Origin of the sequence: Photorhabdus sp. S10-54 (assembly GCF_963878145.1) — a bacterium.
Taxonomy (GTDB): domain Bacteria; phylum Pseudomonadota; class Gammaproteobacteria; order Enterobacterales; family Enterobacteriaceae; genus Photorhabdus; species Photorhabdus kayaii.
This window is the reverse complement of record NZ_CAWNXG010000019.1, coordinates 1-57,671: the sequence shown is the minus strand read 5'-3', so window position 1 is coordinate 57,671 and position 57,671 is coordinate 1. Positions and strand designations below refer to the sequence as shown.

Here is a 57,671-nt window from a genome sequence, read left to right as displayed (position 1 = left end):
TGGTGTCGGACTGCATTTTTCACTCAAAGATCTGTTAGCAGTAAAATCTATTGCTATCCCTGGTGCTATTGCACAAATATTGGTCGCGACACTACTCGGAGTAGGGCTATCAGCAATACTGGGTTGGGAATTATTTAGCGGTATCGTCTTTGGTCTCTGTCTATCAACCGCCAGTACCGTTGTTCTATTACGAGCGCTAGAAGAGCGCCAACTGATCGATAGCCAACGAGGTCAAATAGCTATTGGCTGGCTGATTGTCGAAGATCTAGCGATGGTGCTGACTCTGGTATTACTGCCCGCAGCTGCCGGTATTCTTGGTAATAAGGAAGCCAATATCGGGCAGTTAATTATGGAGCTCGCCATGACAGTCGGCAAAGTTATCGCTTTTATCTTGCTGATGATTGTTGTTGGCCGCCGTCTAATCCCTTGGGTACTGGCAAAAACCGCTAGTACCGGCTCCAGGGAACTATTTACCCTTGCTGTATTGGTTATCGCCTTGGGTATCGCTTACGGTGCCGTTGCTCTGTTTGATGCTTCATTCGCACTGGGGGCGTTCTTCGCCGGGATGGTATTAAACGAATCAGAACTAAGCCACCGTGCAGCCCAAGATACGCTGCCACTCAGAGATGCTTTCGCCGTATTATTTTTCGTTTCTGTTGGCATGCTGTTCGACCCAATGGTCCTCATTCAACAGCCCCTATCGATATTGGCAACGTTGGCAATCATTATTATTGGTAAGTCCGCCGCTGCAATGTTACTTGTAAAGATGTTCGGCCACTCACGCCGGACCGCGTTAACGATTTCAGTCAGTCTGGCGCAAATCGGTGAATTTGCCTTTATTCTAGCCGGCCTTGGGGTTGCACTCGGTCTGCTTGATGGAAATGCCCGTAACCTTGTTCTGGCTGGCGCGATTGTTTCTATCATGCTAAACCCAGTTCTATTTAGTCTGTTGGATCGCTATCTAGAAAAAACAGAAACTATTGAGGAACAGTTACTGGAAGAAACGTTGGAAGAAGAGACGCAAATTCCTGTCGATATCTGCGGCCACACTATCGTTGTCGGCTACGGACGTGTCGGCAGCTTGCTATGCCAACGCTTGCAGGAAAAAGAGATCCCTCTGGTTGTTATTGAAAACACCAGAGCCAAATTTGAGGAACTCGGTGAACAAGGTATTAGTGCAGTCATGGGCAACGCTGCCAGCAAAGATATTATGTCACTGGCGCGCTTGGATTGCGCCTGCTCCCTCCTACTAACTATTCCTAATGGCTATGAAGCGGGTGAGATTGTCGCCTGTGCAAGAGAAGCACGCCCGGATATTAATATTATCGTCCGAGCCGACTATGACGATGAAGTTACCTATATCACAGAGCGTGGAGCTAGCCACGTCATTATTGGTGAGCATGAAATTGCTAAAACAATGGCAACTGTATTCGCCAACAGTGAGCAAAGCTATCCGATTGAACCACCTCCAGCATCGCCTTTTTCGCCATTACTTTGAGGAAAGCGACTGCTGATGGAATCATTCCCTATTCCTTACCGAGTAGGGATCATGAACCGTTCTTATCACTTAAGTATCAGTGATAAGAACGGTTCAGAGGGAACAAAACTTTCAGTTGAAGTATTGCTTTACTCAATTCTATACCCTATGGATTTCAAGATGCATCGCGACGGCAAGGGAGCGAATCCCCGGGAGCATAGATAACGATGTGACCGGGGTGAGTGAGTGCAGCCAACAAAGAGGCAACTTGAAAGATGACGGGTATATACAACAAAAATCAATCGAATTATCAATTAATCCTTAGCCCATTCAAAACAAGATTCAGCAACCCATTGAGGTAAATATTTTTTTATTAATAGGGAGGGTAAATACCATGCATTACTTAACATGATCATGGTATTTACCTAGTTACAACAAGGAAACTCTATACAATCCAAGCTACCTTCAACCACTATTAGCTTAATGAGACTATTAATGAAAAAGCCAATCAGTCGGGAGGGCGCAATATCAAACATCCGATTATGTCAAAGATATAAAACACCTTTCATTGACGTGTAAAACATTGAAACAGAGAAAACACATAACACTAAAGAAGCAAGACGATAAAACAAATCGGGTTTTAAAATTCCTTTTCCGAACTTTCCTACATATAGCATTTTCCCAACCCCCACCCAAATCAGGGAAACGGGTAATAACGCACAAACAAAAACCGTCATGCATGGAATGTATTCTGACCACAAAGTAAATGCAGTAAGAGGAAATATATATGTAGCAAACACAAAAGCCTTAGGATTCAGCAATGTGGCAAATAATACCGTGATAAAATGGATTTTTACTACATTCTTGTCTAATGAGAAATGCCAAACTTTAAAAGCTAGATAAGCAATGTATGTCGAAGCACACATCTTTAAGACGACCAGTGACCATACGAAAGCATGAGAGACTGTAGATAAAAATAACCCCCACAAACTAATTGCTGTTATATAACCCAATGCCTCAGCTAATATCAGCCTGAGTGTACTAATAAAACCATGTGAATATCCAGATGATACCAAAAGAGTATTTGTTGGTCCCGGCATAATTAAGACCATACTCACCATACTGGCAATTCTTATATAATCGTAGTAACTATTCATAGTATCCTCAGTGGCTGTTATACATAATAATTAATTATTTGAAATATAATAGGAAATTTTCAGTAAAAAATTTCATCACACCCCCCATCTCTTTAAATTAACAATAATAAGTTACGGTCATTAAATACCATTACTTTCACTTAATAGCTATTAGGTTCGTCTTTTCTCTCAATGTTAGTAATCTCAATAACTCCAATTCAGTAATAAAATATACAAAAAACCTTTCCTAATATAGGCAACAAAATAAAATAATTACAGAAAACAAAAACTATTTCACTAAATGATCCTTCTGAGTTATCAATCATCGCCAAAGTTTCGCTATCTAAATTAGCATCATAAAACACTAATCTACATTTCAATACTATACAAAAAATATGAAATTCCGTATTAACCTCGGGAATACTCCTAAAATATAGCAGCTCCAATCCATATATAACTAATATCATTTCTATATATGGCCGATATCATTTCAATATATAAAGAATATCATTTCAATACACAGCTAGTATCATTTCAGTATATTACTAATAAAGGAGTATTCTCTAGCTAATCATCTTGATTATAATTAGTAAAATCAACAATTGAGAAATCAGTTCCAAGATTTTTAAAAATTGTGATTTTAGTCCAAATTCTTCCTTTAGCTAATCCCTATTACAATAAACAGAAAAATTAGGTACATAATCAAATCAGCATGAACCGGATTGGTGATTTTAGCAGTATCTAGCTATATTAGAAATGCGCCGTCACACGCAATTTTTATATAAAAAACAACAACATAAGTTAAATATAAAAAACAAATATAAAATTTTATTTTCATATTATTGCTATCTGAATGATATAAATATTCTATTCTAGGACATTTTTAAATGTTATTTGAATTTATTTAAACAGATATATAAATAAGAATAAAATACTTTGCCTTTTATAAATTAGACGAAATATCATTACTGTCAATAAAATAAACTCTAACTACCATTTATAATCTTAATAAATGATTTTATAGCTAAATTTCGGCACCTCATTAATTTACACGGTGCCGAAATTTTAAAATTATCGTTCCCAGTAAGATTCTTCCAAACTATCTTCTTTTTCGGGCAAACCACGGCTTAATCGTGGGGAATGCTGACTCAATACCTGATAGCTAACTCTGTTGGCATATTTACATACCTGAGCAAGTGATGAATATGTTAGATAAGTACGGATATGTTTACTGGAATTAGGCACATTCATTCTGTGGTGATTGTTGGCCGTTATATCATGCAGCAAAGCAGATAAAGCACCATCACCTGCCCCATTGGTATTCATGATTTTTTCTGGCCCCCCCATATAAGGTTCAATATGGGAATAAACTTTCATCGGGATTTGGCAATCAGATTTACGCATAGCACGGCTGAACTCATAACGGTTAAATTCAGCAATAGCACCCGGTAACAATGGATGGGTTGTCTGACGCATATAATCTTTTTCCGTATAACCTGCCATATATAATCCAGCCGGACCTGCGGTACACAAAACTAAATCGACCCAATCTAGTGCCATATCCGAAGCCAATAGTGGATCACTGAAACCAGTAAGCTCATAAGCTTCATCTTCATTCATTGCCAGAACAGAAATATTCTCAACCAGAAAATCACGCCACCATTGTGGATCATCAGCAATAACATATTTCGTCCCTAGCGTCAGAACCACAGGTACACTATGCTTTTTCGCATATTCGATAGCTTTCATGGTTGCTTCTGGCATTAGTTCTCCCGATTTACAACGAATCAAGTAAGCAGTTAATACCAAAGCAGAAGCTTCAGCAATAATCTTCTCAGGAATACTTTCCGGTTTAAGTTGATTCATTTGCCCAGGACTGATGGCAAAAGTCCGCTCACCATTTTCCGTTACTAACGTAAAACAGCGACCAATTGCCCCGTTCACTCCCTGTAAATAGTTCAGATCAGTACGGCTAGACGTGTTACATAAGTAGCGGTAAGCATAACTGCCAATCTGAATATTACTACACATAGTACCCAGTAAGACGGAACGATCATCGGCAAGAACTGAGTAATTATGTAAAGTATTACCAATAGTGCCACCAGCAAACTCGTGGCTAATAAGATTATTATCAGTAAGTTCTTTATACAGGGTTTCAGCTACATCATCTTCAATAACTAATGAATGCCCTTGGCTGAGGTTATAGCGCTGGATAAAATCTTCATCTACTTTCGCCTCAATATCCACTAATGTCTGATCGATACCAACGATATAAGCTCGGTTATTCTCACCATCCATCATCTCTTTAATTGGCTGGAGTAAAGGATCACGCAGACTGACGGGAAAATAGTGTTTTGATTTACGTTTACCAGGGAATTTCATTTTTGATTGATGCTATAACGCCAAAAGGTGCAGCATATTAGCACAATAAAAACTGACAGGCAGCAAATGTCACTACGACATTTACTGCCAAGGAAAACTTAAGCCGCTTGCTGACGACTACGTACCATATGACGAATTAGAACAGACACCACAGCCAAGATCAGCCCAAGAAAAGCACTGCCTATTAAGATAAGTAGACGCTTCGGTGAATCTTTCGCTGTCGGCTCATAAGGAGCCTGCATATATCTAAATGGTTGGAAGTTAACTTTATCTACTTTAAGTGCTTTCAGCTGTTCTATATAGAACAAACGGTTACGTAAGTCAGCATCAATCAAGGTGGGATCTTTTATCTCCTCTGTAATTTGCAACTTACGTTGTAATGCATCAGCCCCCAAAGCAATGGAATAATCTGGATCGTCTTTGATCATTGCTCCTTCACTGGAAATAGGCTTTTTAATTCCTGCCGAATTAGCGATAGATAATGCATGTTTCAATCGCTCAATATTAGCTTCCTGTATATTATTCACACGGTTTAAATCAACGTTATATAAACCTTCAGAGTAATTAAGCTTTTGTTTTACTATATCACTTAATTCACTCTTCACCTGTTCATGGACAACAGACGACGCATAGTCAATATAGCCATTTAACAGATTATATGCATCTTCTGCGGTTCCGGCACTGAAAGTCAATTTAGTTTCACCATTTTCATCATCTTTTTCCGCTTTTGAAGAAGATGAAATATTATCATTCACAATCTTTTCAATAAGTTTTCTTTTTGCAAATGGTGAATGATCACCTGATTCAGCCACCAGATTTTTAAAATATTCTGTATTAACCAGATATTCTTCACGCAAAACCCGTGAATTAAAATTATTTAAAAAATTATTATACAGTGACGATGAAGTTACTGATGGTTGTAAACTTAAAACCTCTAACTTAGTCAGGAGATCTCTAAGTGGTTGTATCTCTTCAAGTTGAGGCTTAACAATAGAAGCCGAACTGCTCCACTTTTGTGGCATCAAAGATGCTGCTACAAAGCCAATAACAGCAAAAAGGATAGTAATAGTGATAATCAATAACTTTGATTGAAATAAAACAGAGAATAACTCAAACAAATCAATTTCATCATCTTGTTTTGAATTGTAATAATTAAAATATTCTTCACTGAAATTAGTGTCTTTAATCGGTTTATTACTCATTATTTATATCCAAATCCAAATATGCTGTTACTAATTGATATACAAAACATCATCCCACTAAGCCTATAGGTTAATTCCCATTTACTCTGAAACAAGTATGGCAGTTCCACTAGGCTGGTATCTGTGTAGCAATATACCTTAAAAAGCCAATGAACCCTAATGATAGATTAATCCTATCACTATTCATTCCTGTTTCTGACAAACCTGTTGACCAACTCTTCAAGTAGTAAAATATGACTAGCGTTGTCGTTAAGCGCCGGAATATATTCAAATTTTTCCCCACCTGCATTAAGAAACATCTCTTTATTTAGCTGTTTTATCTCTTCCAGCGTTTCCAGACAATCAGACGAAAAACCAGGGCAAAGTACCTGAATATGTTTTATTCCCTGATTAGGTAGAGTTTGCATCGTTTGATCTACGTATGGTGTCAACCATTGCTCACGACCAAAACGTGATTGATAAGCCATCATTACCTGCTCTGCCGGATAATTAATTGCTTGCTTTAGCAATCGTGTTGTTAACTTACACTGCTCAGCATAAATATCGCCCGTATCAACAAAACGCTGCGGAATGCCATGATAGGAAAGCAATAATCTGTCTGGTTGACCATGCTTATCGAAACTCTGCTCAATAGTTTCTTTCAATGCAGAAATATAAGCCGGATGATCAGCATAACTACGAATAAAGTGAATCCCAGGAATAGTTCGGTATTTTTGCAATACCAGACTAACACCATCAAATACAGCCGCAGATGAGGAACCAGAATATTGGGGATAAAGTGGTAAAACAATCAGCTGCTCAACATTCTGCTTAAGTAAGTTGTCAATCGCTTGTTCAAGAGATGGAGAACCGTAATTCATTCCCAGTTCAACAGGTATGTCAGCAAGTCTTTCTGCCAGTAATTTCTGTTGCCGACGGCCATATACTAACAGAGGAGAACCTTCATCAGTCCAAATTTTCTGGTATAACTTTGCTACACGTGAGGAGCGGAAAGGCAAAACAAAACCATATAATATTGGCTTCCAGATAAATCGAGATAAATCTATGACTCTTTTATCGCTAAGAAACTCAGCTAAATAATGTCTTATAGCCGCAGTTGTCGGTTTATCAGGAGTGCCGAGATTAACTAATAAAACACCAAATTTACCGTTGTTCATTATGTCGATCCTTCATTGTTTCGCTAGTGAAAACCCTAGCATAATAAAATACAGATGAAAATCATGTTTATCTACGAAAACAATGAGGAAAAATCGACTAATTTACCTGATACAGTAAATAAATAATATAGGATAAGGCGACTTATTAGTCGCCCTCTAAGAATCATTCAGGTTGATTAATCCAAAATTTTAGATAATTCTTCACTAATCTCAGATACCTTACGAGTACCATCAATTCTAAAATATTTGGTATAATCTGCCTCTGCTTCTTTTTGATAGTAGGACACTAAAGGTGCTGTCTGTTGATGGTATTCAACTAAACGTTTACGCACGATATCTTCGTGATCGTCTTTACGAACAGTCAGCTCTTCACCCGTAACATTATCCCTGTTTTCCACTGCTGGCGGATTAAATTTAATGTGATAAACACGGCCAGATGGCGCATGTATACGGCGCCCAATGATACGTTCAATAATGAGTTCATCGGGAACATCGAATTCCAAGACATAATCAACATTAATACCCGCTTCTTTCATTGCATCAGCCTGGGGGATAGTACGGGGGAACCCATCCAGCAAGAAACCATTGCGGCAGTCATCTTGTTTGATGCGCTCTTTGACCAAAGCAATAACCAGTTCATCAGTAACCAGCTTACCATGATCCATCAGCGCTTTTGCTTTTAAACCCAATTCTGTGCCAGCCTTAACCGCAGTACGCAACATATCACCAGTAGAAATTTGAGGGATCCCATATTTCTCCACGATAAATTGCGCCTGAGTCCCTTTACCGGCGCCCGGAGCGCCCAGCAGAATGATACGCATTGCGTAAATCCCCTTGCTAGTTAGTTTTTATATTTTGAGAAAACGAGCCACCATACCATTTAGCATGGGGTTCGCTCAAGGAAACAGGTAAACGATTTCGTGATATTTTTCTGTAAAAATAAACCACGCCCCATCTCATTATCGGAGGCGTGGTTTCCAATCGTCACAAAAAAATGATTAAATCAAGCTTTCTCAGACAACAATAGCTGATTCATACGGCGAATAAACTGATTTGGGTCTTCCAACGTGCCACGCTCAGCAAACAATGCCTGATCAAGCAACAGTTCAATCCAATCCGCGAATTGAACTTCATCACTGATATCAGCAGCCAGTTTTACCAACTGATGATCAGGATTCAGCTCAAAATTGTACTTAACGTCCGGCACCTGTTGACCAGCCGCAGCAAACAATTTCGCCATCTGCGTGCTCATTTCATCCACATTTGTTGTGACAATTGCTGGAGTATCAGTCAGACGGTGAGTCAATTTAACCTCTTTTACTCGATCGCCAAGCAATGTTTTTACACGCTCAACAAACGGCTCCAGCTGCTTTTCAATTTCTTCCTGTTCGGCTTTGTTTTCATCTGCCAGTTCATCCAGGGATTCATCGGCTTTACTGACTGACTGGAATTTTTTACCATCAAAATCAGTGAGGTATCCCATCATCCATTCATCAATGCGATCTGACAGTAACAGAACTTCAATACCTTTCTTACGGAACAACTCCAGATGAGGACTGTTTTTCGCCGCAGCATAACTGTCTGCGGTGATGTAGTAAATCTTATCCTGACCTTCCGTCATCCTACTAACATACTCTTCCAGAGAAACTGTTTGTGCCGAGCTGTCATTATGAGTAGAAGCAAAACGTAGCAATTTAGCGATAGCTTCTTTGTTGGTACTATCCTCTGCCGGGCCTTCTTTCATTACCAGACCAAACTGTTGCCAGAATTGCTGGTACTTTTCTGCATCATCTTTCGCCAGTTTATCCAGCATCTGTAATGCACGTTTGGTCAATGCATTACGTAAATTACGGGTAATAGAATTATCTTGTAAAATTTCACGGGAAACGTTCAGTGGCAAGTCGTTGGAGTCAATCAAACCACGGACAAAGCGTAAATAGTTCGGCATAAACTGTTCCGCATCATCCATAATAAACACACGCTGGACATACAATTTCAGCCCGTGCTTATGCTCACGGTTCCACATATCCCACGGAGCCTGAGATGGAATATAGAGCATGCTAGTATATTCCTGTTTACCTTCTACGCGGTTATGGCTCCAGATCAGCGGATCAGTAAAATCATGAGAAATATGTTTGTAGAACTCTTTATACTCATCATCTGTAATTTCAGATTTACCACGAGTCCATAAAGCTTGAGCTTTATTAATCTTCTCCCAAGTTACTGTATCCTCTTCACCCTCTTCTTCGCTCTTATTTTTGGTTTCAATTTCAACCGGCAAGGCAATATGGTCAGAGTATTTACTGATAACAGAACGCAAACGCCAGTCATTCAGGAATTCATCTTCTCCTTCACGTAAATGAAGGGTGATCTCTGTACCACGGGTTTCTTTTTCAATATCGGCAATCGTGTAATCGCCTTCACCAGCAGATTCCCAGAATACGCCCTGATCAATTGAAGCGCCGGCAGCACGAGTACGTACAGTGACTTTATCAGACACAATAAATGCAGAGTAAAACCCAACACCAAACTGACCAATTAACTGGCTGTCTTTAGCCTGATCTGAACCAATAGATTCCAGAAAAGCTTTTGTTCCTGATTTAGCGATTGTTCCAAGATTATCAATAACTTCATCACGAGTCATACCAATGCCATTATCACTAATCGTAATGCTTCTCTTTTCTTTATCAAAAGAAAGACGAACGCGTAGTTCACCATCATTTTCATAAAGTTTTGGAACAGATAATGCGCGGAAACGTAATTTGTCAGCAGCATCGGAAGCGTTTGAGATTAGTTCACGAAGGAAAATCTCTTTATTGGAATAGAGTGAATGGATCATTAATTGCAGAAGTTGTTTTACTTCAGACTGAAATCCACGGGTTTCCTGACCTTTCATACTCATTTATTACCTCAATCTAAATCCAGTTCAGACAGACAAAATCAGACGATAATATGCAGATGGGGATAAATAAGTTGAATTTCAAGTTTGATTATCCAAAAGAATTATGAAGTAACTTTTGATCATAGCAAAATGGATTAAAAGGCATGCGCCACATAGAATGTAGCGCCTCAAAACCTTTACGACTTGCTCTAACCAGACTACAACATATTCGGTCACAACTCGACAAAACCGTAAGGCATTAACAGAAGATTAATAAGTAATCTTCTGCCGCCCAGCAAGTGAATGGGACAATGTTGTACCATCTACCATCTCAAGTTCACCACCCACCGGCACACCATGAGCAATACGGCTTGCTGTTACACCATACTGAAAGCATATCTCTGCGATATAATTGGCAGTGGCCTCTCCCTCCACTGTTGGATTAGTCGCCAGAATCACCTCTGAAATCTCCTCAGTGGAGAGACGATCCTCAAAACGATCTAAACCAATATCCATTGGACCAATGCCATCTAATGGGGATAAATGCCCCATCAATACAAAGTAACTCCCGGCAAACTGCCCAGTTTGTTCAATAGCATGAATATCCGCTGGACTTTCAACCACACAGATTTGACCATTTTGTTGACGGCGTGGATTAGCACAAATCGCGCACTGTTCCTGTTCGGTAAAAGTCCGGCAATATTTGCAGTGTCCAATTTCTGACATTGCTCTGGTCAATGCCTGAGCCAAACGCATTCCACCACTGCGATCACGCTGTAGCAGATGAAAAGCCATCCGCTGTGCAGACTTAGGGCCAACCCCTGGCAAACAGCGTAATGCTTCCATCAAGGATTCAAGGAGAGGACTGGTTTGCATCAGAATGGCATCTTAAAGCCTGGCGGCAATTGCATCCCACTGGAAATGCCTGCCATTTTCTCTTTCTGAGTTTCTTCAATACGACGGGCTGCGTCATTGAATGCGGCAGCAATCAGGTCTTCCAACATCTCTTTGTCATCTTCCATCAGGCTTGGATCGATCTCAACACGACGGCAATTATGAGCACCATTGATAGTCACTTTAACCAGACCTGCTCCCGATTCCCCCGTCACTTCTAGATTGGCGATCTCTTCTTGCATTTTCTGCATTTTGTCCTGCATTTGCTGGGCCTGTTTCATCAAATTGCCCAAACCACCTTTACCAAACATAGATTTCTCTCTTCGCTATGGCTACATCGTACAACAAGGTACAGATCGCAGCATGGTTAAACCGGTCGGATACTGTCTTCATCCAATTCAGCATCAAATACCTGCCGCAATGTTTGAATAGTTTTATCCGCAATAATTGATTGGCGAGCTTGTGCCAATTTCTCTTCATAAATGGCTTGTCGCCACTCCAGCGGAGTTTTCTCCGCAGGATTATCATCTTCAATAATACTGAATTCAACTGTTACGCCGTACAACTCGCTTAAAGCCTCCGCTAATGACTTTTGTGTGAAAGCGGAATTAAGGTGACGCTGGCTCGAACGCAAATGTAAACGGATATTATTTTCACTAACCTGTTCTTTGAATGCATTTAATGCCAATTGCTGCACTAGTTTAGGAATTTTAAGTTTACCAACTTCTGCGGCCCATGCATCTCTCTGTTTAGATTCTTCCGTTAATTTCTCTGCCAGTTCTGGTGTTTTCTCATGTTCCAAAGCTGTTCTTAAAGCCTTTGGTGTGGCCACATGAGTTTCTGTTTTCTCCTCAATATTCTTGGCACGCCAACGGTAAGCTTCTTTTTTCTCAGACTTGTTTTCCTGTTTTTTATCTATTGATGACTGAGGTCGCTGTCCTGACACTGCGGCAAACCGTTCCAATGCTGAAGTTGCTGACTTCATCTTAACAGGCGTAGCTGATTCAGGTTTTTTTGTCGACGTTTGCTCTTGCTGTCGGGATAACACATTCCTTGCTTTCAGCAACTGCGCTGTTGGGCTTGATGCAAGCGCCTGAGGTATCTGGGGTTCCGACTGAGCAGTTCTATCCAATTGTGCCGGTTCATTAATATAATTAGCAGGTGGCACATCTCCCTGATCACTATGTTTCGGCTGTGCTGTAACTGATGGTATAACCGCAGGATGTACTACCGGTGCCGCAACCTCTTCAATAACTGTTTTCGGATGAAATGCCAAGGCTCTGAACAGCGTCATTTCAACACCCATCCTGCGCTCCGGTGCATACGGTAAGTCCCTACGACCAATCAGCAAAGTTTGATAATAAAGTTGCAAATCTTCCGGTGAAACAGCTTTTGCCAATATCCGCAAACGGCCTTCAATTGATGAAGAAGCGATTTCTGGCTGAGAAGGTAACAGCTGGAGCATTGCAATACGATGCAGCAATGCAAGAATTTCTACTAACAAATCCTCCCAATCAGCCCCCCGTGAAGCGACTTGTTCCACCAATGCCATAACCTGCTGACCGTCAGCTCGAATCAATGCTTCAATAATTGATAACGGCTGTTCATCATCTAAAGTTCCTAGCATCAAGCTGACTATTTCAGTCGTCACCAAGCCTTGTCCGATAGCAATAGCCTGATCTGTCAGACTCAATGCATCACGCATGCTGCCATCAGCAGCACGAGCCAATAGCTGACGAGCGCGGTTATCACTCTCTATATGTTCAGCTTTAAGAATACGCTCAAGCTGAGCGCTTATTTGACCAATATCCAGCGATTTGAGATGGAATTGCAAGCAACGGGAAAGAATAGTCACTGGCAATTTTTGCGGATCAGTCGTTGCCAGTAAAAACTTCACATGTTCAGGCGGTTCTTCCAACGTTTTCAATAATGCATTGAAACTGTGGCGGGAAAGCATGTGGACTTCATCAATCAGGTAGACTTTAAAACGCCCACGAGCCGGAGCATATTGCACGTTATCTAGCAATTCGCGCGTATCTTCAACTTTAGTACGGGAAGCCGCATCAATTTCAATTAAATCGACAAATCGCCCCTGTTCAATTTCAAGGCAATTAACACATTTACCACAAGGCTTATCAGTAATACCTGTTTCACAATTTAGCCCCTTAGCAAACAAACGGGCGATCGTTGTTTTCCCAACACCTCTAGTGCCAGAAAATAAATAAGCGTGATGAAGCCGGCCATGGGCAAGACCATTAGCTAACGCAGTCAGGACATATTCCTGGCCAATTACATCAGAAAATATTTGTGGGCGCCACTTACGGGCAAGTACCTGATAGCTCATTGATACCGGAAAAATCGAATACAGTTGGGTATCATGCTAACACAGCCTCACTACAGACAGCGAGGCCGATATGTTAGTAATACAAAAATAAGCAGATTAATGATCTGGGAATTCAAGTAGAGTAAAACTACTTACACCTTGTCTTTGCAGGCGCTCAACACCACCTAAGCCAAGCAAACCAATAATAAAAGCCGCTTCAGAAACCTCACCACCTAAACGACGGATTAAACGAACAGTGGCTTCAACCGTACCACCCGTTGCCAGCAAATCATCAATAACCAGCACCTTATCATTTTCTCTTACGCTATCCTTATGCATTTCCAACGTATCAGTGCCATACTCCAGATTGTACGTTTCACTCAATGTTTCCCGAGGTAGTTTGCCCGCTTTACGAACAGGAATAAAACCAACACCAAGGCGTAACGCAACCGGGGCTCCAAACAGAAAACCGCGAGCTTCAGTGCCAACTATTTTTGTGATGCCTTTGTCCTGATATCGCTCCACCAGAAGATCAATTGTTGCCTGGTAGGCAAGAGGGTTATCCAATAAAGTGGTAATATCACGAAAAAGAACCCCTGGTTTTGGATAATCAGGAATAGTTTCAATACTGTCTTTAATAAATTGCAGTTGCTGCGCATTTGCGGTCATAATCGGTGCCAATGAGTAGAACACGAAGGTGCTAAAATCTATTCAAACTGATAGAAAAAATCAACTAATGAACACACACCAGCCTACTTTTTGTCGTCCCAGATTAATTCTGCTTCGCAAGGAATAACCATTTTAAGGTATAAATGAATACGCAGCCGTTATTAAATTTACTCGAAAAACAGGTCGATATACTGGCGGAAGAGATAGCACCATTAGCAGACACACCATTCTCTACTGCCCGGTTTGATCAGGCTTTATTTAACCGACACAGCGATAAACTCCGTGGTTATCTACAAGAAGTCAGGCACAACATGGAACAACTCAAAGAGTGTGTGCAGGATCACCGAACCGAACAGGTCGCATTTCTGACTGAACGCTTAGTTGCCCAAATAGAAGCATTAAGGCGTGAATTGTCTACCCAGTCATTGAGAAAAAAAGAGAACCGATTTGAACATAAACAACAAACTACTGACCTGTATCACAAACTGGCTGAACATCAGGATTATGAACGCCGCCTGCTCGCAATGATCAATGATAGAGAGCTAAAATTGAATCAACAAACTACACTTAATCATCAACAAAAAATACAGAAAGAAATCGCGGCATTAGCCGGAAGACTAGCACGTTGCCGTCAATCTCTGACGCGAATTGAAAAATCAATCGAATACAAAGAGAACATGGATTAACGATTCAGATGAGGAATGCTTTATGTCAGTCGAACACGCACCACCCGAAGTTCAACTTGCTGTTGATCTGATCTATTTACTGGAATGCAATGAAATCGCTCCTGAAATCGCACTCGCCGCACTGGAAATAGTCAAACACGACTATCAAGCAAAATTAGCGAAGCAATCACAGTCGACGAAGGAATATTGAACGATTTACTTCAAACACCTTAATAGATATCTTGATCGATACTATAAAAGATTCACGTTTGTCTTAAGTATGTGATCATACATTCATATCAATATCAGCCTTTGCTAAATTTCAAACGGCTTTATATCGTCACTCGCTCTTTCCACTATTTCGTTTAAGAAACGTTGAAGAATAATCATCCGCAGCAATTCGAGTGCAAAGCGGTTCCCATTCACAGCCTATACAAGCAGATCTTATGATCCCACGATTGAAAGCCCATCGCGCCTGTTTTAAATAGGTTTCATCAAGCCTCAGCGTATGACCTATCTCAATTGGTCGGCCCATAAGAGAACCAACAGCTTCCAAAGCTCGGCTATCCCGGATAATAACACTCTTGCCAAAACAATGAGGTTCATCCTCTCCAAGCAAAGGAATACATATGTCATCCGGTCCTGCCACAATCAAGATATCTTCGTCCCGAATTCGAGGAATAATCCTATTGTAGTTTTCAACAAAACTAGGGGAGTATCCGTTGCCCGCATAGGTAAGAATACACAAGAGGTGATGACCTCTCAGGGATATTGCCATGAGTTACGCTCCTGAATGTGATCAAGTGTTGCATTTTTATACAATCAATGCTATATGATTGATACTGACCATCAATAGATCAATTTTTCTAATATAAAGAAAATCGGCTAGGAATCGACTATTATGTCGTCACGGTGGGTATCAAACGAGCTTGTCAAATTATCATCAGAGAGCTTGCAGGCAATCATAGATAACAAGATTCCAGCAGCAATGATAGATGATTTTGCAACGCCAAAAGAAACAGAACAACTTTCGTCTGCGATACTGAGCATGAAGGCAAAGCCATATGAATTTGGAAGACCGGGGTGTTATTTGGGAAATCCACTCGCTCATTACCGTGATCGGCCAAAAGAGCAATATTTTGCTCAAGTTAGCGCAGCTGAGCAAAATCGCACCCAAATTACTCATCAAGCTTTTGATCCCGTTGCTCGATTTATACGATACATCAATCACGATACAAATTTCAGCATTTCAGTCGCAGAAGAACCGGAGTTTGGCCCCTATTTTGCCGGTATCACCCGGATTATCTCCGGTGGCTCGGATCTACATGTGGACTACGCACCTACTTTTACGAAAGGAAATTTAGTTGTCGGGGATATATCGACTCAGCTTGCTTGGAACCTCTATGTTTTGTCTCCCTCTCAGGGAGGAGAAACCGTGATCTATAATCAACCATTCAAGAGCACTGTGGTTGATAAAACATACAAACCATATGATAGTTCCCTATTGGTTGATTGTGAATCTTTCACTTTTCGACCTCAAATTGGCTCTGTCGTCATTTTCAACACGAGCAACCCTCATATTGTCCTGCCTGCGAGCAGCAATCGAATTGCAACAGGCTCCTTCATCGGTGTATTAAATGAGAAAACGTTGATCATATGGTCGTAATATATTTCAGTAAGATTCTTGGAATCTAAACATGAAGACTACCTTTTCTTACTCTACCGCCATTCTATATGCTGTGACGATTATCACCGGGGGAACATCGTGGTATGCCGCAAAACTGCAATTGACCGATATTTCACCTGTAATATCCCTGATTTACCGTTTTGGGTGTGCATCGGTACTGCTGCTTCTGCTTGCTATAATTTCACGGGAAAGGCTCAAACACACCTGGCGTGAGCACCTCTCTTTTGCCGCACTTGGAGCATTCGGATTCGCTATCGCATTCTTGCTGATTTACAAAGCGGCGGCCTTGATCACCACCGGTTTAATCGCCCTCACCTACTCTTCAGTCATATTATTCAACTCTATAAACGCAATTCTCTTCCTACGGCAATCGATTTCATGGTCAGTGCTGGTAGGCGCTGTAGTTGGGCTAACTGGGATAATTTTAGTCTTTAGTCCAGAATTTTTAAATAATGAATGGAATTGGACAGGATTCGGTTACGCAATCGCAGCAACCCTGACATTCTCATTTGCTAACATTTCCGCAGTTCAGTTACAGAGAAAAGGTGTCACTGTTCTGCCAATGACCGGGATTTCTATGGGATATGGCACCATATTCTTGCTCAGCTACGCCTTTTTGACCAAGCAAGCGTTTGATTTTGATCTATCACCAGCCTATGTAACATCTCTATTCTATTTGATCCTGTTTCCTTCGGTAATTGGGTATACAACTTACTTTGCCGTTGTTGGTCGCTTGGGGGCTGAACGAGGAGCTTATACCATGCTTCTCGTTCCACTCGTAGCCTTAACGATCTCCAGCGTTACAGAAGGCTATCGTCCAACCATTTGGGCCATAATTGGCACAATGATGACACTTAGCGGTAACTATTGGGTAATCACAAACAAACATCAACCCACGACAAAAACTGACACTTAAGAACGCGGTTCAAGAGTGGGGTAAGCCCGACGAACCGTTTTCGCAATCAAAATAACCAGTACGATTTTAATAATATCTCCCGGTATGAACCCAATTGAACCTACAGCTGCTTGCCAGGTGCTGATATTAGCAAATACAGCAATCCACGGGATACCAATTACATAAACAACCATAATTCCACCAAAGACAAGAAATACAGCTTCTTTAAAGATATTCAGTTTTGCAAGATTTTTCTCATACAAATAGCCGATAACAAAAGCGGCAATCGGCCATGCCAAAATAAAGCCACCACTTGGACTGAGAAATACACTCAATCCTCCCCGCCCTCCAGACATTACCGGTAATCCAACGGAAACAAACACACAAAAGAGCAACAATGCTAATCCACCCCGTTTCGCACCAATAATGGCACCAGCAAGCATTGCTCCCATTGACTGCGCTGTTATCGGAACGCCCACAACGGGAAGTGTCAGTGGCGGAAATAAACCCAGTGCTACGGTTAAAGAGGCAAATAGTGCTATATAAACAATATCTTTGGTAGACATTTAATCCCCCTTTCTTTTCGATAAAGCCACAACCTCTGTTTTACTTGCTGCTTGATTTATTTCTGTCAAATTCTGGATCATAGGACCTAGCTTCAATAGCGGCAGAAATATCGTCTGCCATTTTGAGCATCCGCACAATAACAGGAACTGCAATTGCAATGACACTCTTATCAAGGCCTCTTGCTTTCTGCGCCTCCCGCACTTCTTCTGTAATTGACGCCAGAACAGGGATAAACCGCAAAGCAAGCGATAGAGCCAAACTCACTTTTCCAGGATTGATGCCAAGATAGTACAACCACCCAAGACCCTTTTCCAATGCGTCGATCATATCAGAAGAGCGAGTAGTGAGAGTGACCAGCGAGGCCAGCAATAAAAGAGAGGTAAGACGAACTATTACAAGTACACCTGTGGTCCAGTGGTGTAAAAACAATTGGACTATGAAAATAAGCGCGAAGATCCATAACGCCGGCCGTAATTGCATCCAAGCAGTTTTTAATGAGATTTTGGCTAACAAGTATAAAAGTACGATTCCCGCCAATGCCGCAGCAGAAAGATCGATACGTGGAATAACGAAAAGCAATGTTCCGAGAATGAGCAAAGAAATAATTTTAAGCCCAGGACTAACTCGATGCACAAATGATGAACCAGGATTATATCCAGACAGGCTCATAACATCATCCTTACGTATTCAGGGATAGCAATAGAGGGGATGTCATCAACAACGACACGACCCTCATCAAAAACCAGAACACGATCAAATCCCACTAGAAAATCAAGGTCATGAGAAACTACAATCACAGTTTGAGATAAGTTATCGATTGCTTCGGCAACACGGCGCTTATTTCGTAAATCCAGCAAGGTTGTAGGCTCATCGAAAATAATGTAATCGGGCTCCATCACAAGAACACCGGAAATCGCAAGGAGTTGTTTCTGACCACCACTTAAAAGATGGGCAGGATGCTCCCTAAATTGAAGTAAATCATAGCGTGAAAGGGCCTCCTGAGTTCTTTGTCGAATCTTATCCTTGGTAAACCCGAGATTTTTCATGCCAAAGGCTAAATCTTCCTCAACGACTGGAAAAACGATCTGATTGTCAGGATTCTGAAATACGAAACCAACCTTACGTCGGATCGCTTTACCTTCCGTTCTAGTATTCAGACCATCCACCAAAACATCACCACTTTTCGGTACCAACAATCCATTAAGAAGGCGTGCGAATGTACTTTTGCCGCAACCATTACTACCTATGATGGCAATGCGTTTTTCCTTAAGCTGCAAATTTAATTCTTTCAATATTACTCGCTCGCCATAGGCATGCGTCACATTTCGTATTTCCAACATAGATGGTTATCCGTTCTCTTTCCGAAAAGAATCAGTACATTTTACACAGTCAAAATCTTCAGCATTTACCTTAGGCTACAGCCTGTCTTCAGTCTCTTCCTTAACAAAACCGGCAACAGTATCTGATATTAGAAATAATTTCAGCTCAGTTTCTCAGTCTAATCTCTTATATAACAGCAGATAAACAAAGAGCATAAGATAATGACTTTTTGCCATTAGCCACATTGTTAGCAATTACCAAAATAGAATTCACCTTAATTTTTCTCTATATTCTAGTTCTTCATTTTTCAGTGACTTTCATATGCTCACTATATTTAAGCATATCGATAAAACTATCCACTAACGACTCGGCTTCCTTCTGAATATCAAAACTATCTGGTGCAAATAGCCAATTTTCCAATAAGCCCGTTATCAATCCTCTTAACATGATAGCCGCTCGCCGTAGATGAAGATTATAAGGAAGCTGACCTGACGCAATACAGCCGGAAAGAGATGCTTCAATACGAACATAATCTGCAACACACAGCTCCTGACGGACTTCCACCAAGGCAGACATTTCACCAACAAACTCACATTTGTGGAAAAAAATCTCCATTAATAGCCGGTTTTTCGGATCATCAGTGACCGACGTCAGGATATGGATGATTAACGTTCTTAAAATCAGGAGTGGATTATTAGGATATTTTGCTTGATACTCTTTCTCTAATTCGTCAATCTTAGAATCTGTTATTTTACAAGCTTCGGAAAACAGGTCTACTTTATTTTTAAAGTGCCAGTAGATTGCCCCTCGGGTTACTCCAGCCGTTGTGGCAATATCTGTCAGTGAAGTAGCCGAGACACCGCGCTCAGAAAACTCTTTTATAGCTGCGTCTATAATCTGCTGCCGGGTCTCCTCAGCCTGTTGTTTAGTTTTTCGTGCCATACACTCTAATTTTAACCTAAAATGGATTTACATACATTCACGTATGTTTGTATTATAGCATGCTGTTGTTAATGGAGTAATGGTTTTACGGATTGAAGGGTCAACATCTAAAAATATTGAGGTTTACTTATGCGAATAAACAGGGGAGTCTTGCCTCTGGCTACAGTACTGGTACTCTCAGGCAGCTTAGCTCTTTCAGGATGTAACGACAAAGACTCTCAGCAAGTTGCTGGGAACCAACAGGCTCCTGAAGTCGGTATCGTGACGCTGAAAACTGAACCTCTGATGGTCACGACGGAACTTCCAGGCCGAACATCAGCCTTCCGCATTGCAGAAGTTCGTCCACAAGTAAGTGGTATAATTCTGAAACGAAATTATAAAGAAGGTAGCGATGTAAAAGCAGGCACTTCTTTATATCAGATAGATCCAGCAACTTACCAAGCTGACTATGACAAAGCTAAAGCTGATTTGGCAAAAGCTCAGGCTAATGCAGAGATCGAACGCTTGACAGTGAACCGATATAAATCACTGTTAGGTACAAACTATGTTAGTCAACAGGAATTTGATAAAGCCAGCGCCGACTATGCACAAGCGAATGCTATAGTACAGGCAGCAAAAGCGGCCGTAGAGACCACCCGTATCAATTTGGCATATACCAAAGTTACAGCACCGATTAGTGGTCGTTCCGGCAAATCTACTATAACTGAAGGCGCTCTAGTTTCTGTTGGTCAACCAACAGCACTGACAACTGTTCAACAACTGGATCCGATTTATGTGGATGTCACTCAGTCAAGTGATGATTATCTGCGTCTTAAAAATGAAATCGCCAAAGGTATTGTGCAGAAAGGGGACAATAAGGCTAAAGTTCACCTGATCATGGAAAATGGTAAAAACTACAGTGAAACAGGTTACTTGGAATTCTCTGATATTACTGTAGATGAAACAACAGGCTCTATCACTATCCGTGCAATATTCCCTAACCCGAATGAAGAACTGCTTCCAGGTATGTTTGTTCGTGCAAAACTGGAAGAAGGTATTCGCCAGGATTCAATACTGGTTCCTCAGCAAGGAGTTACCCGTACACCTCGTGGTGAAGCTACTGTCATGGTGGTTGGTGCAGACGAAAAAGTCGAACCGCGCATTATCACTGCCAACCAAGCTATTGGTGATAAATGGCTAGTAGCTTCCGGTCTAAAAGCAGGTGATCGGGTCATCGTTACTGGTTTGCAAAAAATTAAACCCGGCATCCCGGTTAAAGCAGAAGAAGTGGACTTAAATGCAAAATCTGCTGCGAACCAAGCTGAACCTGCGAAAAAGTCTTAATTTAGGAGTCATAGGAGTCAGTGATTCATGCCTAAATTTTTTATAGATCGGCCAATCTTTGCATGGGTAATCGCGATTATCACCATGCTGGCTGGCCTGCTGGCAATTATGAAATTACCCGTAGCGCAATACCCTACTATTGCACCACCGGCGATTTCTATCTCTGCAACTTATCCCGGCGCAGATGCCACTACTGTGCAAAACACAGTGACACAGGTTATCGAACAGAACATGAATGGTATAGATAACCTAGTTTATATGTCTTCCGACAGTGATTCTGCTGGAAACATGAATATTACACTAACCTTTGAGGCCGGTACTGATCCCGATATTGCACAGGTACAAGTACAAAACAAGCTACAACTCGCTATGCCTCTGTTACCACAAGAAGTGCAACAGCAAGGTATACGTGTAGATAAGTCCACGGCCTCTTTCTTGATGGTTGCCGGATTCATCTCTGAAGATGGCTCTATGTCACAAGACGATATCTCTGACTATGTTGGTGCAACCGTCAAAGACCCTCTGAGCCGTGTCACTGGTGTGGGTGATACAATGCTTTTTGGTAACCAGTATGCTATGCGTATCTGGTTAAATCCTGACAAGCTCATTAACTACAAAATGACGACTCTGGATATAATAAATGCCATCAAAGCACAAAATAACCAAATAGCCGCCGGTCAATTAGGGGGAACCCCTCCGGTTCCAGGTCAACGCTTGAATGCGTCGATCATTGCTCAAACACGTCTAACCTCACCGGAAGAGTTCAGCAATATTCTTCTGCGTGTCAATACTGACGGTTCTCAGGTCCGTCTGAAAGATGTAGCAAAGGTGGAACTAGGTGCAGAAAGCTACAACATCATTGCCCGCTATAATGGAAAACCTGCTGCGGGTATCGGTGTCAAACTAGCGACAGGCGCTAACGCTTTGGATACATCCAAAGCAGTAAAAGAAGCGCTAAAAAATATGGAACCTTTCTTCCCTCACGGGCTGAAAATCGTCTATCCATATGACACCACACCATTCGTTAAAATCTCTATAAACGAAGTGGTAAAAACACTGGTTGAAGCCATCATGCTGGTGTTCGTGGTAATGTATCTATTTCTCCAAAATTTCCGTGCAACACTCATTCCAACCATTGCGGTTCCAGTCGTACTCTTAGGAACATTTGCAATACTCGCTACATTTGGCTATTCAATAAATACATTAACCATGTTTGCTATGGTTCTCGCCATTGGCTTATTGGTAGATGATGCCATTGTTGTTGTAGAAAACGTTGAACGTGTTATGCAGGAAGAAGGTCTATCGCCGAAAGAAGCAACCAAGAAATCGATGGGACAAATCCAAAGCGCCCTAGTTGGTATTGCAATGGTGCTGTCTGCTGTATTTATCCCAATGGCCTTCTTCGGTGGTTCAACCGGTGCAATTTATCGTCAATTCTCGATCACTATCGTATCTGCAATGGTATTGTCTGTGCTGGTAGCACTAATCCTAACACCAGCTCTATGTGCCACCATGTTGAAACCCATTGCCAAAGGTAGCCACGGTAAGCAGACCGGCGTCTTTGGCTGGTTCAACCGCATATTTGACAAAAGTACCCACCACTATACTGACAGCATTGGTCGTATTCTACGCAATACAGGCCGTTATCTGGTAATTTATGTATTCCTGGTGGCGGGTATGGCCATCATGTTCACACGTTTACCATCCTCTTTTCTTCCCGAAGAAGATCAGGGAGTATTGCTGACAATGGTTCAATTACCTGCGGGGGCGACACAGGAACAAACAGAAAAAGTTCTAGATAAAATAAGCGATTACTTCAATACAGAAGAAAAAGATCGTGTGGTTTCTGTATTTACCGTCAGTGGCTTTGGTTTTAGTGGGCAAGGTCAAAACACTGGGTTGGGATTTATAAGCCTAAAAGACTGGGGTGAACGTCCAGGTGCTGAAAACAAAGTACCTGCTATTGTTGCCAGGGCTAGTGCTCACTTCCAGAAAATCAAAGAAGGTATGGTTTTTGCGTTTAACATCCCGGCAATTGTAGAGTTAGGTTCAGCGACTGGCTTTGATTTTGAATTAATTGATAAAGCAAACCTTGGACATGACAAACTGACAGAAGCCCGTAACCAATTACTTGGCATGATACAACAGCATCCAGATATGTTAGTAGGTGTTCGTCCTAATGGTCAGGAAGATACCCCTCAATATCGGATCAGAATCGATCAGGAAAAAGCTGAAGCTCTCGGTGTTTCCATCGTGGATATCAACTCTACACTCAGCACGATGTTTGGCAGTAATTACGTAAACGACTTTATCGATCGCGGTCGAGTCAAAAAAGTTTACGTTCAGTCGGAAGCTCCTTATCGTATGCTACCAAGTGATATTTACAAGCTGTATGTCCGTAATAAACAGGGTGAAATGGTTCCATTCTCTGCCTTTACAGATACGTCCAAAGAACCCTGGACCTACGGTTCACCACGTCTGGAACGTTATAACGGTTTACCATCAATGGAAATATTGGGTGAAGCAGCCCCTGGTAAAAGTACCGGTGATGCAATGGCTTTAATGGAAGAATTAGCATCGCAGTTACCAAATGGAATCGGTTTCGACTGGACAGGTATGTCCTATCAGGAACGCCTGTCTGGTAATCAAGCCCCAGCTCTATATGCATTATCATTGATAGTAGTATTCCTCTGTCTAGCTGCACTGTATGAAAGCTGGTCAATTCCATTCTCAGTTATGCTAGTAGTACCATTAGGTATCGTTGGAGCCTTGTTAGCAACAACATTCCGCGGTTTAGATAACGATGTTTACTTTAAAGTTGGCTTGTTGACCACTATCGGTTTGTCGGCTAAGAACGCGATACTCATCGTTGAATTCGCCAAGGACTTGATGGAAAAAGAGGGCAAGGGGTTGATAGAAGCTACGCTAGATGCGGTAAGAATGCGTCTTCGCCCAATCCTAATGACATCACTAGCATTTATGTTAGGTGTTATCCCCCTAGTACTGAGTAATGGTGCAGGATCCGGCTCTCAAAACGCAGTGGGTACTGGGGTATTAGGCGGAATGATTGCAGCAACCTCGCTAGCCATCTTTTTCGTGCCGGTATTCTTTGTGGTTATAAGACGACGTTTCAGTAAGAAAGCGGAGGAGATTGAACTCGCATCAGAATCTCATTAAATGCTACCAACAATAACCAGAAGGCCGTCAAATCGGCCTTCTTAAATATAATCGTTGCCTACATCTGACAAGATTCTGATCATTAATCTATCCGCTTAATATTTAAGTAATTTCGTTTAAATTTAATTATAATCACCACTTATGAGTATAAAATAGCTTTAAAAATCCAAGCATTAGTAACTTTAATAAAATTAATATGAAAGTTGTCGGACAAAAATTACTTTATCTTTTTTTACACTAAATGACAAAAAACAATACCAGCACATAGTGACTTATGTAATAATGATGTTATATTCATTGATTATTGTAGCCATCAGGCTATAATCTGCCGTTACTGGTATCTGAGGGAAATACTGTTTTATATAAACCTACATATTAACTCACACATACTAGCCGCTATTTATAGTTTATTGAGTTAAGGTATGAATTTTGTTAAGAGCTGATTCTGATTTACTAGAAGCAAATCAGAGCCATCTGTAGAAAAGATAAATAATCCCAAAGAACGATTATAGATACATAATAATAATCTCTCGAAAAAAATTTATAATACGTGTATATGCTTAGTGTTTAACTCGAAAAATTAAGTAATGGCATATACATCAAGATCAACATAGCATGGATGAATATTCACTCAAGATGACATAATATTGATGAATTAGAATGCTTATGTGAAAATCTAAGGCAAGAAGCACTTCTAGTGCAGAGTACACAGAGATGAGACTGGTTGTGGAAATAGCTTCTACATTTCAGGAGATTTTAAAGCTAAACAAATAGATTGAATACATATCAACTTTCGTTTGGTACTTTAAAATAAAATATTCTGATGATTTCAGTCTTCTCACTTGAATTGATAAATGTATTGATAATACATATACTTATACTTTGTTTGGAAACAAATTAAGATTAGCGTTTCTAAACTTATGGAATGGTAAAAAAACTAATGAACGCTTAACCAGCGTCCTGTTACAGGATTTAAATTGCTCCTTGAGCAAAATTTGATTGAATATTTCCCTCAATAATTTTTTATATATGTTAAATAAGAAAGGCGATTATGACTAAAACTGATTATCTGATGCGTTTAAGAAAATGCACCACGATTGATACACTGGAACGTGTAATTGAAAAGAACAAATATGAACTTTCAGGAGATGAACTTGAACTATTCTACTCTGCTGCGGATCACCGCCTGGCTGAGCTGACCATGAATAAACTGTATGATAGAATTCCACCTTCAGTATGGAAATATGTTCGCTAAAATAGTCTTTATCAGATAGAAAGTGATCCGAGCCGGTAAAGTGCTATCGGCTTATTAGGTTACCAATGAAATTGGCGAGGGCTCTGCCAGCGGCATCCCGGCACACACATCCCCTGCTATGGCTGCTTCCTTCCGGACCTGACCAAGTTAACAAGTTAGCGTTGCGGGAGAACCAACAGAGCCCCCATTGTGACGTGTTGCTTTAACTCTAAAGCGGTGCCATTATCATTCATACCTACTTAAATAGCAAGACAGGCAGACCCGAATGCTGATTTATTGCACATTGCAAATCAATACAATAAGGAAATGTATTATCTAACGGCTTTCAACGTAATTTCGACATCTTTAGTCTTCCCATTATTAATCACTTCATATGCGGTATCTGTAACAAACATCAAGCGGCTATGCAGCGAAACAGAAGCTCTGACAACAATGCGTGCATTCGGCTTAATTTTGTTTGGCTGATAAGGCAAAACAAAATGGAAAGGTGATTGTTTCCCACCTAAACGCTCTACCTTCTGAGACAGAGTAACTGAAGGTGCATCAGCCAAAGATACATCAGATAACGCCACTGTCAGAACAGCATCTGCTGGCAATGCTATACGCTGTAGTATATTAATATTACCTTCAACAAAAGACCGTTTCATTGGATTTTCAATCTTTCCCACCTGAGCATCTACTACCTCAGCACCTTTGGCATTACACCCAACCAAAGCAACCGCTAGTAATACGCCAGCGGGGAACTGCCATAATTTCATACACATTCCTCCATTATTAACTAATCTATATAAATATTAAAATAAATTGAAGTATCAAATCATTAAATCTAAATCATTTGAATTATAGATTAAAAATTTGAACATAAGACGCCAATAAATCTCACATTCTTTATTGCACTGCTGTTAGGACTTAAAACATTTACAATTTAGTTATTTATTAATCATCTATTAATGAGACAATAATCATCCCTTGTACTCTCGATAACCTAATAGAAAACAAAGGCATATTATGAGCAAGTCATTACAGAATCTGATAAATTTGATGAAATTGGAAAAAATTGAGGAAGGTATTTACCGAGGGCAAAGCGAAGATCTCGGTTTTCCTCAGGTTTTCGGAGGACAAGTGATTGGTCAGGCACTGTATGCTGCCAAACAAACCGTTGTCGATGACCGAATGGGCAACTCTTTCCATAGCTATTTCTTACGCCCCGGTGACAGTCACAAACCTATCGTCTATGATGTTGAGGTTTTGCGTGATGGAGGAAGTTTTAGTGCCCGGCGAGTTAGTGCAATTCAGAATGGTAAGCCTATCTTTTATATGACTGCCTCATTTCAAAGTCACGAAGAAAGTTTTGAACACCAAAATATAATGCCGGATGTACCCTATCCAGAAGAACTTATCCCTCAGGATGAAATCGTGAAAAAAATGTCGCATCTACTGCCACAAAAGATGCAGAATACTCTTCTTTTTCCCTGCCCGTTAGAAATGAGACCCGTAAAATATCACAGTCCATTCAATTGTCCACCAGAAGAGCCTATACGCTATGTTTGGTTCCGCAGTAACGGCAATATGCCTGATAATCCTTTTATTCATCAATATCTACTTGGCTATGCCTCCGATTTTAACTTTCTGCCAACAGCATTACAGCCACATGGTGTCGGGTTCCTTGAGAAAAATATTCAGATAGCAACAATTGACCATTCTATGTGGTTCCACCGCCCGTTTAGACTAGACGACTGGCTGCTATATGCTGTAGATAGTCCGTCAGCTTCCGGTGCCCGTGGTTTTGTTCGGGGACAGATTTATAATCGTGAAGGGATACTTGTTGCTTCCACTGTACAGGAAGGTCTGATTAGGAAACGCAATAGATAAATGAATAAGGCAGCAAACTAAGAAACCAGCATTACATTTTATGGCCTTATTGCTGCCCTTTTATATTACAACTTAATTATAAGCACTCTCTCCGTGAGAATTAATATCCAACCCTTCCCTTTCAATTTCAACCGTAACCCTCAGCCCTACCAACAGATCTGCTATTTTAAAAGCAATAAAGGCAACAACGACTGACCAAATCACACAAACCAGTATACTAAAAGCCTGAATACCAACTTGTTCCAACATGGTTATACCCTCTGCATGGCCTGTCCCTCCCAAAGATTTAGCCGTAAAAACCCCTGTTAGGAGGCAACCTACGATCCCACATACGCCGTGTATGCCGAATACATCACACACATCGTCAACACGTAACCACCGTTTTAAGGCCACCACCCCCCAAAGTCCGGTAAAACCCGCGATCAGACCAATGATTAATGCACCACCAACACCAACCATTCCCGCCGCAGGTGTAATACCAACCAGCCCAGCAATACAGCCTGAACATGCCCCTAAAAGAGACGGTTTATTACGGAAAAACCATTCTGCAAAAACCCATGACAGGATAGCGGCGGCAGTCGCCACAATGGTATTTAAAAATGCTAGAGCAGCTATCTCATTAGCAGCACTAGCAGAACCAGCATTAAAACCAAACCAACCAATATAGAGCACAGCAGTACCAGTGAAGACCATCGGCAAGTTATGGGGTTTAAATGCTTCTTTCCCAAAGCCAGTACGTTTTCCCAGTAAGTAAGCACCAACCAATCCAGCTACAGCAGCATTAATATGAACAACCGTACCACCAGCAAAATCCAATGCTCCATCTTGTGAAAGCACACCCCCACCCCAAACCATATGCGCCATAGGCAGGTAAGAAAATGTCAACCACAGCACACTAAAAACTAACAAAGCCGGAAAGCGAATACGCTCCCCTAACGCACCAATAATCAAAGCAACTGTGATACAAGCGAAAGAACCCTGAAATGCCACATGAATTAGCTGATAAAAATTGCCACTTAAGTCAGTGAATGCCAAATTTTTTAGCATCACTTGACTAACACCACCGAAAAAACCATTCCCTGGCTCAAAAGCCAAGCTGTAACCGTAAATCACCCATAATACACATACTAAAGCAAAGCTCACCATGACCTGAGCCATTAACGATAAAACATTTTTATTCCGTAGCAATCCACCATAAAACAGAGCAATTCCTGGAATCGTCATAAACAGAACAAGGACTGTACAAATCATCATAAAAGCATTATCAGCTTTATCAACAACACCTTCCGCTGCCTGAGATAATGATGGTAAGCAACTGGCTACAATACCGGCAGCCACAGAGAATTTTCTTTTCATATCTATCTTCTCTATCAGTGAGTTACAGTGCCGCATCGTTAGTTTCTCCTGTTCTAATACGAATAGCCTGTTGCAATTCGATGACAAAGATTTTACCGTCGCCAACTTTTCCAGTGAAAGCTGATTGCTGAATAGCATGAATTACCTCCTCAACCAATTCATCTGCTACAGCAATATCTATCTTTATTTTAGGTAAAAAATTGACACTATATTCCGCTCCACGATAAAGCTCCGCATGTCCTTTCTGACGCCCAAATCCTTTTACCTCTGTTATGGTCAACCCCTGAACACCAAGACCAGAGAGAACTTCCCGAATATCCTCCAATTTGAATGGTTTTATAATTGTCGTAATGAGCTTCATACATCCCCCTTCCATCCGGCTATTATGTTTTCAATAAGGAAATAGCAAAGGGCGTGCCAGAAATTAAAAACATATAAAAATCAAATAATAAAGAGAGTAAAAATTATGGAGAATTAAGAAGGGAGGAGAGCAGCGAATATACTCTCCCGTGAGTGCACCGAATCAGTGCAAGCTTGATTAAATTAGCACCTCTTTCTCAGCGATTGTGCCACATTCATTTAATGTCTCACCTACTTGTTGCAACTGATACATCTGATAGTAACGTCCACGACTCACAAATAATTGTTGATGGCATCCCTGTTCAACAACTGCACCACGATGCAGCACCAAAATAGTATCAGCCTCCACAATAGTAGACAAACGATGAGCAATCACGATCAATGTTGTTTGTTGACGAATCAATCTCAAAGCCTGTTGTACCGCCTGTTCCGTACCAGAATCAATATTTGCAGTCGCTTCATCAAGGATCAAAATTTGTGGCGTTTGCACTAACACTCTCGCCATAGCAAGCAATTGTTTTTGACCGGCTGCCAACGTATTACCCTGCTCTCCCAAGATAGTATGAAGTCCATCAGGCAATGTACGTACTAACCCAGCTAATTGAACAGTTTCCAGTACTTGCCAAACCTTCTCTTCTGAAATATTCCGACCAAGCGTAATATTGTCAAAGAAAGAGCCCACAAGAACAACCGGGTCCTGCTGAACTATTGCCACACCATTGCGTAATACCGAATGAGACAGAGATGATACAGGCCGACTATCAAGATAAATTTCCCCTTTCTGCCACGGGTAATACCCCATCAGCAAATTTGCCAGCGTACTTTTACCACTGCCAGTATGACCAACCAAAGCAACAAAACCATGAGCCGGAACCTGTAAATTAATATCTTGCAAAATTATTTTTCCATGCCTGTAGGAAAAACTGACATTTTCTATATCAATTCGACCACTGGACAGTGGCTGACTATCCATGCCATAACCTTGTTGAGGGCTATCCATTAACTCAAATATTCTTTCACCAGAAACGACAGCTTGTTGCAGAATCGATTGCTGAGATGTCAATTCAATCAGTGGTTCATTCAACCGCCCCAAATAATTAATAAAAGCATACAATACCCCGACACCAATCACCCCTGGCCCACTAATTCCAAACAACACGATAAGACCGCACAATACCATAGCAGATAGCAAACTCAGTAATGGGCGTAACAAAAGCCCATCTAATCTCAACGCTTGCATTCTCGCCTGATAATGAGCCCGACTGGTTGATAACATACGTTCACCAAAACGCGCCTGCTGCCGGAACTGCTGAACAACACTCATTCCATTAATGACTTCGTTAAACTCATCATTAATATCAGCCAAATAACTACGTACCCGACGGACAATTGGTGTACTAAAATGCTGATATATCGCCATAACAATCAATACGACAGGAAAAATAAGAATTGCAATCAATGCCATGCGCCATTCCAATATAAACATAGCAATCAGCATCGCACCAATCAATGCCATGCTGCGAAATACCGTAGGAACTACATTGACATAAAGATCTTTAATGACTTCAGTATCATTCGTTACACGGGAAATCAACTGCCCTACCGGTTGATTATCAAAAGCACTCAGAGGCTGACGCAATGCTGCATTCATCACATCAGTACGAAGCTGCTGAACCACATCAACTGACACTTGATTGAACAATAAAGCCTGAAAATAATGTAATACAGCCGTAATCAGTTGCAGAATAATAAAAGTTACCGCCAACCCGATAACCACCCTGGCAGGCATATTACCCGTTGCAACCATATTATCGATAAAGTAACTAATGAGAACTGGACCACTGACTTCCGCAATTGCAGCCCCCCATAACATGAGTACAGCTAGCCCCAACGGCTTACGATAATTCTTGCCATAAACTAGCAGACGTTTCAGAGACGGCCACAATTGACTAACTTTAGTCATCTTTATCTCCCTCTACTGTTTCCTCATCATCCAATGCTGCTTCAAGTTGCTGATAATAATACATATCACGATACCATCCTGGCTGCTCCGCCAGTTGCTGATGCCGTCCCTGATGTATAACAGAACCTTGCTGCATCACCAGAATATTATCAGCATCAGTTAATGCAGACAGGCGGTGAGCACTAATAATAACCGTCCGTTGTTGCCTCCACTGACTGAGGTTTTGTAAAATATTGTGTTCAGTTTGCCCATCAACCGCAGATAAAGCATCATCCAGAATCAAAATCTCTGCATCTAAAAGTAATGCTCTTGCAATGGAAATACGCTGCTTCTGCCCACCAGAAAGCATTACCCCTCGCTCGCCGACTTCTGTCTGATACCCCTCAGGCAAACGAAGAATATCTTCATGAACATTGGCAAGGCGGGCAACTTCTTCAATCTGTTCCTGTGTTGCATCAGTACGTCCCAAAGCGATATTACTGGCAACAGTATCTGAAAATAAAAAGGGGGTTTGATTGACAACAGCAAATCGTGCCCGCCATTCATCTAACTTAATATCCGCAATTTTGAGCGACTGGAAAAGAATTTCTCCATCAGTCACATCAAATTGTCTCTGTATCAGCGCAAGTAGTGTGCTCTTACCTGAACCAGTTGGGCCACAGATCCCTAATAACTGTCCAGGTAATAACTGGAAATTAATTTGACTGAGAACAGTTTTATTACTTTGCGGATAATTAAACGCTTTGATATTCACATCCAGAATACCGCGTTCAGGCAATAAATGACCAATACCATCCTCAATGACCGGGGGCTCTTGTAACAAACTACGGATACGACTATAAGCGGCACTTCCCCGTTCAACGATATTAAACATCCATGCCAGCGCTAACATTGGCCAAATCATTAAGCCAAGGTACATCACAAAACTGGTAAGCTCACCAAGTGTTAAAACACCATTCAACACCATCCAACTACCACCACCGATAGCTAGTAAGTTTGACATACCGATGGCAATAAAAATTGTCGGATCAAATCGAGCATCCACCCTGGCAACATACATATTCTTACGACCGGCTTCCACTGCAACTTGTTCAAACTGATTTGATTGCAAATCTTCAAGGCCGAACGCCTTAATCATACGAATACTGGTCAGACTCTCCTGAGCCTGGTTATTAAGAGCAGAAAATGCCCCTTGTGCAGATTTAAAGCGTCGATGAAGTTGATCACCATATCGTTTAATAATGATTGCCATGATCGGCATAGGTAACAGAGACAGTAAAGTTAATTGCCAACTAATTTGTATACTCATCATAATCAGCACTGCACAACCCATAACTAGTGAATCAACTAACGTAAGCACGCCTTCACCGGCCGCAAATACTACCCGATCCACATCATTAGTCGCACGAGCCATTAAATCTCCCGTGCGGTGACGCAAATAAAATTCAGGGCTTTGTCGGCTAAGTTGCTGGTAAAAATTATTCCGCAATTTCACTGCTAATTGATATGACGCCCCAAACAACCATAAACGCCATATATAACGCAAGATATAGACAATCAATGCGATAACCAGTATAACACCCGCCCACACCATCAATTGGTAAAACGACATAGACGCAGTGCTGATCCCATCAACGATTACACCCACCAGATAGGGAGGAATGAGTAGTAGAATAGAAATAATAATAAGCAGAGTCACTGCCCCAAGATAGCGACGCCACTCGCTACAGAAATACCAACTTAATTGAGAAAACAATCTCACACGTGTATATCCCGAAATGAAATAGATAGTAAAAATGTTGAACGACACTCAGAATAATTGATCTAACGCAATGAATTAATAATTGGTTAATCTGGTATCGGTAATGCTGTAGTGTATTTGATTTTTTCCATTGCAAAACTCGATGTCACATCAATCAACCCGGGAATACCATTAACCATACGCTTGTAGAAAAGATCATAACTTTTCATATCCACAACTTCTACGTGCATTAAATAATCACACTCACCAGCCATACGATAAAAAGCCAAGACTTCTGGCATTTGCTTTATAAATGCAACAAATTGCTCATACCAACCACTGCTATGCTGCTGAGTTCTGATCATAACAATCACTGTCAGCCCTAATCCTAATTTTTCGCTATCAAGCAAAGCAACTTTGCCAACGATATAGCCTTCATCTTCAAGTCGTTTTAACCGTTTCCAACAAGGAGTAGAGGTAAGATTAACAGCTTCCGCCAATGCATTCAGAGACAGGCTACAATCTTTCTGTAGTAACTTAAGCAACTTGCGGTCTGTTTTATCCAACATAGCTACCTCTTATAGAAAATTTTCCTACAAAGAAACCATATATTAAGAAAAATAACAATCTATTTCTCCCAGTATCAAGTTAATCTACCCGCTGCCAATTACTTTTAAATTATAGAGTTAATAATTAATGTCACACAGTTGGACCACCAAGGCAATCAGAGAGATTCAAGCAGACCATCAACGCAGCTCTGACACTCATCTTATCCGCCTTAATTTGCCAGTTTTTCCAGGCATCCATTTATATCTAAAAGATGAAAGCACCCATCCAACCGGCAGTCTGAAACATAGGCTTGCTCGTTCTTTATTCCTTTACGCACTTAGTAATGGTTGGATAAAGGAAGGTACCCCGGTTATTGAATCCTCATCGGGTAGCTCTGCTGTATCCGAAGCCTATTTTGCCCGCCTGCTTGGGCTACCTTTTATTGCTGTTATGCCCTCATACACTGCGAAACGTAAAATTCAGGAAATTGAATTTTATGGGGGTAAATGCCATTTTGTTAACCATTCAGCACAAATATATGACGAGTCAGAACGACTAGCGAAAGAACTAAATGGTCATTATATGGATCAATTTACCTACGCCGAACGAGCAACAGACTGGCGAGGTAACAACAATATTGCTGAAAGTATTTTTCGCCAGATGCAAATGGAACCATTTCCTGAGCCAGATTATATTGTTATGAGCGCTGGTACTGGGGGAACTTCTGCAACTTTAGGACGCTATATCCGTTACCAAGGGCATAACACTAAACTGATTGTTGTCGATCCAGAAAACTCTATATTTTATGACTATTACCGTCAAAATTGCTGTGATATTCGTGGCAATTATAGCAGCAAGATTGAGGGTATTGGCCGCCCTAGAGCAGAGCCTTCTTTTATTCCCTCAGTCATTGATGACATGATCCAAATACCCGATTGCGCCAGCATTGCAACAATTTACTGGTTGGAAAAATTACTAGGCAGAAAAGTTGGCGCATCTACGGGGACTAATGTCTGGGGAGCTCTTCTGCTTGCTAACCAAATGCATGAGCGTGGAGAACAAGGTGCAATAGTAACTTTACTGTGCGACAGTGGTGAACGTTATCTCGATACTTATTACAATCCAGATTGGGTAAAAAATAACATCGGCGATATCTCACCTTATCTCAAACAACTACCCAATTTCTGTAGTTATAAGTAACATAACCATTTTATTCCAATGAGGATGTTACAATGAGACGAGCTGTTGTTGTATTCAGTGGGGGGCAAGATTCCACTACCTGCCTGATTCAGGCAATTAATCAATATGATGAAGTACATTGTGTCACTTTTGATTATGGTCAACGCCATCGTGCCGAAATTGATGTTGCACGTAATATCAGTCATTCTCTTGGTGCTGTCGCACATAAAGTACTGGATGTCACATTACTTAACGAATTGGCTCTCAGCAGTCTGACTCGTGATAATATTCCTGTTCCCGATTACAATGAAAGTGAAAAAAGTGCCATACCCAGTACATTTGTCCCTGGCCGTAATATCTTATTCCTGACGCTGGCTGCTATATATGCTTACCAAGTTGAAGCCGAAGCAGTCATTACCGGCGTATGCGAAACTGATTTTTCCGGCTACCCTGATTGCCGTGATGAATTTGTCAAGGCACTGAATAAAGCAGTAAGCCTTGGCATTGCCCGTAATATCCGCTTTGAGACGCCATTGATGTGGCTCAACAAAGCTGAAACTTGGGCATTGTCCGACTACTACCAGCATTTAGACTTTATTCGTAGTCAGACATTGACTTGCTACAACGGTATTCAAGGTAATGGGTGTGGTACATGTGCAGCTTGTCATCTCAGAGCTAACGGATTAGAACAATATCTCAATGCGCCTGAGAAAATTATGACTGAAATGAAAGCAAAAACACATTTAGTTTAATCCAAATGGCAATGAGAGCTTTTTCCTCTCATTGTCCTGTTTGCACCAAAACTCCCATTATTTCACGTAATTCACCTTCAATAGACAAAGCTCTTTGTGTTTTCCTATCAATCCAGACAAACGTAGTTTTAGCATCTGCAATGAGTTGATTATTCCTCTTGCGTATAATTTCTTGAGAAAATACGCCACTCCTGTTTCTCAGCTCCGTCAACCGGCAATCCACCTCTAATTCATCACCAAGAACCGCTGAACTGCGATAATTAATATTAATATTAACCACTGCAAACCCAACATTGTTTTTCTGTATCCATTCCACTACAGAGTGTTTATGCAGCCACTCCCATCGAGCACTTTCTAGAAATTCCAAGTAGCGAGCATTGTTCACATGTTGAAATAAATCTATATGATAACCATGAACTTTTATAACTGAACTCATAATATTGCCTTAATGTTAATGTCACTCGTCTGATCAAGCTGATTTCACAATAGCAAAACAAAAAATTCATACTAATTAAAGTGATTTATTTGCAACCTTGATCACAACATCCTCATTCACAAAATAAATCATGAATAAGGATGAGGGAAATATATACTAGTAGCTTAACTTATTTCTGTTTCGTTCAACGAAAACTGGCCCTATTCCCTGAACCTCTTGTAATTGTTCCACCGTAGTAAATGCACCATGTTTTTCCCGATATTCAACAATCCCCTGTGCTTTTTTTACTCCAATACCATTCAGTGCTTTTGCTAACTCTTCTGCACTTGCAGTATTAATATTCACCTTTCCTTTTTCCTCTACTTTCAAAGCTTCCTGCTGCTGTAGCTGCTTTTCTGATGAAGAATGGCTAGTAGTACTGACTGTTTTAGCTACTTTGTCTTTTACTTGTTCGGCGGCAATCGCAAATTGTCCGCCACACGCATAAAGCAAGCCAGCAACCAGAACAGATAAAATTCCCGATTTTTTCATATATGAATTCCTCCATGTTTTATTAGCGAGAAAAAGATTGCCACAGATAAATTTGAGCACAATGGACGAAGATCAGATATGCGAAAGGCCGCGAAAGCGGCCTTTATTGACAAGATAATTACAAAGATATTTGCGATACTCTCCGCAAATTTTTATTCGATATGACCTAACTTAATTTTGGCTTTTTCACGCAGACTTATCAGCAAAGATTCCAGCATAGCGTTACCCATTTCACTCTGGTAAACACCCGTCATGCTTTTAATTTGTTCCTCCGATACAACACCTGGAGTCACTTTATCCAGTTGAATCAGCACAACGTCATCCAAACTATTTTTCGTCAAACCATATTCTGCCTGACCTTCTTTTGGCTGTGGTAACGCGAACACTGCATTAACTAACATATTATCTTGAGATGTACGCTGAATAACCTGGGATTCACCAAACTGAATACCTGCATTTTTCAAGGCTTGCTCACCTTTACCTTCCTTTAAGGCGGCCAGTAACTTATCGCTTTCGACTTGAAGTTGTTTTTCAGCTTTCTGACGTTTAACCAGTTCAGTAACCTGTTCTTTAACTTTTTCGAAGGGTTGTACTGTTTCTGGTTTATAATTGTCTACACGCAGAACAAATGCACGATCACCTTCAACGGAGATAACATCAGAGTTAGTTCCTGTTGGCCCCTGCCCATCAACAAGATTGCCTTCAAAAATGGCATGAATAACAGAACTAAAGTTAATCTCTACCGGCACATGATTACGATCAAACCAATCAGTCGTCACAACCTTAATACCTGAAATTTCCTCAGCAGCAGCTAAAGATTCATTATCGCTGGTAGCAGCATCACTGACTTTCTGTTGCAGAGCATAGAAAGCATCTACTGCTTTTTCCTGCTTAACCGTTTTTTCAATTTCAGAGCGAACTTCAGATAAGGGTTTAATTATTTGAGGTTTAATCTCATCCAAATGGAAAATAGCGAAGCCATTAAGAACCTTAACCAAAGAAGAAATTTGGCCTTTCTCTTTTAAATTAGCTTGTCTCAACTCTTCAGGAAGAGCATCTTCTTCCATCCAGCCGATATCACCGTGATTTTTCGCTGAAAATTTATCGGTGGACTTTTCAGCCGCCAATTTACCAAAATCAGCACCTTTATTTAGCTCATCAACTACTGTTTTAGCCTCAGCTTCAGTTGCAAGCTGAATTAAACTGTACTTTTTCTGCTCTGGTTGTGTATAGCGTTTTAAGTTGTGCTCATAGTAAGCATCAATATCAGCAGACGTAGCGGAAACCTTATTCATTTCATCTACAGCATCCATTTTGATATAGCTGACTTTCACTTCCTCAGGAGCAATAAAGCTGCTCTTATTCAGATTATAGTAATCTTGCAAATCTTTATCTGTTACTTCCTGCTGCGCCTGAATTTTCTTCAGCTCCAGTGTAGCCAAACGGGCGGTTCTCTGTTGCAAAAACAATTCAGCATTGAGTTTCACTTCACTCGGCAAAGCTATTTCACTACCAGAAAAAGCCATAATTAATTGTTGATTAACTAAATTCTGACGTGTTTGTTCAGCAAAAAGATCCGGACTCATATTGGAACGGTTGAGCAACTCCAGATATTTGTTGTTATCAAATTTACCATTTATCTGAAAGTAAGAAGTATTTCGGATAAAATCCTTAACTTGCTCATCACTGGCAGATAAACCTAATTCACGGGAATATTGTTCAATTAATACATTATTAATTAGACGCTCCAAAGCCTGATTACGAATCTGCTTCATGCTTTGTTCGTCACTTGCCAACACAGAGAATTTATCTCCCAATTGATCTTTCAAGGTGTCTCTCTCTTGCTGAAACACCCTCTCCAATTCAACACGACTGATAGTCTGACCATTCACTTCGGCAGCATAACTACCAGCTCCACTTGTCAGGTAGCCCCCAACTCCCGTCAAAACAAAAGACAGGATAATGAGAGCCAGCACGATTTTAAGCACAGGACTGTTTGCCGCCGTGCGTAGGTTGTCCATCATAAAGAGGCAAAACTCCGCTTTGGTGAAATTGAAAATACCATATTACGCTAATTCAAGCGCTAAGAGAAAAAAAGCGCACCAATTAATTGATGCGCTTCTATTTTAACTTACCAAACCTATCTCGTCAGTCTATTGTTTGCCAATATACCCGTCATCTTTCAAGTTGCCTCTTTGTTGGCTGCACTCACTCACCCCGGTCACATCGTTATCTATGCTCCCGGGGATTCGCTCCCTTGCCGTCGCGATCCATCTTGAAATCCATTGGGTATATAACAAGAACTGATAAACAATATTTGGTTTGTGTCACCCATTAACAGCGTCTTTCAAACCTTTACCTGGACGGAAAGCAGGTACTTTAGCCGCAGCAATTTTGAGCTCTTTTCCTGTTTGAGGGTTACGGCCTGTACGTGCAGAACGTTCACGAACAGCAAAAGTACCGAATCCCACCAGAGCAACATCATCACCATCCTTCAATGCACCCGTTACAGAAGAAATGAATGCATCTACTACACGCCCCGCAGCTACTTTAGAAATATTAGAGTCAGCAGCAATTTTGTCGATCAGTTGTGATTTATTCACTCTTATCATCCCCATATAGTTTTTACTACCGCATCAGAATCCCAACGGATAACCCGATAGCAGTGCCGTTATATCAATCCTTTCCGATATTGGCAAGAAATCATAAGACAACAAAATATTTATTAAGCAGTTTATCCAAGTTAATAATATAAAAAAGCTGGTAAGCCTGAATTCACTTACCAGCCTATATTTCATTCATACTTATTGAAAAAGTTCACTATTTTTGTATTACTTGACTGACACTAATTCTGCGCCAAACGCAGGGTTCTGCAATGTAATAGACAAAACATCTTCAATACGTTTAACTGGATGGATCTGTAGATCTGCAACAATGTTCTGGGGAATTTCTTCCAGATCACGTTTATTCTCTTCCGGAATTAAGACTGTTTTAATTCCACCTCGATGGGCAGCTAATAGTTTCTCTTTCAAGCCACCGATTGGCAGAACTAAACCACGCAACGTGATTTCACCCGTCATAGCAACATCCGCCCGAACTGGATTACCGGTCAGACAGGAGACTAATGCTGTACACATGGCGATACCCGCACTTGGGCCATCTTTTGGCGTCGCACCTTCCGGAACATGGACATGAATATCCCGTTTCTCATAGAAATCAGAGTTGATACCCAACTTATCAGCACGAGCACGAACAACTGTTAATGCTGCCTGAATGGATTCCTGCATAACCTCACCGAGTGAGCCGGTATAGGTTAGTTTACCTTTCCCTGGAACACACGCGGTTTCAATGGTCAGTAAATCACCACCAACCTCAGTCCATGCAAGCCCTGTGACCTGACCAATACGGTTTTCTGTATCTGCACGGCCATAATCCACACGTTGAACACCCAAATAATCTTTCAAGTTATCTGCATTGATTTCAATATGTTTTAAATTTTTATCCATTAACAATGTCTTCACCGTCTTACGGCACAACTTAGAAATTTCTCTCTCTAAACTACGCACTCCGGCTTCACGAGTATAATAACGGATAATGCCAATAATAGCACTGTCATCAATAATTAATTCATTTCTTTTCAGAGCATTACGTTCAATCTGCTTAGGCAGCAAATGACGCTTGGCAATATTTAACTTTTCATCTTCGGTATAACCGGAAAGACGAATAATCTCCATGCGATCCAACAATGGTGCTGGAATATTCATAGAATTGGATGTTGCAACAAACATGACATCTGACAGATCGTAATCGACTTCCAGATAATGATCGTTAAATGCCACGTTCTGTTCTGGGTCCAAAACTTCCAATAAGGCAGAAGCTGGATCACCACGCATATCGGACGACATCTTATCAATCTCGTCCAGTAGGAATAGGGGATTTTTCACTCCAACTTTGGACATTTTTTGAATCAATTTGCCCGGCATAGAGCCAATATAGGTACGGCGATGACCACGAATTTCCGCTTCATCACGGACCCCACCCAATGCCATACGCACATATTTCCGCCCGGTCGCTCGTGCAATAGACTGACCTAAAGAGGTTTTACCCACCCCAGGAGGACCAACCAGACATAAAATCGGTCCTTTAATTTTGCTAATTCGGCTTTGTACTGCTAGATACTCAAGGATACGCTCTTTCACACGCTCTAAACCATAATGGTCGGTATCCAGAGTTTCCTGAGCTTTAACTAAATCTTTTTTAACTTTACTGCGAGCAACCCACGGAACCTGCACCATCCAATCGATGTAGCTACGGACAACCGTCGCTTCCGCCGACATAGGAGACATCATTTTCAGTTTTTGCAATTCAGCTTCGGCTTTTTCACGAGCTTCTTTGGGCATTTTTGCCGCTTCAATTTTGCGCTTCAGGGTTTCATACTCATCAGGCGCATCATCCATTTCACCCAGTTCTTTTTGAATCGCTTTCATCTGCTCATTCAGGTAGTACTCGCGCTGGCTTTTTTCCATTTGTTTTTTCACGCGGTTACGGATGCGCTTTTCTACCTGTAACAAATCAATTTCTGATTCCATCATTGCCATCAGATATTCAAGACGCTCAACGACATCAGACATTTCCAAAACAGTCTGTTTATCACTGAGCTTCAATGGCATATGCGCAGCAATTGTATCAGCTAATTTAGCTGCATCTTCAACACTGTGTAGCGAAGTCAAAACCTCTGGCGGGATTTTCTTATTTAGCTTAATGTAGCCTTCAAACTGATTAATAGCTGTCCTGATCATAACTTCCTGCTCACGTTCATCAACGATCGGTGAGTCAAGATACTCAGCATGAGCAGAAAAATGTTCGCCATTGTCAGTCAGAGTTGTAATGCGGGCACGTTTCAACCCTTCAACAAGCACTTTTACGGTGCCGTCAGGCAATTTTAACATTTGTAAAATAGAAGCTACTGTACCAACGGAGAAAAGGTCATTAACCCCTGGCTCATCAGTCGAAGCTTCTTTTTGCGCAACCAACATGATTTGTTTGTCATGATCCATTGCTACTTCTAGGCAGTGAATAGACTTCTCACGCCCTACAAACAATGGGATCACCATATGCGGGTAAACCACCACATCGCGCAGAGGCAATACAGGGATTTCTATGCGTTCGGAACGCTCAAGATTCATAGAGCTCTCTCTTCGTTTAGCTTTCGCCAGTTTTTAGGGAATCTCGTGAAACGCGGTTCTCACGAGTTTCACTCCATAGAATATAAAATATATGGGGACAGGAATTTGACATTCAATAGTATGATACTTTAATAAAAATAAAATGAGGGTAGTCCCCTCATTTTATTCAATAATATCTCGTTTAGTGAATTCCCTATCCTAGACTCAATTATTCACCAGAAACCTGGGCATCCGGTTTGCTGTAAATCAGTAAAGGCGCAGATTGACCATTGACAACCGATTCATCTACAACAACTTTCCCAACGTTTTCCATTGATGGCAGATCATACATAGTGTCCAACAATGCGCCTTCAACGATAGAACGCAGGCCGCGGGCACCAGTCTTACGAACCATTGCTTTCTTAGCAATAGCTGTCAGGGCTTCACTTCTGAATTCCAGATCAACACCTTCAAGGTTAAACAGTGCTTGATACTGCTTGGTCAACGCATTCTTAGGCTCTTTCAAAATCTGGATCAACGCATCCTCACTCAATTCACTGAGCGTGGCAACAACAGGTAACCGCCCAATAAATTCAGGGATAAGACCAAATTTGATGAGATCTTCTGGCTCAGCCTGTGCAAGCAATTCGCCTTCAGTCGCTTTTTCTGACTCACCTTTGACTTTCGCACCAAACCCAATACCTGTACTGGTATTTAGACGCTGACCAATCACTTTATCCAGACCTGCAAACGCACCGCCACAAATAAACAAGATCTTAGAGGTATCTACCTGCAAAAACTCCTGTTGTGGATGTTTACGCCCCCCCTGAGGAGGAACCGCCGCAATTGTACCTTCAATCAGTTTCAGCAGCGCTTGCTGTACGCCCTCACCTGAAACATCCCGAGTAATTGACGGGTTATCAGATTTACGTGAAATCTTGTCAATTTCATCAATGTAAACAATACCGCGCTGAGCTTTTTGCACATCGTAGTCACATTTTTGCAGTAATTTCTGAATAATGTTTTCTACGTCTTCTCCCACATATCCCGCTTCAGTCAGCGTAGTCGCATCTGCCATAGTAAAAGGAACATCAAGATAACGGGCCAATGTTTCAGCCAATAGTGTTTTACCACTCCCTGTCGGCCCAATCAGCAGGATATTACTTTTACCTAATTCAACACCGTTACTGGTATCGCCATTACGTAACCGCTTGTAATGGTTATAAACAGCAACCGCCAACACTTTTTTCGCCGTTTCCTGACCAATTACATAATCATCCAAATGCTGACGAATTTCATGAGGCGTTGGTAATGCATTACGCTCACGATGTGGTACAAGCTCTTTAATTTCTTCGCGAATGATGTCGTTACATAAATCCACACATTCATCGCAGATATACACTGACGGGCCAGCAATCAATTTTCTCACTTCATGTTGGCTTTTCCCGCAGAAAGAGCAATACAGCAGCTTTCCTGAACCGTCTTTGCGCTTATCTGTCATCAGTCACAACCTCACTTTATCAACTGCTCACCCAGATTCGTCTGGCAAAGCAGGAAACTTCTGCTATTACCCCGAACGTCATAGCCTTACCAAGTGGTAAGCCGAATGTTTATATTATAGCTTCTGGGAATAATAAATTAATCGCGATGGGTGAAAATCTTATCAACCAATCCATATTCTACGGCTTCGTCTGCTGACAAGAAACGATCACGTTCTGTATCTTTCGCGATCTCTTCAATAGGTCTTCCCGTATGTTTTGCCATCAACTCATTCATACGCGATTTCACTTTCAGTATTTCCTGAGCGTGAATTTCAATATCTGTAGCTTGCCCCTGGAAACCGCCTAATGGCTGATGAATCATAACCCGGGAATTTGGCAAACAGATACGTTTTCCCTTTGCCCCAGCAGTCAACAAGAATGCTCCCATTGAACATGCCTGCCCCATACAAATAGTACTGACATCCGGTTTAATAAACTGCATCGTATCATAGATGGACATTCCCGCAGTAATCACACCACCTGGTGAATTGATATATAAGAAAATATCTTTTTCCGGATTCTCTGCTTCAAGAAACAACATCTGAGCTGCAACCAGATTTGCCATGTGATCTTCAACCTGACCGGTCAGGAAAATAATACGCTCTTTTAATAAGCGAGAATAGATATCGTATGAACGTTCTCCACGAGCAGTCTGTTCAACTACCATCGGCACCAAAGCCATGTGAGGCGCATATTGATCCCGCTTGTCGCTATATGACATTTTCGTCTCCTAATAGAATTCATGTTGGTGCCATTCATAACCAATTCTACTTGAGATAAGCGATGATGACCATGATTCAAAGTTAGCCAATCAAGGGGGAATCCCCCCTGAAAAATTTTGCAATCATATACATAATATTAAAAAGGATCTGAGGGTAAACCCACTTTTTTCAAGAAAAATCTTGCCTCTTATTTATAAAAAAACCCGCAGGTTAATCTGCGGGTTCATTCCACTGAGATGATAAATTCATTATCTCATGACAAAAATAAAGCTTATGCCATTTGATTCTGATTCATTAACTCATTGAAAGTTGTTTCTTTTTCAGAAACTTTTGCTTTACCCAGAAGAACTTCAACAGCTTGTTCTTCTAAAGCAACATTACGAACATTATTCATCAATTCTTGGTTTTTACCATAGAATTCGATCACTTCTTGAGGAGCTTCATAGGCAGAAGCCATTTCCTCAATTAATGCTTTAACACGTTCTTCATCAGCTTTCAATTCATTACTACTGATAACTTCGCCTAATAACAAACCAACAACAACGCGACGCTTAGCCTGTTCTTCAAACAGTTCACGAGGCAGTTCCAAAGCTTGTTTTTCATTGCCGCCGAAACGCTGAGCAGATTGACGGCGCAGAACATCAATTTCGCTATCAACAACAGCAGCAGGAACTTCGATTTCGTTAACTTTAACTAATCCCTCGATAACCTGAGATTTAATACGGTTACGAACTGCATTTTTCAGTTCACGTTCCATATTTTTACGTACTTCTGCACGCAGACCATCAACAGTGCCATCAGCAATACCGAAACGTTTGATGAATTCTTCATTAAACTCTGGCAGCTCACGCTGTTCCACTTTTTTCAACGTGATTGCAAACTTAGCAGCTTTACCTTTCAGATTTTCAGCGTGATAATCTTCTGGGAAATTCACATCAATGGTAAATTCTTCCCCAGCTTTATGGCTAATGATACCCTCTTCAAAACCTGGGATCATACGACCCTGCCCCATAGCCAGAACAAAATCAGAAGCCTTACCGCCTTCAAACTCTTCACCATCGATAGAACCATTGAAGTCAACAGTCACACGATCTTCTGCACTAACAGCTTCTTCAGTTTCTTTCCAATTAACCTGCTGCTTACGCAATGTTTCCAGCATTGCATCAACATCTTCGTCTTTTACTTCAACAACGGGCTTTTCAACTTCAATAGATTCCAGATCTTTCAATTCAATTTCTGGATAAACTTCAAACTCTACAGAGTAAGTAAAATCTTCACCATTTTTGAATTGTTCTGGTGCATAACTTGGCGCACCTGCTGGATTAATTTTTTGTTCGATGATTGCATTAATAAAGTTACGTTGCATCAGATCACTCAGAACATCCTGAATGACAGAAGCACCGTAACGTTGTTTAACAACGTTCATAGGCACTTTGCCTTTACGGAAACCATCGATACGAACTTTTTTTGCTACATTGACCAACTCACTACTAACTGCTTTCTCAACATCGGCAGCAGGAACGGTGATTGTCACACGACGCCCAAGGCCTTGAGTGGTTTCAACAGAAACTTGCATCTTTTTACCTCAAAAAAATCATAGTGCTCGGTCAACTCCAGAGACCATACAACCAGCACATATTTTATGTACCAATCGCAACACTCTCTACGAACCGGGGCGGTCGCATTTAAAAACCGAGAATCCCTGATGTCAGAAGCGTCCCGAAACCATTCTAAAAATTAGACGCGACATTATAGCGATGCAGAGGGTGTGAGTCGAGAATTGCTGAAAAAAGCCCGAACTATTCATCAACTTCACAGGATAACGACTATTCAACGGCTAAATTTGCATCCAAAATGTATCATATATATACCCTATGGATTTCAAGATGGATCGCGACGGCAAGGGAGCAAATCCCCGGGAGCATAGATAACGATGTGACCGGGATGAGCGAGTGCAGCCAACAAAGAGGCAACTTGAAAGATGATGGGTATAAAACGTAAAAACGGCCCGAAGACCGTTCACTGGATTTATTCAGTTGTGTAAGAAAACGCCCCAAATTAAGCATCGATCAGCAGATTTCAGGCAACAATATTACCCCCACGACATGCCGGTGACGCTAAAACAGTATCCTGTAATTCATTCCACTCTTTTTCTGTATAGGTATGCAACGCCAAAGCATGAACACCTGCGGACAATTCTGCCGATAATACGCTGTAAACAGAACGATGGCGATTTAGCATACGTTCACCAGCAAATTTATTGCTGATGATTACGACTTTAAAATGGCTTTCAGAACCTATGGGTACATTGTGACGATAACTTTCATCAATGACCTCAAGATATGAGGGATTAAATGCAACCTGTAATTTCTCTTCTATATCCTGATACACCATATCATTCCCCTTAACCACACAGTAGTCATACTGCCAACCATACTAATAATTTTAGTCTATTCTCCATAAGTTATAGCATCAACGCATTAAAATATCTTTTAATCGAATCTCACATCATAAGGTTTTTATATGCGTTTACCCCATCAGAGATATGCCATGATCAAAAGGCAGTGCTATTATTGACGTAATTTATGCTATTGATAAGTATTACTGGATATCCTTATCACTGATGAGAAAATTAACATGTTGAAAAGAATCTTATTCCCACTCATTGCACTTTTTCTTCTTGCAGGCTGTGCAGCTCCCAGCAATACCCTGACCATCGAACCTAAAATTACATTGCCAACAGCAGACCCAACGATGGGTGCGATTACCATCAGTATCAGCGGTGCCGACAATCGTCAGTCTCAGACACTTGCTCAAGTTAACCGCAATGCAAAGCTGGAAATACTGAAACCATCCCGTGATCTGCGCTTTCTACTCCAGGAAATCCTGGAAAAACAGATGACCGCTCGTGGTTATATGATTGGCTCTCCGGCCAATGCCAATCTACAAATTATTGTGAACAATTTATATGCAGACGTTAAAGAAGGTAGCCTGCGCCATAATATTTCAACAAAAGCCGATATTTCCATCATTAGCACAGCGCAAAATGGCAGTAAACAAGTTAAGAATTATCGCACTAGCTATAATGTACAAGGTCCTTTAGGCGCAACTAATGAAAAAATTGCTGATGCAGTTAATACTGTATTATCAGAAGTCATAGCAGATATGGCTCAAGATCCTTCCATCAGCAATTTCATCAAACAAAATGCTCGCTAATTAAAGGATTAATTATTTACTCTGCCCGCCAAGGGCAGGGTCTTGGGAGGCTCATGTCTTATCGTTATCTCACCGTTTTTACCCAACATAACTCACGAATCCTGCTTTTACTCGGCTTTGTTTCTGGTTTACCGCTCGCACTGACTGCCAGCACCCTGCAAGCATGGATGACCGTTGAAGACATTGATCTTAAAACAATTGGCTTCTTTTCACTTGTCGGCCAAGCGTATGTTTTCAAATTTCTTTGGTCCCCTTTTATGGACCGCTTTATCCCCCCTTTTCTTGGACGTCGCCGTGGTTGGCTACTTGTTACACAGTTATTACTTATAGCCAGTATCGCGGCAATGGGCTTTCTCCAGCCATCTCAACATTTATGGTGGCTAGCCACACTGGCGGTAACCGTCGCTTTCTGTTCTGCATCACAGGATATCGTCTTTGATGCTTATAAAGCCGATTTATTGAGTAGCGAAGAGCGGGGTGTAGGTGCTGCCGTTTCGGTACTTGGTTATCGATTAGCCATGTTAGTTTCAGGCGGGTTAGCATTATGGATCGCAGACCGCTATATTGGCTGGCAACACACCTACTGGTTGATGGCTGGACTAATGCTGATTGGCGTCTATGCGACGTTAAAAGCTAGAGAGCCTGAGATTGACGCTCTACCACCAAAAACACTCCAGCAAGCTGCAATAGAACCATTAACCGATTTTTTTAATCGCAATAATGCGTGGCTGATACTGCTGTTAATTGTCATGTATAAAATGGGGGATGCCTTTGCTGCCAGCCTAAGTACCCCATTTCTTATCCGTGGTATTGGTTTTGATGCTAGTGAAGTTGGAATGATCAACAAAACTCTGGGATTAACAGCAACTATCGTTGGTGCATTATATGGTGGTTATCTGATGCAACGATGGAGTTTATTCCGCTCTCTCATGATCTTTGGCATTCTTCAAGCGATTTCCAATATTGGATACTGGCTGTTATCCATTACTGACAAAAATATCTACACTATGGGCAGCGCCATTTTTCTGGAAAATATCTGTGGCGGAATGGGAACCGCTGCATTTGTTACCTTACTTATGGCGTTATGTCATAAATCATTCTCTGCAACACAGTTTGCTTTATTATCTGCCTTATCTGCTGTTGGACGCGTCTATGTCGGCCCAATCGCGGGTTGGTTCGTTGAGTTACATGGCTGGCCAAACTTCTATCTATTCTCTATAGCGGCCTCTGTTCCAGGCTTATTGCTGTTATTTATCTGCCGCCAGACTCTGGCTTATACCCAACGAGCTAACGATTTTATGCCACGTACTGAGTTTAGAAATTTCTATCGTCTAGCTCTTGGCTTACTATCATTTGCAAGCATCTTGCTCACGTTCTGGTTACTTACCATCACCACCAATGCTCTTAACTGGACTCATGCACCTTATCTGGCCGAAACATTACTATTATGGGGAGCACAGATTGGTATCACAGGCACCATTCTCGGCAGCTTTCTAGATTATCTCGCATTAAGAAGGAACAAATTGGCTTAAAAGGCGAAAATATTAAGTGACTTTATTAAAGGTTGACGACTGTCAGCCTTTGATATCTCTGCCCTCTTTTTAAATACTTAAGTGATAGCGATCACACTTCAAATAGTCATTTGCCCAAAAATGCTATTTTCGCGTGATTATTTGATTGTTCGATATTCATATCCGCGTAGAATTAGACTACCATTTTAAGGGTTATTTAATATAGCTTTAAAACCCAAAACCTCTTTTCATGGATGCGTTAGAGAAATTTATGAGAACAACCATTCTGGCTACTGCTTTATTCACCACCGTCTCAGTTCCAGCTTATGCTGAATATCAAGGGGGCTTTGCTAATATCAGCATGAACTACCTCGACTGGACTAGCCATACCACACACAAGTCAGGGCAAACCTCTCATAAAGACGACTTTGCCTACCTGGAACTGGAAGGCGGAGCCGGATTTAACTGGGGTGAATTATACGGGTTCTTTGATCTGGAAAATGCTTTCAACAAGCAGCATGCTGAACCAGGGGATAACCAAAGATACACTTTTAAAACAACTGGTCGTTTTTATCTGGCTGATACGGGTTTCAATCTCTATGGTCATGTTTATGGTACTTACTCCCTCCCAGGTACAGCACATGGCGGGAACTTCCATGAGGTAAATACCCTCTATGGTATTGGCTACAATACTGATTTCGCCGGTGTCTGGTTCAAACCGTTTGTTGCGCTGCACTATGTTGACCAAACTTTCTACTCCGGTAATAACGGCTATGTCGTTGGTTGGGTTGCGGGTTACGACTTTCAACTCTGGGAAGAAAAATTCAGCATAACTAACTGGAATGAAATAGAGCTTAATCGGAATGAACGCTATGGCAACGGTGGACGGAACGGTACCAATGGTGCAATAGCGTTATGGTGGACACCTCACCAATCCTTCACAACCGGCATTCAATATCGATATGCCGAGCATAAACTGGGTGAAGACTTCTGGCAGGATGGGATTGTTTACACTATCAAATATAATTTCTAATTATTGATTTTAATTGTGAGCTACCAAAAGTGGCTCACAATTAATTTAATTCTTAAATAAGATGGCCGCGGTGGAAATTTTTAAAGCAAATTTTTATATTTTTTTCCTCTTCTCTAAAAAATATAAAATAACTTTAATATAAATTCGTATTTCCGCCCTATTTCGTTACAATTAAATAACCTTTTCAAGCTAACTTCTGATTAATCCTCCATTTGCATGTGATCCCATCGACATAAAGGGTAACAACCCCTCAACTAACTATTACAAATGTTTACACTCCAGTAGCCTTACCGTAGAATGCCCGCACTGATGAAACGACAATAGAGCTTTTGTTATTTGGAGTCGTTAGATGAGACTTATGAAATACAATAAAAGTATTGGGATATTGTCAATACTAGCGGCTACTCTTGTGCTGAGTGGCTGCGATATGGTATTGATGAACCCTAAAGGCGCCATCGGCGCTGAACAAAAAACGCTGATACTCACGGCTATTGGCCTGATGCTGATCATCGTTATTCCGGTAATCATCATGGCATTCACTTTTGCCCTGCGTTACCGCGAAGCCAATAGAAGTGCTACCTATCGCCCTAACTGGGCACACTCAAATAAAATTGAGCTGGTAGTATGGACCGTTCCTATCATTATCATTATTATTTTAGCAACCATTACCTGGAAAACAACCCACGAGCTTGACCCATATAAGCCGCTGGTTAGCGATGAAAAACCCGTAACTATTGAAGTCATCTCTCTTGATTGGAAATGGCTATTCGTTTACCCGGAGCAAGGTATTGCTACAGTTAACGAAATTGCTTTTCCTACCGGAGTGCCTATTAACTTCAAAATCACCTCTGATTCCGTGATGAACTCATTCTTCATCCCGCAGTTAGGTGGTCAAATCTATGCAATGGCTGGTATGCAGACTAAACTTCACTTAATTGCCGATGAACCTGGCGTTTATAAAGGTTTGTCCAGTAGCTATAGTGGTCACGGCTTCTCTGGCATGAAATTTACTGCTACCGCTACCGCAGATCGGGAAAGTTTTGAACAATGGGTTCAAAAAGTGAAAGCCTCTCCCAAAACCTTGGATACCATGCAAGCATTTGATGAGTTAGCCAAACAAAGCCAGAATCATCCGGTTGAATACTTCTCAAGCGTTAAACCTAACCTGTATCAAGACATTATTGCCAAATTTATGGGCAACATGAATATGCATGGCGGCCACGGTGCAACAACAGGTCATAACATGAATATGAGCGAAACTGCTCATGCCGGAGTTGAGGAATAAAGTAATGTTGGGAAAATTAACACTTGATGCAATCCCACTGCATGAGCCCATTGTCATGGTTACTCTTGCAGGGATTCTCTTCGCAGGGCTCGCAATTGTCGGAGCCCTGACCTATTTCCGTAAATGGAAATGGCTATGGAGCGAGTGGTTAACCAGCGTTGACCACAAGAAAATCGGTATTATGTACATTATCGTGGCTCTGGTCATGATGCTCCGTGGCTTTGCCGATGCCATCATGATGCGTGGTCAACAGGCTGTCGCCTCTGCGGGTGAAGCAGGTTTCCTGCCACCGCATCACTATGACCAGATTTTTACCGCCCACGGCGTCATCATGATTTTCTTCATGGCGACACCTTTTGTTGTCGGTCTGATGAACATCGTGGTTCCACTACAGATCGGCGCTCGTGACGTGGCATTCCCATTCCTGAACTCACTGAGCTTCTGGTTTTTCGTCGTCGGCGTTGCACTGATTAACATCTCTCTGGGTGTAGGTGAATTCGCTCAGACCGGCTGGTTAGCTTATCCTCCGCTCTCAGGTATAGAATATAGCCCAGGCGTTGGGGTCGATTATTGGATATGGAGTCTTCAGATATCCGGCATTGGTACCTTGCTGACAGGCGTTAACTTCTTTGCGACGATCCTGCGTATGCGTGCTCCTGGCATGTCCATGATGAAAATGCCTGTATTTTCTTGGGCAGCACTCTGTACTAACGTATTGATCATCGCCGCATTCCCGATTCTGACAGTTACCATTGCCCTGCTAACCTTTGACCGCTACATGGGCACCCATTTCTTCACCAATGATATGGGTGGCAACATGATGATGTACATCAACCTGATATGGGCTTGGGGTCACCCTGAAGTTTACATTCTGGTGTTGCCGGTCTTTGGTGTTTTCTCTGAAGTGACTGCGACGTTCTCGAAAAAACGACTGTTCGGCTATACATCTCTGGTATGGGCAACCATTGCCATTACCGTACTGTCGTTCATTGTATGGCTGCACCACTTCTTTACGATGGGCTCGGGTGCGAACGTTAACGCCTTCTTCGGCATAGCCACCATGATTATCTCGATTCCGACAGGCGTTAAGATCTTCAACTGGCTGTTCACCATGTATCGAGGCCGTATTGAGTATAAAACACCGATGCTGTGGACCGTTGGCTTCATCGTCACCTTCTCTATCGGTGGTATGACTGGCGTTCTGCTGGCAGTTCCAGGCGCAAACTTCGTTCTGCATAACAGCTTGTTCCTGATCGCACACTTCCATAACGTTATTATCGGTGGTGTTGTCTTCGGTTGTTTTGCCGGTACTGCTTACTGGTTCCCGAAAGCTTTCGGTTTCACACTGAACGAAAAATGGGGTATCCGCGCATTCTGGTTCTGGATTATCGGCTTCTTTATCGCCTTTATGCCAGTTTACGCGCTCGGCTTTATGGGGATGACTCGCCGTATTAGCCAAGATATCAACCCTGAATTCCATACTCTACTGGTCGTCTCCGCGATTGGTGTTGCACTGATTGCCGTTGGTATCCTGTGTCAGGTCATTCAATTCTACGTTAGTATCCGTGACCGTGACCAAAACCGTGACCTGACCGGCGACCCTTGGGGCGGGCGTACTCTGGAGTGGGCAACATCTTCTCCACCACCGTTTTATAACTTTGCTGACGTTCCACATGTGCAAACGCGTGATGCATGGTGGGATATGAAAGAAAAAGGCACAGCTTATAAACGTCCTGCTAAGTATGAAGAAATTCATATGCCTAAAAATGCCGGTGCAGGTGTAATTATTGCTGGCTTCAGCTTGCTGTTTGGTTTCGCCATGATTTGGCATATCTGGTGGCTAGCTATCGCAAGCTTTGCGGGCATGATTATCACTTGGATTGCAAAAAGCTTTGATGAAGATGTTGATTACTACGTACCCGTTGCTGAAGTTGAGCAAATTGAGAATCAACACCATGAACAAATTAGCAAGGCAGGTCTGAACCATGTCAACTGAAACTATGACTAACCACAATCATGCCCACGAGCATCACGGGCACCACGATGCGGGAGCCACTAAAGTATTCGGTTTCTGGGTCTACTTGATGAGTGACTGTATTTTGTTCGCATGTCTATTTGCGACTTATGCAGTACTCGTTAACGGAACCGCAGGCGGCAAATCTGGTAAAGAGATTTTCGACCTCTCTTTCGTATTGGTCGAAACTTTCCTACTGTTATTCAGTAGTATCACTTATGGCTTTGCCATGTTAGGCATGAACAAAGGAAAAGTCGGCCAAGTTAACGCCTGGCTCGGTATGACTTTCCTGTTCGGCCTTGGCTTCGTGGCGATGGAATTGTACGAATTCCATCACCTGATTGTTGACGGCCACGGCCCTGACCGCAGTGCATTCTTGTCCGGATTCTTCGCACTGGTTGCTACTCACGGTATCCACGTTACCTGTGGTCTGGTCTGGATTATCATCATGATAATCCAAGTAACCCGCCGCGGTTTAACTGATGTAAATAAAACCCGTCTGAACTGCCTGAGCTTGTTCTGGCACTTCCTGGATGTGGTATGGATCTGTGTATTTACCGTTGTTTATCTGTTAGGAGCTATGTAATGAGTCATTCCAATACCGCTCATACTGGAGCTAGCCACGGTAGCCTGAAGTCTTATCTGATCGGCTTTGTTCTTTCGGTCATCCTGACAGTGATTCCGTTCTGGATGGTAATGGATGGTTCCGCCTCCCATACGACTATCCTGACAACAGTAGTCGCTCTGGCTGTGGTGCAGATTATTGTTCATTTTATTTACTTCCTGCACATGAACACTTCGTCAGAAGAGCGCTGGAACTTAGTCGCATTGCTGTTCACTATCTTGATTATCGGTATTGTTGTTGTTGGCTCACTATGGATTATGTACAACCTCAACATTAATATGATGGTTGATTAAAGAGCTGCATATATGATTAAGCAATACCTGCAAGTAACTAAACCAGGAATTATTTTCGGCAATTTAATTTCTGTGATCGGTGGTTTTCTACTCGCCTCGAAAGGGGTGATTGATTACCCTTTGTTCATCTCGACTCTGCTCGGTGTTTCACTAGTCGTGGCTTCTGGTTGTGTATTTAACAACTACATTGACCGTGACATCGATCGGATCATGGAAAGAACAAAAAACCGCGTCCTTGTAAAAGGGCTTATTGATCCGAAAATCAGCCTGATTTATGCATCAATACTGGGTATTGCTGGCATAGTGCTGCTCTATGCAGCAGCCAATGCTTTAGCAATGCAATTAGCGATTATCGGTTTTGTCATCTATGTAGGGGTTTACAGCCTCTATATGAAAAGGAAATCTGTTTATGGCACGTTGATCGGCAGTTTGTCCGGTGCTGCACCTCCGGTTATCGGTTATTGTGCAGTAACTGGTCAGTTTGATACGGGCGCGTTGATCCTGTTACTGATTTTCAGCCTGTGGCAAATGCCGCACTCCTACGCCATTGCTATTTTTCGTTTCAAAGATTACCAGACAGCCAATATTCCTGTACTGCCCGTCATTAAAGGCATATCTGTGGCGAAAAACCACATTATCCTTTATATCCTAGCATTTATGATTGCAACCCTTATGTTAGCCATCAGCGGTTACGCTGGTTACAAATATCTGGTTGTTGCAGCAGCAGTGAGCGTCTGGTGGCTAGGAATGGCGTTATCCGGTTACAAAACTGATAATGACCGCATTTGGGCTCGTAAATTATTTATATTTTCCATTGTGGCAATCACTTCCCTGAGTGTCATGATGTCTATTGACCCACATGTGCCCTCAGAAGCCTTCCTAACTTACGTCCGGTAATTTTCCCTGATGGCAGTGGCTACCCCCTCTGCCATCAGTTTCCTTCCAGCCTGTTATCCACTCTCCTTAACACTTCAATATTATTAATTCAATTAACTATTTACCCCTTATTGAAAACCTATCTACAATGACGCATCAAAATATTTCGAGGTAATCATGAACGATAATAAAATGACGCCACTTGAGCTTCGGGCGACATGGGGCCTAGGTTCAGTTTTTTCTCTGCGAATGCTAGGCATGTTCATGGTTCTTCCTGTATTAACAACCTATGGACTTCATCTAAAAGATGCCACCGAAACACTTATTGGCATCGCCATTGGCATTTATGGTCTAACCCAAGCCATTTTCCAGATCCCTGTTGGCCTGTTTTCTGACAAAATTGGCCGTAAGCCCTTAATTGTTGGCGGATTATTGCTATTCATCCTTGGCAGTATTATTGCTGCTCTCAGTGACTCCATCTGGGGCATAATAATTGGGCGAGCGTTACAAGGCGCTGGAGCGATATCTGCTGCAATTATGGCGCTACTTTCTGATTTAACCCGTGAACAAAATCGAACTAAAGCGATGGCTTTTATTGGCATTAGCTTCGGAATAACTTTCGCCATCGCCATTGTACTTGGCCCAATCCTTACGAATGCCATTGGATTAAATGGCCTATTTTGGGGAATTACCATTCTGGCCGGTAGTGGCATTCTGATAACATTATTTGCTGTTCCTTCCACCGATAAACATATTATTAACCGTGAATCAGGCATTGTTCGTCACAGTTTCAGTAAGGTTCTGGCTGATAGCCAGTTGCTAAAACTTAACTTTGGCATTCTCAGTTTGCACACTTTGTTAATGGCAAGTTTTGTCGCCCTTCCTTTGGTGATGCAACAAGCGGGGCTCCCTACCCAACAACACTGGAAGGTTTATCTGATCACTATGCTAGTTTCATTCTTATCTGTTTTACCTTTCATTATTTACGCAGAAAAAAAGCGCCGCATGAAACAAGTGTTTTCACTGTGTATCACGATGCTGCTGATTGCTGAAATTGTATTGTGGGCGGCGGGACATCACTTATGGGTGATTTTTATCGGCATACAAATTTTCTTTATTGCTTTCAATGTAATGGAAGCTATCCTGCCATCACTTATCAGTAAAGAAGCACCAGCGGGTTATAAAGGTACAGCAATGGGTATCTACTCCACCAGCCAATTTTTAGGTGTCGCTTTAGGGGGTGGTCTCGGTGGTTGGTTATATGAATTAAAAGGAGCACCGCTGGTATTTGCGGCAGGTATCGTTCTGACAATCATTTGGCTCATTATTAGCATAACAATGAAACAACCTCCTTATGTCAGCAGCATCAGAATTTTTCTACCAGAAAATATAGTCAATAAAGCATTGCTGGAACAAAAAATTCTTGTTCAGCCAGGCGTTTGCGATGTCGTTATTGTTCCGGAGGAGCATAGTGCCTACATAAAAGTAGATACTAAGCTGACAAGCAGAGCACAACTTGAACAATTGATAGCCAATAATAACACGATAGATTAAATATCAAACCAGATAACCCCTACTCACTCCGATTCGATATTAAGGGAAACTGGGAGAGGGGCATTCCTAGTCAGAATGCATCATAAATTAAAAATAACAATAAAAACAATATGTTAAATACAAATAAATCACAAAATAAAAAGATATGCACACACATATGTACAAACCGAAAAAGCACTTAGGTATGAAGCGTAGTACATCATTAAGAGGAAAAGGAAGAGGGAGGGTAGATTATGAAGCCGGACTAACCGGCTTCGTTGTTCTGCCTGCACGGCAGTGTACTTGCTCTTCAAAAATCAGCATTTCTAAGCTACTTGTACAGTAGTTAGTTAATGCTAAACACATTTAAAGTCATTAGTCAAATTTACTTCGGCACCTCCGGCCATTCCACATCAGGCGCTTGATTCACATCTACACGCGTAAGCAATACTCTGTACTTCTTCCATTCGAGTAGAGCGGCTTTCTCTGAGTCAGTAGCAACTTCTAAGTCAACAGAGTCTTGTAGCAATGAGAGTGTTTCATTTGCTTGTTGTAACAGTGCTGCTTGTTGTTGCTTAGCTTCATTAATCTGATGAGATTTGAGAAGGTCTTTATCAACTACCCATTCTTTACCGTTCCACTTATCGAAGTCTGTGGGAGGCTTCTTGAACGTCAGGGTATCCGGCAATTCACCGATTTCTGTTATCTCAGTCGGAGCGCGAGTTAACGTGTCGTAAGCTGTTTTGCCACGGTAATCCGGGAGGATTTGCCAGCACTTACCGTCTTCACTGCGACAAACGGCCACATCGCGAGAATCGGGAAGTTCTGGCGCATCGGGATAAGCACCGGCAGATAAGCTGACACCGAGCATGACATACTCAATATCTGAAACTGTGAATTCTCTCGTTATCTGATTCGAGTGATAAACCTTTATCCACCCTGCTTGAATAGCCAAACCATCTTTACCCAATACGGCTGTTTCATGCTCTAAAGAGTATTTTTGTTCTGTCATTATGCTGCTCTCACTATGTAATTAAAGGCGACGTTGCGGGGGCGGGTTTCGTTTCCGCCTGTATTGTTAGCAATTGATGTATCAGTTGCGTTGCCCTTCACATCACGCCCTAGCGGGTAACAATACCCGTTCACAGACCCTTGATTTAGGGACA

The 57,671-nt window shown here is 41.6% G+C and carries 51 protein-coding genes and 1 other RNA gene (1 of these 52 running past the window's edge); 20 read left to right on the top strand and 32 right to left on the bottom strand.

What is annotated here, in order from left to right:
* A protein-coding gene (gene ybaL, locus AACQ83_RS12420) for a YbaL family putative K(+) efflux transporter (protein WP_112877963.1) crosses the window boundary here: on the top strand, positions 1-1,498 show its 3' portion. The gene continues 209 nt to the left of window position 1, outside the view; 1,498 of the gene's 1,707 nt are visible here — the last part of the coding sequence; its start codon lies beyond the left edge, outside the window; it ends in the stop codon at positions 1,496-1,498.
* A 524-nt stretch (positions 1,499-2,022) separates the two neighbouring features.
* On the opposite strand, the gene AACQ83_RS12415 is transcribed toward ybaL, so the two are convergent.
* The 10 genes from AACQ83_RS12415 to apt form a co-directional block, all read right to left on the bottom strand.
* Entirely contained in the window at positions 2,023-2,634 is a 612-nt protein-coding gene (locus AACQ83_RS12415) for a LysE family translocator (RefSeq protein ID WP_112877962.1), read from the bottom strand.
* A 1,050-nt stretch (positions 2,635-3,684) separates the two neighbouring features.
* Positions 3,685-4,995: an inosine/guanosine kinase gene (locus AACQ83_RS12410; RefSeq protein ID WP_112877961.1), complete on the bottom strand. Its 1,311-nt coding sequence runs from the start codon at positions 4,993-4,995 to the stop codon at positions 3,685-3,687.
* Positions 4,996-5,093: 98 nt separating this feature from the next.
* Positions 5,094-6,197 carry an LPS O-antigen length regulator Wzz(fepE) gene (gene wzz(fepE), locus AACQ83_RS12405; protein ID WP_112877960.1) on the bottom strand — a complete coding sequence of 368 codons (1,104 nt, stop codon included), beginning with the start codon at positions 6,195-6,197 and terminating at the stop codon, positions 5,094-5,096.
* A 179-nt stretch (positions 6,198-6,376) separates the two neighbouring features.
* Positions 6,377-7,354, bottom strand: a complete 978-nt coding sequence (hemH, locus tag AACQ83_RS12400) for a ferrochelatase (protein WP_112877959.1) — start codon at positions 7,352-7,354, stop codon at positions 6,377-6,379.
* A 176-nt stretch (positions 7,355-7,530) separates the two neighbouring features.
* On the bottom strand, positions 7,531-8,175 hold the full coding sequence (gene adk, locus AACQ83_RS12395) for an adenylate kinase (RefSeq protein WP_112877958.1): 645 nt from the start codon (positions 8,173-8,175) through the stop codon (positions 7,531-7,533).
* A 182-nt stretch (positions 8,176-8,357) separates the two neighbouring features.
* The gene (gene htpG / locus AACQ83_RS12390) at positions 8,358-10,250 is read right to left on the bottom strand and encodes a molecular chaperone HtpG (RefSeq protein ID WP_192881019.1); all 1,893 of its coding nucleotides are present in this window, start codon (positions 10,248-10,250) and stop codon (positions 8,358-8,360) included.
* A gap of 255 nt (positions 10,251-10,505) precedes the next feature.
* On the bottom strand, positions 10,506-11,111 hold the full coding sequence (gene recR, locus AACQ83_RS12385) for a recombination mediator RecR (RefSeq protein WP_112877956.1): 606 nt from the start codon (positions 11,109-11,111) through the stop codon (positions 10,506-10,508).
* Positions 11,111-11,440: a YbaB/EbfC family nucleoid-associated protein gene (locus AACQ83_RS12380; RefSeq protein WP_049582543.1), complete on the bottom strand. Its 330-nt coding sequence runs from the start codon at positions 11,438-11,440 to the stop codon at positions 11,111-11,113. The genes recR and AACQ83_RS12380 overlap by 1 nt, the downstream gene beginning before the upstream one ends.
* Before the next feature lie 56 nt (positions 11,441-11,496).
* Positions 11,497-13,473 (bottom strand): DNA polymerase III subunit gamma/tau, encoded by a 1,977-nt coding sequence (gene dnaX / locus AACQ83_RS12375; RefSeq protein WP_112877955.1) that lies wholly within the window; start codon positions 13,471-13,473, stop codon positions 11,497-11,499.
* Positions 13,474-13,569: 96 nt separating this feature from the next.
* Positions 13,570-14,121, bottom strand: coding sequence for an adenine phosphoribosyltransferase (apt, locus tag AACQ83_RS12370; RefSeq protein WP_112877954.1), 552 nt, complete (start codon positions 14,119-14,121; stop codon positions 13,570-13,572).
* 143 nt (positions 14,122-14,264) lie between these two features.
* On the opposite strand from apt, the gene priC reads away from it, so the two are divergent.
* Together priC and rsmS are read left to right on the top strand one after the other, a co-directional pair.
* Positions 14,265-14,807, top strand: coding sequence for a primosomal replication protein PriC (priC, locus tag AACQ83_RS12365; RefSeq protein WP_112877953.1), 543 nt, complete (start codon positions 14,265-14,267; stop codon positions 14,805-14,807).
* Positions 14,808-14,829: 22 nt separating this feature from the next.
* Entirely contained in the window at positions 14,830-14,997 is a 168-nt protein-coding gene (gene rsmS, locus AACQ83_RS12360) for a pleiotropic regulatory protein RsmS (protein WP_074524823.1), read from the top strand.
* A 129-nt stretch (positions 14,998-15,126) separates the two neighbouring features.
* Here rsmS and AACQ83_RS12355 read toward each other — a convergent pair whose 3' ends face one another.
* Positions 15,127-15,564: a DUF1284 domain-containing protein gene (locus tag AACQ83_RS12355; RefSeq protein WP_112877952.1), complete on the bottom strand. Its 438-nt coding sequence runs from the start codon at positions 15,562-15,564 to the stop codon at positions 15,127-15,129.
* Between the two features lie 123 nt (positions 15,565-15,687).
* Between AACQ83_RS12355 and AACQ83_RS12350 the strand changes: the two genes are divergently transcribed.
* A complete protein-coding gene (locus tag AACQ83_RS12350) occupies positions 15,688-16,452 on the top strand; it encodes a 2OG-Fe(II)-dependent halogenase WelO5 family protein (RefSeq protein ID WP_112877951.1) in 765 nt (254 codons plus the stop codon).
* Positions 16,453-16,483: 31 nt separating this feature from the next.
* Positions 16,484-17,389, top strand: a complete 906-nt coding sequence (locus AACQ83_RS12345; RefSeq protein ID WP_112877950.1) for a DMT family transporter — start codon at positions 16,484-16,486, stop codon at positions 17,387-17,389.
* Here AACQ83_RS12345 and AACQ83_RS12340 read toward each other — a convergent pair.
* From AACQ83_RS12340 to acrR, 4 genes are all read right to left on the bottom strand, one after another.
* Positions 17,386-17,934, bottom strand: a complete 549-nt coding sequence (locus AACQ83_RS12340; protein WP_112877949.1) for a biotin transporter BioY — start codon at positions 17,932-17,934, stop codon at positions 17,386-17,388. The two genes, AACQ83_RS12345 and AACQ83_RS12340, sit on opposite strands and share 4 nt — an antisense overlap.
* A 40-nt stretch (positions 17,935-17,974) precedes the next feature.
* Complete coding sequence (locus AACQ83_RS12335) at positions 17,975-18,604, bottom strand: energy-coupling factor transporter transmembrane component T family protein (RefSeq protein ID WP_112877948.1); 630 nt, start codon at positions 18,602-18,604, stop codon at positions 17,975-17,977.
* Positions 18,601-19,275 carry an energy-coupling factor ABC transporter ATP-binding protein gene (locus AACQ83_RS12330; protein ID WP_112877947.1) on the bottom strand — a complete coding sequence of 225 codons (675 nt, stop codon included), beginning with the start codon at positions 19,273-19,275 and terminating at the stop codon, positions 18,601-18,603. The genes AACQ83_RS12335 and AACQ83_RS12330 overlap by 4 nt, the downstream gene beginning before the upstream one ends.
* 280 nt (positions 19,276-19,555) lie before the next feature.
* Positions 19,556-20,197: a multidrug efflux transporter transcriptional repressor AcrR gene (acrR, locus tag AACQ83_RS12325; RefSeq protein WP_112877946.1), complete on the bottom strand. Its 642-nt coding sequence runs from the start codon at positions 20,195-20,197 to the stop codon at positions 19,556-19,558.
* Positions 20,198-20,326: 129 nt separating this feature from the next.
* Between acrR and AACQ83_RS12320 the strand changes: the two genes are divergently transcribed.
* The 3 genes from AACQ83_RS12320 to AACQ83_RS12310 all read left to right on the top strand — a co-directional run bounded on the left by AACQ83_RS12320 (position 20,327) and on the right by AACQ83_RS12310 (position 25,952).
* Positions 20,327-21,520 carry an efflux RND transporter periplasmic adaptor subunit gene (locus tag AACQ83_RS12320; protein ID WP_112877945.1) on the top strand — a complete coding sequence of 398 codons (1,194 nt, stop codon included), beginning with the start codon at positions 20,327-20,329 and terminating at the stop codon, positions 21,518-21,520.
* A 27-nt stretch (positions 21,521-21,547) separates the two neighbouring features.
* Complete coding sequence (locus AACQ83_RS12315; RefSeq protein ID WP_112877944.1) at positions 21,548-24,697, top strand: efflux RND transporter permease subunit; 3,150 nt, start codon at positions 21,548-21,550, stop codon at positions 24,695-24,697.
* 1,051 nt (positions 24,698-25,748) lie between these two features.
* Positions 25,749-25,952 carry an HHA domain-containing protein gene (locus AACQ83_RS12310; RefSeq protein WP_011147992.1) on the top strand — a complete coding sequence of 68 codons (204 nt, stop codon included), beginning with the start codon at positions 25,749-25,751 and terminating at the stop codon, positions 25,950-25,952.
* An 81-nt stretch (positions 25,953-26,033) separates the two neighbouring features.
* Here AACQ83_RS12310 and ffs read toward each other — a convergent pair.
* Both ffs and AACQ83_RS12300 read right to left on the bottom strand, forming a co-directional pair.
* Positions 26,034-26,130, bottom strand: an RNA gene (gene ffs / locus AACQ83_RS12305) — signal recognition particle sRNA small type.
* A gap of 133 nt (positions 26,131-26,263) precedes the next feature.
* On the bottom strand, positions 26,264-26,710 hold the full coding sequence (locus tag AACQ83_RS12300; RefSeq protein ID WP_112877943.1) for a YbaY family lipoprotein: 447 nt from the start codon (positions 26,708-26,710) through the stop codon (positions 26,264-26,266).
* 250 nt (positions 26,711-26,960) lie between these two features.
* Between AACQ83_RS12300 and tesB the strand changes: the two genes are divergently transcribed.
* Positions 26,961-27,824 (top strand): acyl-CoA thioesterase II, encoded by an 864-nt coding sequence (tesB, locus tag AACQ83_RS12295; protein ID WP_112877942.1) that lies wholly within the window; start codon positions 26,961-26,963, stop codon positions 27,822-27,824.
* 72 nt (positions 27,825-27,896) lie between these two features.
* On the opposite strand, the gene amtB is transcribed toward tesB, so the two are convergent.
* The 5 genes from amtB to AACQ83_RS12270 all read right to left on the bottom strand — a co-directional run bounded on the left by amtB (position 27,897) and on the right by AACQ83_RS12270 (position 33,813).
* The gene (gene amtB, locus AACQ83_RS12290; protein ID WP_112877994.1) at positions 27,897-29,180 is read right to left on the bottom strand and encodes an ammonium transporter AmtB; all 1,284 of its coding nucleotides are present in this window, start codon (positions 29,178-29,180) and stop codon (positions 27,897-27,899) included.
* Positions 29,181-29,202: 22 nt separating this feature from the next.
* A complete protein-coding gene (gene glnK / locus AACQ83_RS12285; RefSeq protein ID WP_049582557.1) occupies positions 29,203-29,541 on the bottom strand; it encodes a P-II family nitrogen regulator in 339 nt (112 codons plus the stop codon).
* Positions 29,542-29,718: 177 nt separating this feature from the next.
* Complete coding sequence (locus AACQ83_RS12280) at positions 29,719-31,503, bottom strand: SmdB family multidrug efflux ABC transporter permease/ATP-binding protein (RefSeq protein ID WP_112877941.1); 1,785 nt, start codon at positions 31,501-31,503, stop codon at positions 29,719-29,721.
* On the bottom strand, positions 31,496-33,265 hold the full coding sequence (locus tag AACQ83_RS12275; protein ID WP_112877940.1) for a SmdA family multidrug ABC transporter permease/ATP-binding protein: 1,770 nt from the start codon (positions 33,263-33,265) through the stop codon (positions 31,496-31,498). The genes AACQ83_RS12280 and AACQ83_RS12275 overlap by 8 nt, the downstream gene beginning before the upstream one ends.
* Positions 33,266-33,351: 86 nt before the next feature.
* The gene (locus AACQ83_RS12270; protein WP_112877939.1) at positions 33,352-33,813 is read right to left on the bottom strand and encodes an Lrp/AsnC family transcriptional regulator; all 462 of its coding nucleotides are present in this window, start codon (positions 33,811-33,813) and stop codon (positions 33,352-33,354) included.
* Between the two features lie 127 nt (positions 33,814-33,940).
* Here AACQ83_RS12270 and AACQ83_RS12265 point away from each other — a divergent pair, with 127 nt between their 5' ends.
* Together AACQ83_RS12265 and queC are read left to right on the top strand one after the other, a co-directional pair.
* A complete protein-coding gene (locus AACQ83_RS12265) occupies positions 33,941-34,993 on the top strand; it encodes a PLP-dependent cysteine synthase family protein (RefSeq protein ID WP_112877938.1) in 1,053 nt (350 codons plus the stop codon).
* 32 nt (positions 34,994-35,025) lie between these two features.
* Positions 35,026-35,724 carry a 7-cyano-7-deazaguanine synthase QueC gene (gene queC, locus AACQ83_RS12260; RefSeq protein ID WP_112877937.1) on the top strand — a complete coding sequence of 233 codons (699 nt, stop codon included), beginning with the start codon at positions 35,026-35,028 and terminating at the stop codon, positions 35,722-35,724.
* A gap of 28 nt (positions 35,725-35,752) precedes the next feature.
* Here queC and AACQ83_RS12255 read toward each other — a convergent pair whose 3' ends face one another.
* The 9 genes from AACQ83_RS12255 to bolA form a co-directional block, all read right to left on the bottom strand.
* Positions 35,753-36,160, bottom strand: coding sequence for an acyl-CoA thioesterase (locus tag AACQ83_RS12255; protein ID WP_112877936.1), 408 nt, complete (start codon positions 36,158-36,160; stop codon positions 35,753-35,755).
* Positions 36,161-36,316: 156 nt separating this feature from the next.
* Positions 36,317-36,691: a ComEA family DNA-binding protein gene (locus tag AACQ83_RS12250; protein WP_112877935.1), complete on the bottom strand. Its 375-nt coding sequence runs from the start codon at positions 36,689-36,691 to the stop codon at positions 36,317-36,319.
* 152 nt (positions 36,692-36,843) lie between these two features.
* On the bottom strand, positions 36,844-38,715 hold the full coding sequence (gene ppiD, locus AACQ83_RS12245) for a peptidylprolyl isomerase (RefSeq protein WP_112877934.1): 1,872 nt from the start codon (positions 38,713-38,715) through the stop codon (positions 36,844-36,846).
* Positions 38,716-39,018: 303 nt separating this feature from the next.
* On the bottom strand, positions 39,019-39,294 hold the full coding sequence (gene hupB / locus AACQ83_RS12240) for a nucleoid-associated protein HU-beta (protein WP_112877933.1): 276 nt from the start codon (positions 39,292-39,294) through the stop codon (positions 39,019-39,021).
* Between the two features lie 228 nt (positions 39,295-39,522).
* On the bottom strand, positions 39,523-41,877 hold the full coding sequence (lon, locus tag AACQ83_RS12235) for an endopeptidase La (RefSeq protein ID WP_112877932.1): 2,355 nt from the start codon (positions 41,875-41,877) through the stop codon (positions 39,523-39,525).
* Positions 41,878-42,085: 208 nt separating this feature from the next.
* On the bottom strand, positions 42,086-43,357 hold the full coding sequence (gene clpX, locus AACQ83_RS12230) for an ATP-dependent protease ATP-binding subunit ClpX (protein WP_112877931.1): 1,272 nt from the start codon (positions 43,355-43,357) through the stop codon (positions 42,086-42,088).
* 137 nt (positions 43,358-43,494) lie between these two features.
* Positions 43,495-44,118: an ATP-dependent Clp endopeptidase proteolytic subunit ClpP gene (gene clpP, locus AACQ83_RS12225; RefSeq protein WP_058588443.1), complete on the bottom strand. Its 624-nt coding sequence runs from the start codon at positions 44,116-44,118 to the stop codon at positions 43,495-43,497.
* 272 nt (positions 44,119-44,390) lie between these two features.
* Positions 44,391-45,695: a trigger factor gene (gene tig / locus AACQ83_RS12220; RefSeq protein WP_112877930.1), complete on the bottom strand. Its 1,305-nt coding sequence runs from the start codon at positions 45,693-45,695 to the stop codon at positions 44,391-44,393.
* Between the two features lie 503 nt (positions 45,696-46,198).
* Complete coding sequence (gene bolA / locus AACQ83_RS12215; RefSeq protein WP_112877929.1) at positions 46,199-46,513, bottom strand: transcriptional regulator BolA; 315 nt, start codon at positions 46,511-46,513, stop codon at positions 46,199-46,201.
* A 243-nt stretch (positions 46,514-46,756) separates the two neighbouring features.
* Here bolA and AACQ83_RS12210 point away from each other — a divergent pair, with 243 nt between their 5' ends.
* The 9 genes from AACQ83_RS12210 (at position 46,757) to AACQ83_RS12170 (ending at position 56,526) form a co-directional block, all read left to right on the top strand.
* Entirely contained in the window at positions 46,757-47,335 is a 579-nt protein-coding gene (locus AACQ83_RS12210; protein WP_112877928.1) for a lipoprotein, read from the top strand.
* A 53-nt stretch (positions 47,336-47,388) separates the two neighbouring features.
* A complete protein-coding gene (gene ampG, locus AACQ83_RS12205) occupies positions 47,389-48,867 on the top strand; it encodes a muropeptide MFS transporter AmpG (protein WP_112877927.1) in 1,479 nt (492 codons plus the stop codon).
* Positions 48,868-49,117: 250 nt separating this feature from the next.
* Positions 49,118-49,879, top strand: a complete 762-nt coding sequence (locus AACQ83_RS12200) for a nucleoside-specific channel-forming Tsx family protein (protein WP_112877926.1) — start codon at positions 49,118-49,120, stop codon at positions 49,877-49,879.
* Positions 49,880-50,228: 349 nt separating this feature from the next.
* On the top strand, positions 50,229-51,164 hold the full coding sequence (gene cyoA, locus AACQ83_RS12195) for a cytochrome o ubiquinol oxidase subunit II (RefSeq protein ID WP_112877925.1): 936 nt from the start codon (positions 50,229-50,231) through the stop codon (positions 51,162-51,164).
* A 4-nt stretch (positions 51,165-51,168) separates the two neighbouring features.
* The gene (cyoB, locus tag AACQ83_RS12190) at positions 51,169-53,160 is read left to right on the top strand and encodes a cytochrome o ubiquinol oxidase subunit I (RefSeq protein WP_112877924.1); all 1,992 of its coding nucleotides are present in this window, start codon (positions 51,169-51,171) and stop codon (positions 53,158-53,160) included.
* Positions 53,150-53,764: a cytochrome o ubiquinol oxidase subunit III gene (locus AACQ83_RS12185; RefSeq protein ID WP_112877923.1), complete on the top strand. Its 615-nt coding sequence runs from the start codon at positions 53,150-53,152 to the stop codon at positions 53,762-53,764. The genes cyoB and AACQ83_RS12185 overlap by 11 nt, the downstream gene beginning before the upstream one ends.
* The gene (locus AACQ83_RS12180) at positions 53,764-54,096 is read left to right on the top strand and encodes a cytochrome o ubiquinol oxidase subunit IV (protein ID WP_036775099.1); all 333 of its coding nucleotides are present in this window, start codon (positions 53,764-53,766) and stop codon (positions 54,094-54,096) included. Before AACQ83_RS12185 ends, AACQ83_RS12180 begins: the two co-directional genes overlap by 1 nt.
* A gap of 12 nt (positions 54,097-54,108) precedes the next feature.
* Complete coding sequence (gene cyoE / locus AACQ83_RS12175) at positions 54,109-54,993, top strand: heme o synthase (RefSeq protein ID WP_112877922.1); 885 nt, start codon at positions 54,109-54,111, stop codon at positions 54,991-54,993.
* 156 nt (positions 54,994-55,149) lie between these two features.
* On the top strand, positions 55,150-56,526 hold the full coding sequence (locus tag AACQ83_RS12170) for an MFS transporter (protein ID WP_112877921.1): 1,377 nt from the start codon (positions 55,150-55,152) through the stop codon (positions 56,524-56,526).
* 364 nt (positions 56,527-56,890) lie between these two features.
* Here the strand turns inward: AACQ83_RS12170 and AACQ83_RS12165 are convergent, their stop codons facing one another.
* Positions 56,891-57,517 carry a tail fiber assembly protein gene (locus tag AACQ83_RS12165; RefSeq protein ID WP_112877920.1) on the bottom strand — a complete coding sequence of 209 codons (627 nt, stop codon included), beginning with the start codon at positions 57,515-57,517 and terminating at the stop codon, positions 56,891-56,893.
* Between the last annotated feature and the right edge of the window lie 154 nt (positions 57,518-57,671).

Excerpts from the sequence above, each read along its gene's own strand:
- AACQ83_RS12415 (WP_112877962.1), bottom strand. The coding sequence starts at position 2,634 with ATGAATAGTTACTACGATTATATAAGAATTGCCAGTATGGTGAGTATG.
- AACQ83_RS12410 (WP_112877961.1), bottom strand. The coding sequence starts at position 4,995 with ATGAAATTCCCTGGTAAACGTAAATCAAAACACTATTTTCCCGTCAGT.
- hemH (WP_112877959.1), bottom strand. The coding sequence starts at position 7,354 with ATGAACAACGGTAAATTTGGTGTTTTATTAGTTAATCTCGGCACTCCT.
- adk (WP_112877958.1), bottom strand. The coding sequence starts at position 8,175 with ATGCGTATCATTCTGCTGGGCGCTCCGGGCGCCGGTAAAGGGACTCAG.
- htpG (WP_192881019.1), bottom strand. The coding sequence starts at position 10,250 with ATGAAAGGTCAGGAAACCCGTGGATTTCAGTCTGAAGTAAAACAACTT.
- recR (WP_112877956.1), bottom strand. The coding sequence starts at position 11,111 with ATGCAAACCAGTCCTCTCCTTGAATCCTTGATGGAAGCATTACGCTGT.
- AACQ83_RS12380 (WP_049582543.1), bottom strand. The coding sequence starts at position 11,440 with ATGTTTGGTAAAGGTGGTTTGGGCAATTTGATGAAACAGGCCCAGCAA.
- dnaX (WP_112877955.1), bottom strand. The coding sequence starts at position 13,473 with ATGAGCTATCAGGTACTTGCCCGTAAGTGGCGCCCACAAATATTTTCT.
- apt (WP_112877954.1), bottom strand. The coding sequence starts at position 14,121 with ATGACCGCAAATGCGCAGCAACTGCAATTTATTAAAGACAGTATTGAA.
- priC (WP_112877953.1), top strand. The coding sequence starts at position 14,265 with ATGAATACGCAGCCGTTATTAAATTTACTCGAAAAACAGGTCGATATA.
- rsmS (WP_074524823.1), top strand. The coding sequence starts at position 14,830 with ATGTCAGTCGAACACGCACCACCCGAAGTTCAACTTGCTGTTGATCTG.
- AACQ83_RS12355 (WP_112877952.1), bottom strand. The coding sequence starts at position 15,564 with ATGGCAATATCCCTGAGAGGTCATCACCTCTTGTGTATTCTTACCTAT.
- AACQ83_RS12350 (WP_112877951.1), top strand. The coding sequence starts at position 15,688 with ATGTCGTCACGGTGGGTATCAAACGAGCTTGTCAAATTATCATCAGAG.
- AACQ83_RS12345 (WP_112877950.1), top strand. The coding sequence starts at position 16,484 with ATGAAGACTACCTTTTCTTACTCTACCGCCATTCTATATGCTGTGACG.
- AACQ83_RS12340 (WP_112877949.1), bottom strand. The coding sequence starts at position 17,934 with ATGTCTACCAAAGATATTGTTTATATAGCACTATTTGCCTCTTTAACC.
- AACQ83_RS12335 (WP_112877948.1), bottom strand. The coding sequence starts at position 18,604 with ATGAGCCTGTCTGGATATAATCCTGGTTCATCATTTGTGCATCGAGTT.
- AACQ83_RS12330 (WP_112877947.1), bottom strand. The coding sequence starts at position 19,275 with ATGTTGGAAATACGAAATGTGACGCATGCCTATGGCGAGCGAGTAATA.
- acrR (WP_112877946.1), bottom strand. The coding sequence starts at position 20,197 with ATGGCACGAAAAACTAAACAACAGGCTGAGGAGACCCGGCAGCAGATT.
- AACQ83_RS12320 (WP_112877945.1), top strand. The coding sequence starts at position 20,327 with ATGCGAATAAACAGGGGAGTCTTGCCTCTGGCTACAGTACTGGTACTC.
- AACQ83_RS12315 (WP_112877944.1), top strand. The coding sequence starts at position 21,548 with ATGCCTAAATTTTTTATAGATCGGCCAATCTTTGCATGGGTAATCGCG.
- AACQ83_RS12310 (WP_011147992.1), top strand. The coding sequence starts at position 25,749 with ATGACTAAAACTGATTATCTGATGCGTTTAAGAAAATGCACCACGATT.
- AACQ83_RS12300 (WP_112877943.1), bottom strand. The coding sequence starts at position 26,710 with ATGAAATTATGGCAGTTCCCCGCTGGCGTATTACTAGCGGTTGCTTTG.
- tesB (WP_112877942.1), top strand. The coding sequence starts at position 26,961 with ATGAGCAAGTCATTACAGAATCTGATAAATTTGATGAAATTGGAAAAA.
- amtB (WP_112877994.1), bottom strand. The coding sequence starts at position 29,180 with ATGAAAAGAAAATTCTCTGTGGCTGCCGGTATTGTAGCCAGTTGCTTA.
- glnK (WP_049582557.1), bottom strand. The coding sequence starts at position 29,541 with ATGAAGCTCATTACGACAATTATAAAACCATTCAAATTGGAGGATATT.
- AACQ83_RS12280 (WP_112877941.1), bottom strand. The coding sequence starts at position 31,503 with ATGACTAAAGTTAGTCAATTGTGGCCGTCTCTGAAACGTCTGCTAGTT.
- AACQ83_RS12270 (WP_112877939.1), bottom strand. The coding sequence starts at position 33,813 with ATGTTGGATAAAACAGACCGCAAGTTGCTTAAGTTACTACAGAAAGAT.
- AACQ83_RS12265 (WP_112877938.1), top strand. The coding sequence starts at position 33,941 with ATGTCACACAGTTGGACCACCAAGGCAATCAGAGAGATTCAAGCAGAC.
- queC (WP_112877937.1), top strand. The coding sequence starts at position 35,026 with ATGAGACGAGCTGTTGTTGTATTCAGTGGGGGGCAAGATTCCACTACC.
- AACQ83_RS12255 (WP_112877936.1), bottom strand. The coding sequence starts at position 36,160 with ATGAGTTCAGTTATAAAAGTTCATGGTTATCATATAGATTTATTTCAA.
- AACQ83_RS12250 (WP_112877935.1), bottom strand. The coding sequence starts at position 36,691 with ATGAAAAAATCGGGAATTTTATCTGTTCTGGTTGCTGGCTTGCTTTAT.
- ppiD (WP_112877934.1), bottom strand. The coding sequence starts at position 38,715 with ATGATGGACAACCTACGCACGGCGGCAAACAGTCCTGTGCTTAAAATC.
- lon (WP_112877932.1), bottom strand. The coding sequence starts at position 41,877 with ATGAATCTTGAGCGTTCCGAACGCATAGAAATCCCTGTATTGCCTCTG.
- clpX (WP_112877931.1), bottom strand. The coding sequence starts at position 43,357 with ATGACAGATAAGCGCAAAGACGGTTCAGGAAAGCTGCTGTATTGCTCT.
- clpP (WP_058588443.1), bottom strand. The coding sequence starts at position 44,118 with ATGTCATATAGCGACAAGCGGGATCAATATGCGCCTCACATGGCTTTG.
- tig (WP_112877930.1), bottom strand. The coding sequence starts at position 45,695 with ATGCAAGTTTCTGTTGAAACCACTCAAGGCCTTGGGCGTCGTGTGACA.
- bolA (WP_112877929.1), bottom strand. The coding sequence starts at position 46,513 with ATGGTGTATCAGGATATAGAAGAGAAATTACAGGTTGCATTTAATCCC.
- AACQ83_RS12210 (WP_112877928.1), top strand. The coding sequence starts at position 46,757 with ATGTTGAAAAGAATCTTATTCCCACTCATTGCACTTTTTCTTCTTGCA.
- ampG (WP_112877927.1), top strand. The coding sequence starts at position 47,389 with ATGTCTTATCGTTATCTCACCGTTTTTACCCAACATAACTCACGAATC.
- AACQ83_RS12200 (WP_112877926.1), top strand. The coding sequence starts at position 49,118 with ATGAGAACAACCATTCTGGCTACTGCTTTATTCACCACCGTCTCAGTT.
- cyoA (WP_112877925.1), top strand. The coding sequence starts at position 50,229 with ATGAGACTTATGAAATACAATAAAAGTATTGGGATATTGTCAATACTA.
- cyoB (WP_112877924.1), top strand. The coding sequence starts at position 51,169 with ATGTTGGGAAAATTAACACTTGATGCAATCCCACTGCATGAGCCCATT.
- AACQ83_RS12185 (WP_112877923.1), top strand. The coding sequence starts at position 53,150 with ATGTCAACTGAAACTATGACTAACCACAATCATGCCCACGAGCATCAC.
- AACQ83_RS12180 (WP_036775099.1), top strand. The coding sequence starts at position 53,764 with ATGAGTCATTCCAATACCGCTCATACTGGAGCTAGCCACGGTAGCCTG.
- cyoE (WP_112877922.1), top strand. The coding sequence starts at position 54,109 with ATGATTAAGCAATACCTGCAAGTAACTAAACCAGGAATTATTTTCGGC.
- AACQ83_RS12170 (WP_112877921.1), top strand. The coding sequence starts at position 55,150 with ATGAACGATAATAAAATGACGCCACTTGAGCTTCGGGCGACATGGGGC.
- AACQ83_RS12165 (WP_112877920.1), bottom strand. The coding sequence starts at position 57,517 with ATGACAGAACAAAAATACTCTTTAGAGCATGAAACAGCCGTATTGGGT.